39 protein-coding genes and 3 pseudogenes are annotated in these 45,398 nt (G+C 69.3%); 30 read left to right on the top strand and 12 right to left on the bottom strand.

Annotation, left to right across the window (positions count from 1 at the left end):
• Nucleotides 1-694: 694 nt before the first annotated feature.
• Nucleotides 695-2,353: an SIR2 family NAD-dependent protein deacylase gene (locus ADK86_RS03310; RefSeq protein WP_159393761.1), complete on the top strand. Its 1,659-nt coding sequence runs from the start codon at nt 695-697 to the stop codon at nt 2,351-2,353.
• Between the two features lie 18 nt (nt 2,354-2,371).
• Here the strand turns inward: ADK86_RS03310 and ADK86_RS03305 are convergent, their stop codons facing one another.
• Nucleotides 2,372-2,623 (bottom strand): hypothetical protein, encoded by a 252-nt coding sequence (locus ADK86_RS03305; RefSeq protein ID WP_053695178.1) that lies wholly within the window; start codon nt 2,621-2,623, stop codon nt 2,372-2,374.
• 630 nt (nt 2,624-3,253) lie between these two features.
• On the opposite strand from ADK86_RS03305, the gene ADK86_RS03300 reads away from it, so the two are divergent.
• The 19 genes from ADK86_RS03300 (at nt 3,254) to ADK86_RS03210 (ending at nt 23,919) form a co-directional block, all read left to right on the top strand.
• The gene (locus ADK86_RS03300) at nt 3,254-5,524 is read left to right on the top strand and encodes an AAA family ATPase (RefSeq protein WP_053695177.1); all 2,271 of its coding nucleotides are present in this window, start codon (nt 3,254-3,256) and stop codon (nt 5,522-5,524) included.
• Nucleotides 5,487-6,158: a DUF4157 domain-containing protein gene (locus tag ADK86_RS45140; RefSeq protein ID WP_078951751.1), complete on the top strand. Its 672-nt coding sequence runs from the start codon at nt 5,487-5,489 to the stop codon at nt 6,156-6,158. The genes ADK86_RS03300 and ADK86_RS45140 overlap by 38 nt, the downstream gene beginning before the upstream one ends.
• The gene (locus tag ADK86_RS03290) at nt 6,155-6,706 is read left to right on the top strand and encodes a DUF4255 domain-containing protein (protein ID WP_053695175.1); all 552 of its coding nucleotides are present in this window, start codon (nt 6,155-6,157) and stop codon (nt 6,704-6,706) included. The genes ADK86_RS45140 and ADK86_RS03290 overlap by 4 nt, the downstream gene beginning before the upstream one ends.
• A gap of 107 nt (nt 6,707-6,813) precedes the next feature.
• Nucleotides 6,814-8,016 carry a phage tail sheath family protein gene (locus tag ADK86_RS03285; protein ID WP_053695174.1) on the top strand — a complete coding sequence of 401 codons (1,203 nt, stop codon included), beginning with the start codon at nt 6,814-6,816 and terminating at the stop codon, nt 8,014-8,016.
• Nucleotides 8,013-9,224 (top strand): phage tail sheath family protein, encoded by a 1,212-nt coding sequence (locus ADK86_RS03280; protein WP_053695173.1) that lies wholly within the window; start codon nt 8,013-8,015, stop codon nt 9,222-9,224. Before ADK86_RS03285 ends, ADK86_RS03280 begins: the two co-directional genes overlap by 4 nt.
• Before the next feature lie 2 nt (nt 9,225-9,226).
• On the top strand, nt 9,227-9,661 hold the full coding sequence (locus ADK86_RS03275; protein ID WP_053695172.1) for a phage tail protein: 435 nt from the start codon (nt 9,227-9,229) through the stop codon (nt 9,659-9,661).
• Entirely contained in the window at nt 9,658-10,023 is a 366-nt protein-coding gene (locus ADK86_RS03270) for a hypothetical protein (protein ID WP_053695171.1), read from the top strand. Before ADK86_RS03275 ends, ADK86_RS03270 begins: the two co-directional genes overlap by 4 nt.
• Entirely contained in the window at nt 10,020-10,214 is a 195-nt protein-coding gene (locus ADK86_RS03265; RefSeq protein ID WP_053695170.1) for a DUF6760 family protein, read from the top strand. The genes ADK86_RS03270 and ADK86_RS03265 overlap by 4 nt, the downstream gene beginning before the upstream one ends.
• Nucleotides 10,211-10,741 (top strand): phage tail protein, encoded by a 531-nt coding sequence (locus tag ADK86_RS03260; protein ID WP_053695169.1) that lies wholly within the window; start codon nt 10,211-10,213, stop codon nt 10,739-10,741. Before ADK86_RS03265 ends, ADK86_RS03260 begins: the two co-directional genes overlap by 4 nt.
• 1,462 nt (nt 10,742-12,203) lie before the next feature.
• Complete coding sequence (locus ADK86_RS03255; protein WP_053695168.1) at nt 12,204-12,836, top strand: CIS tube protein; 633 nt, start codon at nt 12,204-12,206, stop codon at nt 12,834-12,836.
• Nucleotides 12,837-12,984: 148 nt separating this feature from the next.
• Nucleotides 12,985-13,947: a phage late control D family protein gene (locus ADK86_RS03250; protein WP_159393759.1), complete on the top strand. Its 963-nt coding sequence runs from the start codon at nt 12,985-12,987 to the stop codon at nt 13,945-13,947.
• The gene (locus ADK86_RS03245; protein WP_053695166.1) at nt 13,944-14,600 is read left to right on the top strand and encodes a phage baseplate assembly protein V; all 657 of its coding nucleotides are present in this window, start codon (nt 13,944-13,946) and stop codon (nt 14,598-14,600) included. Before ADK86_RS03250 ends, ADK86_RS03245 begins: the two co-directional genes overlap by 4 nt.
• Nucleotides 14,601-14,614: 14 nt before the next feature.
• Nucleotides 14,615-15,013, top strand: a complete 399-nt coding sequence (locus ADK86_RS03240) for a PAAR domain-containing protein (protein ID WP_053695165.1) — start codon at nt 14,615-14,617, stop codon at nt 15,011-15,013.
• 59 nt (nt 15,014-15,072) lie between these two features.
• Nucleotides 15,073-15,471, top strand: a complete 399-nt coding sequence (locus tag ADK86_RS03235) for a GPW/gp25 family protein (RefSeq protein WP_053695164.1) — start codon at nt 15,073-15,075, stop codon at nt 15,469-15,471.
• Nucleotides 15,471-19,724, top strand: coding sequence for a putative baseplate assembly protein (locus tag ADK86_RS03230; protein ID WP_053695163.1), 4,254 nt, complete (start codon nt 15,471-15,473; stop codon nt 19,722-19,724). The genes ADK86_RS03235 and ADK86_RS03230 overlap by 1 nt, the downstream gene beginning before the upstream one ends.
• Nucleotides 19,705-20,952: a baseplate J/gp47 family protein gene (locus ADK86_RS03225; RefSeq protein WP_053695162.1), complete on the top strand. Its 1,248-nt coding sequence runs from the start codon at nt 19,705-19,707 to the stop codon at nt 20,950-20,952. Before ADK86_RS03230 ends, ADK86_RS03225 begins: the two co-directional genes overlap by 20 nt.
• Nucleotides 20,953-21,001: 49 nt before the next feature.
• Complete coding sequence (locus ADK86_RS03220) at nt 21,002-21,727, top strand: phage tail protein (protein WP_053695161.1); 726 nt, start codon at nt 21,002-21,004, stop codon at nt 21,725-21,727.
• Nucleotides 21,728-21,744: 17 nt separating this feature from the next.
• Nucleotides 21,745-23,430 carry a hypothetical protein gene (locus ADK86_RS03215; protein WP_053695160.1) on the top strand — a complete coding sequence of 562 codons (1,686 nt, stop codon included), beginning with the start codon at nt 21,745-21,747 and terminating at the stop codon, nt 23,428-23,430.
• 84 nt (nt 23,431-23,514) lie between these two features.
• Nucleotides 23,515-23,919, top strand: a complete 405-nt coding sequence (locus ADK86_RS03210) for a hypothetical protein (RefSeq protein ID WP_053695159.1) — start codon at nt 23,515-23,517, stop codon at nt 23,917-23,919.
• Nucleotides 23,920-23,983: 64 nt separating this feature from the next.
• Here ADK86_RS03210 and ADK86_RS03205 read toward each other — a convergent pair whose 3' ends face one another.
• On the bottom strand, nt 23,984-25,024 hold the full coding sequence (locus tag ADK86_RS03205) for an OmpA family protein (RefSeq protein WP_078951749.1): 1,041 nt from the start codon (nt 25,022-25,024) through the stop codon (nt 23,984-23,986).
• Between the two features lie 259 nt (nt 25,025-25,283).
• Here ADK86_RS03205 and ADK86_RS03200 point away from each other — a divergent pair, with 259 nt between their 5' ends.
• Nucleotides 25,284-26,132, top strand: a complete 849-nt coding sequence (locus tag ADK86_RS03200; protein ID WP_053695157.1) for a hypothetical protein — start codon at nt 25,284-25,286, stop codon at nt 26,130-26,132.
• Nucleotides 26,133-26,970: 838 nt separating this feature from the next.
• Nucleotides 26,971-27,813: pseudogene (locus ADK86_RS03195) on the top strand (GNAT family N-acetyltransferase); the annotation flags it as partial.
• Nucleotides 27,814-27,903: 90 nt separating this feature from the next.
• Here ADK86_RS03195 and ADK86_RS03190 read toward each other — a convergent pair.
• Complete coding sequence (locus ADK86_RS03190) at nt 27,904-28,095, bottom strand: ferredoxin (protein WP_053695156.1); 192 nt, start codon at nt 28,093-28,095, stop codon at nt 27,904-27,906.
• Between the two features lie 20 nt (nt 28,096-28,115).
• Nucleotides 28,116-29,336 (bottom strand): cytochrome P450, encoded by a 1,221-nt coding sequence (locus tag ADK86_RS03185; RefSeq protein ID WP_053695155.1) that lies wholly within the window; start codon nt 29,334-29,336, stop codon nt 28,116-28,118.
• Between the two features lie 97 nt (nt 29,337-29,433).
• Between ADK86_RS03185 and ADK86_RS03180 the strand changes: the two genes are divergently transcribed.
• Together ADK86_RS03180 and ADK86_RS03175 are read left to right on the top strand one after the other, a co-directional pair.
• A complete protein-coding gene (locus tag ADK86_RS03180; protein ID WP_324611368.1) occupies nt 29,434-30,162 on the top strand; it encodes a TetR/AcrR family transcriptional regulator in 729 nt (242 codons plus the stop codon).
• Between the two features lie 145 nt (nt 30,163-30,307).
• The gene (locus tag ADK86_RS03175; RefSeq protein WP_053695153.1) at nt 30,308-31,330 is read left to right on the top strand and encodes a metallophosphoesterase family protein; all 1,023 of its coding nucleotides are present in this window, start codon (nt 30,308-30,310) and stop codon (nt 31,328-31,330) included.
• A 23-nt stretch (nt 31,331-31,353) separates the two neighbouring features.
• Here the strand turns inward: ADK86_RS03175 and ADK86_RS03170 are convergent, their stop codons facing one another.
• Nucleotides 31,354-31,965: a helix-turn-helix domain-containing protein gene (locus ADK86_RS03170; protein ID WP_234345671.1), complete on the bottom strand. Its 612-nt coding sequence runs from the start codon at nt 31,963-31,965 to the stop codon at nt 31,354-31,356.
• 178 nt (nt 31,966-32,143) lie between these two features.
• Here ADK86_RS03170 and ADK86_RS03165 point away from each other — a divergent pair, with 178 nt between their 5' ends.
• The 3 genes from ADK86_RS03165 (at nt 32,144) to ADK86_RS03155 (ending at nt 34,474) form a co-directional block, all read left to right on the top strand.
• Complete coding sequence (locus ADK86_RS03165; protein ID WP_053695152.1) at nt 32,144-32,941, top strand: aldolase; 798 nt, start codon at nt 32,144-32,146, stop codon at nt 32,939-32,941.
• Nucleotides 32,941-33,873, top strand: coding sequence for a dihydrodipicolinate synthase family protein (locus ADK86_RS03160; RefSeq protein WP_053695151.1), 933 nt, complete (start codon nt 32,941-32,943; stop codon nt 33,871-33,873). Before ADK86_RS03165 ends, ADK86_RS03160 begins: the two co-directional genes overlap by 1 nt.
• Nucleotides 33,874-34,051: 178 nt before the next feature.
• Nucleotides 34,052-34,474 carry a DUF7144 family membrane protein gene (locus ADK86_RS03155; RefSeq protein ID WP_030661296.1) on the top strand — a complete coding sequence of 141 codons (423 nt, stop codon included), beginning with the start codon at nt 34,052-34,054 and terminating at the stop codon, nt 34,472-34,474.
• Between the two features lie 26 nt (nt 34,475-34,500).
• Here ADK86_RS03155 and ADK86_RS03150 read toward each other — a convergent pair whose 3' ends face one another.
• On the bottom strand, nt 34,501-35,241 hold the full coding sequence (locus ADK86_RS03150; protein WP_053695150.1) for a class I SAM-dependent DNA methyltransferase: 741 nt from the start codon (nt 35,239-35,241) through the stop codon (nt 34,501-34,503).
• Nucleotides 35,242-35,337: 96 nt separating this feature from the next.
• Complete coding sequence (locus ADK86_RS03145; RefSeq protein WP_053695149.1) at nt 35,338-36,855, bottom strand: hypothetical protein; 1,518 nt, start codon at nt 36,853-36,855, stop codon at nt 35,338-35,340.
• Nucleotides 36,856-36,991: 136 nt separating this feature from the next.
• On the opposite strand from ADK86_RS03145, the gene ADK86_RS03140 reads away from it, so the two are divergent.
• Nucleotides 36,992-37,504, top strand: coding sequence for a hypothetical protein (locus ADK86_RS03140; protein WP_053695148.1), 513 nt, complete (start codon nt 36,992-36,994; stop codon nt 37,502-37,504).
• Nucleotides 37,505-37,532: 28 nt separating this feature from the next.
• Here ADK86_RS03140 and ADK86_RS03135 read toward each other — a convergent pair whose 3' ends face one another.
• A complete protein-coding gene (locus ADK86_RS03135; RefSeq protein WP_053695147.1) occupies nt 37,533-38,177 on the bottom strand; it encodes an NAD(P)-dependent oxidoreductase in 645 nt (214 codons plus the stop codon).
• A gap of 135 nt (nt 38,178-38,312) precedes the next feature.
• On the opposite strand from ADK86_RS03135, the pseudogene ADK86_RS03130 reads away from it, so the two are divergent.
• Nucleotides 38,313-38,590: pseudogene (locus ADK86_RS03130) on the top strand (winged helix-turn-helix transcriptional regulator).
• A 19-nt stretch (nt 38,591-38,609) separates the two neighbouring features.
• Here the strand turns inward: ADK86_RS03130 and ADK86_RS03125 are convergent.
• Nucleotides 38,610-39,239: an isochorismatase family protein gene (locus tag ADK86_RS03125; RefSeq protein ID WP_053695146.1), complete on the bottom strand. Its 630-nt coding sequence runs from the start codon at nt 39,237-39,239 to the stop codon at nt 38,610-38,612.
• Between the two features lie 101 nt (nt 39,240-39,340).
• Complete coding sequence (locus ADK86_RS03120; RefSeq protein ID WP_053695145.1) at nt 39,341-40,333, bottom strand: GlxA family transcriptional regulator; 993 nt, start codon at nt 40,331-40,333, stop codon at nt 39,341-39,343.
• Between the two features lie 679 nt (nt 40,334-41,012).
• Here ADK86_RS03120 and ADK86_RS44130 point away from each other — a divergent pair.
• The gene (locus ADK86_RS44130; RefSeq protein WP_234345670.1) at nt 41,013-41,450 is read left to right on the top strand and encodes a hypothetical protein; all 438 of its coding nucleotides are present in this window, start codon (nt 41,013-41,015) and stop codon (nt 41,448-41,450) included.
• An 85-nt stretch (nt 41,451-41,535) separates the two neighbouring features.
• Here the strand turns inward: ADK86_RS44130 and ADK86_RS03110 are convergent.
• Together ADK86_RS03110 and ADK86_RS03105 are read right to left on the bottom strand one after the other, a co-directional pair.
• Nucleotides 41,536-44,583: pseudogene (locus tag ADK86_RS03110) on the bottom strand (discoidin domain-containing protein); the annotation flags it as partial.
• 71 nt (nt 44,584-44,654) lie between these two features.
• Nucleotides 44,655-45,071, bottom strand: a complete 417-nt coding sequence (locus tag ADK86_RS03105; protein WP_053695143.1) for a cysteine/serine endopeptidase inhibitor — start codon at nt 45,069-45,071, stop codon at nt 44,655-44,657.
• Nucleotides 45,072-45,398: the final 327 nt, after the last annotated feature.

Below are 45,398 nucleotides of genomic sequence, written 5' to 3'. Positions count from 1 at the left end.
CCGCCGCTACGAACGCAAGCCCGAACACTTCCTCGCCTTCACCGCCATCGCCTCAACCCTCATCTGCCATCGACGACTCCAAATGAAATGACGTCTTAGACGACAGGAGCGGCGTAGGTTCGGGCGGCCGTCTCTCAGCCCACTCCAGCGTCACGCAGCGCTATATGTCACCTGGCCGCAGCGATACGAGAACGGGGCGAGGAGGTGGGGTGGGCGGCGCCGATACTGCCCTTCGCGGGGCCGCTAAGATGGCTCGTGTTGAACGTCATCAACGGAAACGAGGAACTGTCGGGCGACGCGGTTGGAGCCCGGGACGCGAGCCGCCCACGGTGTCCTGCTGGCCCTGCCCAGGGGCGCGGCCCTCCAGCCCTCCGCATGCGTACACAAGTCGAAATGCGCGAGGTCCGCACGGACTGGCCTCCACTGGTCCTACAGTGGCCGACCTCCGCTGTTCTGTCGGTGTCGGACGCCGCTCGCCCTCGCTGGCATGCCCGGGATGCGACCGCACCGCACCTCCGTGCGCACCAGCTTGCGCGAGCGGTCCACTGTTCGTGTCGCCAGGTGGCGAGGGCCCCGATTGCTGTTGAATACGCAGATTGGCGCGTTGACGTCCATGCTCGCGGTGACGGAGCCTGGATGGGCGCGTTCCAAGGACGTACGGCGCCGTATGGGTGCGATGTCGCAAGGGGGCGCTATGGCTTTTGTTCACAAGCAGGCGGACATGCGCTATGTTGACCGCCTACCGGGCGGGCTGCGGCGGGCGCTGACGGCTGGGCGCTGGCTGCCGATCATCGGGGCGGGCATCAGCGCCGCGGCAACCACCGAGGACTTACGCAGCCCTCCTGGCTGGCAATCCCTGGGGCAGCAACTCTCCAGAGACCTGCTCGGGCCGACAGGTGTTGGGCCGCTCGATGCGTTGAGTGCGTATGCGGACACCTATGGCCGTCCGCAGCTTGTCGAGCGACTGTCCGAGTTGCTGTTCGTGCACGAAATCGTCCCTGGCACGGTTCATCAAGCCTTTGCGCAGCTGCCGTTCGACATCGTGGTCACTACAAATATTGATTTCCTGTTGGAACGCGCCTACGAGGAGCAACGCCGACCGTGCGAGCCTTTGCTGGGCGAATCTCAGCTGTCGCTGCAACGCAGCCCCGAAGTGACCCATCTTCTGAGGTTCCATGGTGATTTGCGCCACCCGGACCAACTCGTGATCACGGAAGACGATTATGACGGCTTTCTTCGTCGTCACCCCTTGCTGGCAACTTGCTTGTCCTGGTGGCTGCTCACTCGGGAGCCCGTTCTCTTCGGCTACAGCCTCGACGACGCCGATCTACGCGAGATCCTCACCCTGCTGTGCGAACGTCTGGGCCGTATGACCCGCCCGGCGTGGGCTATCCTGCCTGCAGACCCCAACGTCGAGGCCGCCAGATTTCAGCGGCGCGGGATCAAAGCGATCGTGCTCGACCCTGATCCGAAGGCGGATCGCGCCACTGTGTTGAACGCGTTCTTCACCGAGTTACGCACCATGTGGGAGCAAGAGATCGCCCCTCAGCTGCAGGTTCGCACCGATGCGGCCACGGCGGAGCTGCGCCGTCCCTCGATCGCCCCGCAGCTCGCCCTGTTTGTTGCCTCCCGTCCCCTGCTGGCGCTCTACCGCGACTTCGTTTTTCCGTCCGTCCCGCGCAGCAGCGGGCTGTTGCCGCTGGGTATCGACGACATCCGCACCCGTGACTCCGCGATGACCCCGATGGCCATCGACATGGCTTTGTCCAAGGCAGCCGTCGTCGTTTATGACACCGGCCGCGGCAATCCCCTGCCGCATTCTTTCGTCACCAGTCGCCGTGCATTAGTTTCCGCACTGGTGGATGTTGCCGATCCGTCCTTCCATGGCCCACCGGCCGACTCGGCCGGAAATATCGTCGTCCGGCCCGTGGAGATGGGCGAGTGGCCTGCCAACTTCATCCACAGACTGCAGGAGCGAATCGCGGCAGCGCGACCTTCCGTGCCATCGCCCGATCTTCGGGAGGTCTTGGAGCGCTTGCGTAGTGCCCAAGAGCATGAATCTCTGCTCCTGACCTACCTGGCCCTATTGGAGAATCGGCTGCGCCAGTGCATGGCCGACGAGCAGCCCCCGGTCGATCCACCAACGCCAAATCTACCCACGGTGATTCCTCTGAGTGGCGGTCGGATGGAGCAGCTGAGCGCCTTCTTCGGCGCTGACTTCGGCACGGTGCTCCATGCCGTCCGTGTCCGGCACGACCTGATGCAGAATTTGCACGTCGAGCCGACAGAGATCCAGTCGGCCGCCGACGCTCTGCGCCCCGTGGTGCAGTGCCAGCTCGGCCTGCCGCTGTGAGCCCGTCCTGGGCCGCTCTCAGGCCGCGTTCACCCAGGTGAGGGATATCCAGTAATCTTTCAACGCGTTGCTGCCGAAGTAGAAAACGAAGTTCTGGCCTTCGGGTGAGATCGGTGCGGGCCGGGGCACATGATCCAGGTCACCTGTTCGTAGCTCGGTTTTAAGCGGTTCGGAGATCAGGTCGGACTCCGCATCCGCAGCCCGGTCGGCGAAGACGTGGAGGTTGTGATCCGCCCGCGCCAGAAACTCGACGCGGATGATCTTCCGCACTGCAGCCTCTCTGCTAACGGGCCGAACCGATACAGAAAAGGGTGCCCCGCTTCCCGTACGGGGCGGCGTTGTTGAGGCGCGGTCGCAGGGGCGGAAGTGCGGCCGGGCATCGACGCCTGCGGTGAGTGCCTGCTGACCTTGATTCCGAGAGCGACGGGCTCCCCGTGGATGTGTCTGTACCGCGAATGGAGTTCCCTCTGGGGTGCCCTAGCAGCAGGGTTCGGACGTTGCGGATGGTACGTGGTGGACTGCAACACTTGAGGAGAAAGCTTTGGCGTGACACCGGCACGGCAGGACAAGGTTCGGCTGGATGCCGTCCCTGTGCAGAGAACCCAAGCAGTCGCTACTCTCTGTCCATGAACCGAAGCCTCCGAGACATACGCCCAATTGTTGACCGAGCCGGTGCAGCCCGACGTATCTAGGGCGTGGGGCGTAAGCACTGCGGGCGGTGAAAGCACATATCCTAAAAAGGAAGACGTTCGTGAACCTAGACGGTCATTGACCGTAGTCGTAAACTCCCCACAATCAAGGGGCAAGTCCGACGGTAGCTGCTTCCCGAGTGGGGGAGGAAGATCCGGGGGGCAGAGACAGCCACAGGCGCCTTGACGCCGAGCCCGTGAGGGGCGGTCTATGGCAGAGGCAGGCACCCCGGCGATAGCCGGGTACGCGAGCAACGAGGAGCATCTCCTCGATGCGCTCCACAGGATCGACCGGCTGATCTACGCCGCCGTGACCCGGCTGCGATCGGCGCAGCGGAGGCCGCCGGACGAATTCCAGGGCCTCTATATCCCGGACGAGGAGGTAGACCGCATCCTGGGCGGTCGGCATCCCATCGCCCCGGATTTCCTCCCCGCCGAGCGCACCGGGCCGAGCCCGTGCCTCATTGACACGGTGGCCGAACTGGCGAGGACCGTGGCAGGGCGTGCCGAGGAGAGTGTGCGGCTGGGGGTCGACCTGCGTCTGATGACGGTTGTCGCGAAGTTCGGACTTTCGGACTTTGATACGGACGCCCTGCTCGTCTGCCTCGCCCCGGAACTGGACCTCCGTTACGAACGGCTCTACGCCTATCTCCAGGACGACGTCACCAAACGCCGTCCCAGCGTGGACCTGGTCCTCAACCTTCTGTGCGCCTCACCGAGGGACAAGCTGGTCTCTCGTCGGCGGTTCACGGCCGGCTCCCCGCTGATTGCCCATGGGTTGCTCGATTTCATCGACGACCCCGCTCAGATCGGCTCTCCGCTACTGGCCCGGTACCTCGCCGTCGACGAGGGCATCGTCAACCACCTGCTCGGCAGTGAGGAGATCGACCCTCGCCTGTCGACGTACGCGAGGTGGCTCGTTCCCGAGTCCCGCTGGGACGATCTGGTGCCCGCGCCCCCGTCACGGCACCGGCTGGCGCTCCTTGCCGGGCGGCAGCGGACCGGCTCCGAAAGCCTGATCTTCCACTTCCGCGGTCCCCCGGGGACGGCCAAACTCAAGGCGGCTGAGGTGATGTGCGCCGAGGCGGAGCTGCCTCTGCTCGTCGTGTCCGTCGATGAGTTGGCCAACGCTGACATGTCGGTCTTCTTGGATGCCGTGCGTTTAGCGGGCCGCGAAGCGATGCTGCGCGGGGCCGCCGTGTACTGGGACGGCGTGGACAACCTGTGGGCCTCCGGGAAGCGCTCACTGCGCGCGGCATGGCTAAACACGCTGGCGCACTGCCCCGGCCCCACTTTCGTTGCGGGCTGCCAACCGTGGCAGCCCGGGGAGACTCCGCACGCCGCGCCTGTCGTGCATGTCCCGTTCGGGCCACCCGGCTTCGCCGACCGGCTGCGCCTATGGCATCGGGCCCTGGACCGCCCGCAGATGTCGATCGACGGAGCGGGAGCCGACCTACGGGACCTCGCGAACACGTTCCGGCTCAGTGGCGGGCAGATCGAAGAAGCAGTGGCCTCGGCCCGCGGGGCGGCGCTGTTGCGCGATCCGGCCGACGGACGAGTGACGGGCCCGGACCTCCGCGAGGCCGCGCGGGAGCATGCCAGTACGGGGCTCTCCGCCCTGGCGCGCCGGGTGGATCTCCGGCACACCTGGGGGGACCTCGTCCTGCCCGCTGGGCCGCTGCGGCAGCTCGAGGATGTCCGCGACGCGGCGCGATACCGGTACCTCGTCTACGAGGAGTGGGGCTTCGACCGCAGGTTCTCCCGAGGCGCCGGGCTCAACGTGCTCTTCTCCGGGCCCTCGGGGACCGGGAAGACCATGGCGGCCGAGGTGCTCTCCGCGGAGCTGGGACTCGACCTGTACGTGATCGACTTGTCCACGGTCGTCAGCAAGTACATCGGTGAGACAGAGAAGCACCTGGCCCGGATCTTCGCCGACGCCGAGGCGGGCAGCCTGATCCTCTTCTTCGACGAGGCGGACGCGCTCTTCGGCCGACGTAGCGACGTGCGAGATGCCCACGACCGCTATGCCAACGTCGAGGTGAGCCACCTGCTCCAGGAACTGGAGAGGCACAACGGATTGGTGATTCTTGCGACCAACCTCCGCAAGAACATGGATGAGGCGTTCTCGCGGCGGATGCAGTTCGCCGTGGAGTTCCCGTTCCCTTCCTGGTCCGATCGGCGGCGGATCTGGGAGGCCATCTGGCCACCGGGCGCGCCCTGCGCCCCCGACCTCGACCTCGGTTTCTTCGCACGCCGCTTCGAGTTGTCGGGCGGCAGTATCCGTAACGTCGCCGTGGCGGCGGCGCTCAACGCCGCCAGTGAGGGGACATCGGTGACCATGGCCCATCTGCTACGTGCCGTCCGCCTGGAGTACCGGAAGCTGGGACGGGTCGCCACCGAGGACGCCTTCGCCGCGTACGGAGCGGAATCTGTGCGGGCCCCGGATGGTGTGGTTCAGGAGGTGCGTCATGAGGGAGGGTGAGCGGACAGCCGCGGCGCGTGCCTGGGCCCGGCGCGGGCCGGTGGGACGGAGCAGCGGCATCGCCGTGCGAGGGCCAGAGCCAGCAGCCGTGCGGCACCCTCCAGCGGGGCAGCTCGGGTATCGGGCGGGCGGGACTGCGCGGTCGATTCTGCGCGGAGTACTGCCGGCGCTGCAGCGTACTCTGGGTAACCAGTACCTCCAGCGGATCTTCGCCCCGGTCAGGGAAGAGCCAGCGGACCCGGCGGTGGAACGCACCATCGCGTCGGTCCGGGGCGGCGGAGCGGCTCTCGGGGAGGGCGTCCGCACTCGCATGGAGACGGCGTTCGGAGCGGACTTTTCGGGTGTGCGCATCCATACCGGGGCGACCGCCCACGCCCTGAACACCGCGTTGAGCGCACGCGCCTTCACCACTGGCCCGGACATCTTCTTCCGGGACGGTGCGTACGACCCGGCAGGGTCGTCCGGGCGTCGGCTACTCGCGCACGAACTCGCCCATGTCGTACAGCAGTCGGGTGCCCCGCCCGATGGGCCGCTCACGGTCGGGTCGCCGGGGGCCGCCCACGAGATCGAGGCCGATCGTCTCGCCGAAGAGGTGACGGGGCCACGCGGTGATGAGGAGGCGGACCTGCCGTGATCCATGACCTCGACAAGACTCTCGGCGCCCTGCTGAAGCGTGACCTGTCGATAGGCACGGTCAGTTTCGATCCCCCGGATGGCACGTTCGCCCCGAGCCTGCCCTGTACTAATTTGTTTCTGTACGACGTCCGGGAGAACCAGTCCCTGCGCGTCAATGACTGGAAGGTCGAACGGGGCGCTGGCACCGCGGCCATCACGCGCCGTCCCCCGGCACGCATCGACTGCTCGTACCTCGTCACCGCCTGGGCAGGCGACACACAGAACGAGCACCTGCTGCTCGGCCGGGTCATCAGGATCCTGCTGCGGTACCCGACGCTCCCTGAAGAGCTGCTACAGGGAGGCTTGGTGGGTCAGGAACTGCCGCTGCCGACCACGGCGCTCCAGCCGAGCCTGCTGCAGAGCACGGGCGAGTTCTGGCAGGCGCTGGGCGGCAGGCCCAAGGCGGCCGTCGGCTACGCCGTCACCCTCGCGGTGCCTGTGGCCGAGCCAGCCAGCGTACCTCTGGTCACCGAGCGGATCACCACGGTCGCAGTCGCACAGGCCTGACGACAGCTCGGACACAGCGGCACAACCGGTATCGGACGCGACCCGGCCGACGCGCATACCGCCGTCTCGAAGTGAGCGACCATCAGCCCGACTCAGGAAGGCCGAGCATGGCGCAGTACCTCGCCCCAGGCGTCTACGTGGAAGAAGTGGAGTCCGGTGCCAAACCCGTTGCTGGGGTCGGAACCAGCACCGCGGGCTTCATCGGAGTCGTCGCGGAGGACGTCACCATGCCGCTCATCCCCGGCAGGTCGGGGAAGAAGCACGACGGCAGCATCGAACCGAGCGACTTCTACAAGGTCGTCCGTAAGAACACCGCGACACTCGTCACCGGATGGGAGGAGTTCCGAACCGCGTTCGGTGACCTCCAGGAGGGTAATTCGACCCTCGCCCACGCGGTCTACGGATTCCTCGACAACGGAGGCAGCCGCTGCTGGGTCGTGCGGGTGATCGAGGGATCCACTGACGCGGAGACCGACGCAGCTCTCATCGCGGCCTTGGACCAGTTGCAGCCGATCGACGAGATCGCTCTGGTGGCGGTACCCGGTGCGGTCTCGGACGCAGTCCAGAAAGCGGTCCTCGCACACTGCGAGAACACCTTCACGCAGGACCGGTTCGCGATCCTCGACGGGCGCCGGACGAGGGCGCTCACCAAGGCCGCCATCCAGGGCGGAACCGACGACAGCAGCTACGGCGCCATCTACTTCCCCTGGATCGAGGTCTTCGACCCGGTCACCGGCAGGAACCTGGTAGTTCCGCCGTCCGGTCACATCGCCGGGATCTACGCACGCGTCGACAGCACCCGGGGCGTTCACAAGGCGCCCGCCAACGAGGTGATTCGTGGCGCGCTGGACGTCGAACTGCGGATCAGCAGGGAGCAGCAGGCCGGACTGAACCCGGAGGACATCAACGTCATCCGCAGATTCGACGGGAACATCACGCTCTGGGGCGCGCACACCCTGGCCGGGAAGGAGGACGCCGAGTGGCGGTACATCAACGTGCGGCGACTGTTCCTCTTCCTCCGGGAGTCGATCGACGAGGGGACACAGTGGGTGGTCTTCGAACCGAACGAGCCCGGCCTCTGGGCCAAGATCACGCGCAACGTGACGGCCTTCCTCACCAGTGTCTGGCGCGATGGCGCTCTCCTCGGGGCCACCCCGCAGGAGGCGTTCTTCGTCAAGTGTGACGCGGACACCAACCCGCCCGACGTACGGGACCGGGGCCAGGTGGTGACCGAGGTCGGGGTGGCCGTCGTCAAGCCCGCCGAGTTCGTCGTCTTCCGCATCAGCCAGTTCGCCGGACCCGGCGGATGACGGCGGAGACGAGGGCCGGCGGGTACCGGGCCCCCGGCGTCTATCGCGAGGATGTCTTCCCCGCCCCGGAGCCGGGCCCGCGCACCGGTGTGCCCGCCTTCCTCGGCCACACCAGAACGGGTCCCATCGGCACGCCGTGCCCGCTGACGCTCTGGCCCCAGTTCGAGTCCGGTTTCGGAGTGGCGCGAGCCGACGGCTACCTGGCAGACGCCGTACGGGGCTTCTTCGAGAACGACGGAGAACTCTGCTACGTCGTGCGGCTCGGCGACTCCGAGAGTACCGAGGTAGGTATGGAGGCGGGACTTGAGGCGCTGGCGGCGACGGACACGGTCGACCTCATCTGCGCCCCGGACATCATGCGCTCGCGGGAAGGGGGCGCGCTGCCGCCCGACCCGGCTGCCACCCGCCGCATGCAGACGGCGGTCCTGCGGCACTGTGAACGCCTCGGTGACCGGTTCGCGATCCTCGACCCGCGACCGCAGGACGACGACGACGGCGCGCTCGCGCAGCGGGCGGAACAGGAATCGCCCGACGGCGCGCTCTACTACCCCTGGGTGCGCACCCCGGAGACGGTCAAGCAGACGGGGCTCTTCGTCCCGCCCTGCGGGCACATCGCCGGGCTCTACGCGCAAACGGACGCGCACGGTGGCGTCCATCGGGCACCGGCCAATCGGGAACTGCGGCATGTGGTCGACCTCGCCGAGAACATCACCGAACTGCGGCAGACCACGTTGAACCCCGCAGGTGTCAACTGCCTCCGTGCCTTGCCCGGGCGTGGCATCCGGGCCTTGGGCGCCCGCACACTGTCACAGGACCCCCGGTGGACGTACGTGAATGTGCGGCGTTTGTTCCTCGCCGTGGCCAGATGGATCGAACACCACCTCACGGTGACCGCGTTCGAGCCCAACGGACCGCAGCTGTGGGCGCGCATCGGCCGCGAGCTGACCGCCTACCTCAGCGGCCTCGCACGTCTGGGGGCGCTCGCCGGGCGGACGGACACCGACGGGTTCTTCGTTCAGTGCGACGCCGAGACCAACACCTACGACACGAGAGCGGTCGGGATGATCGTGACCCGGATCGGTCTCGCGCCGACCGCGCCCGGCGAATTCATCGTCCTGCGCATCGTGCATGGTGACGGCCCGGCGACCGTCACCATGCTGTCGAGCCCGGCCGACCGGACGGGTCGGTCGATCGGAAGGAGGTTCTGACCATGCCGGTAGGAGATCGCAGGGACCCCTATGGCTCCCACAACTTCCTCGTCGAGATCGACGGGATCGTGCGGGGCGGGTTCAGGGAGTGCAGCGGCCTGGACACCAGCCAGGACCCCATCGACTACCGCGAGGGGACCGATCCGCCGACCATGCGCCGCCTGCACGGACTGGTGAAGTACACCAACGTCACGCTGAAGTGGGGCATGACCGACGACACGGAGTTGTGGGACTGGCGGCTGAAGGCCATGGAGGGAAAGGTCGAACGCAAGAACGGCTCCATCGTGCTCCTTGACGACACGGGAGCCGAGAAGCTGCGCTGGAACTTCCACGCGGGATGGCCCAGCCGTTGGAGCGGACCGACCTTCAACGCGACCGGCAACGAGGTCGCGGTCGAAACCCTGGAGATCGTCCACGAGGGGATCGTGAGGGCATGATTCCGGACACCGAGTTCCCCTTCACACTGCCCCGTGGCTACGTCGACGCGGACGGCGCCCTGCACCGCGAGGGAGTCATGCGCCTCGCCACCGCGTTCGACGAGATCGCTCCGATGAAGGACCCCCGGGTACAGGGCAACCCGGGCTACCTCGTGCTCATCCTGCTCTCCCGTGTCATCACCAAGCTCGGCTCCCTGTCACACCTCAACCCCAAGGTGATGGAGGGCCTGTTCGCGGCGGACCTGGCATTCCTTCAGGACTTCTACCAGCGCATCAACGACACGGGCCGCGCAGGGATCACAGTGACCTGCCCGCAGTGCGAGACGGAGTTCGTGGTGGAGCTGACGGGAGCGGGGGAATGACCGGCCACCCCTCGGAGCAACTCCATGAGGAGGTGGCCTTCATCGCATATCACTTTCACTGGCCCTACGACCAGATCATGTCGCTGGACCATCGGGAGCGGCACCGCTGGGTCGCTGAGATCAGCCGGATCCACCTGCGGCTCACCGAGGAACCGGGCGGCGGACAGACCCGGGGGAGCGGTTACGCATGACCACGTTCGGCCCCAACGCCTTTGTGGCGGCGTCCGGTCGGCTGGGCCTCCGGCCGGACCCCTACCCCGCCTTCGACTTCCTGGTGGAGATCGAGGGATTGGTGGTCGGCGGATTCAGCGAGGTGACAGGACTCCAGGTGGAAACGGTCGTCGAGCCCTACCGGGAGGGCGGGGTGAACGAGTACGAGCACCGACTGGCTGGACCGACGCGGTATCCGTCGAACCTGGTCCTCAGACACGGGATCACGGATGTCGACAGCTTGTGGGCCTGGCACCAGGACGTCTGTACGGGAGTGGTCGAGCGGAGGAACGGGACCGTTCATCTGCTTGACTCCGCTCGGCAGCCGGTCATGTGGTGGGACTTCCGTGAGGCCTGCCCCGTCCGGTGGACCGGACCGGAGCTGCGAGCGGAGACGAACACGGTGGCGGTGGAGACGGTCGAACTGGTTCACCGAGGAATACGAATGTCACGTCCGGGGCCGGTAGCGGACGGCACCTCCCCGAGCGCCGACGACGGTCCGTCGTGAAACGCCCCGCACGTTATCCCGTGCCACCCCCGCACAGAGCATGGCCGCTGGCGCGGGACATCTTGCGCCGATACGGGGGAATGCCGCGCTCCGGACGGTGGTTCGCACCCCGTGAGGCCGCGGGGCGAACCTCATCCCTCCTCACCGTGTCTCGGCGCCGCCCTCTCTGGAGGTACGTGCGCGGGCACGCGGCCTGGCCCCACGAACCACGGGCGCGCACCGCGGGTCTTTCGCCCCGGCAGCCTCAGCGTCCCGGGCTCGTGTACCGGTCGACCGAACTCCCGGCCGCGCACTCGCTCGGTCCACCACCTCGAGTGGGCGCGTTCCGGGAAGGTCGGCCTCTGGCCGGCGCTACCCGGGGCGCTCCGCTCCCGGCCGACGCACCGCTTCGGGAACGACCGCCCCGAATCGGCGGGCCCGAGGAGGGCGTCGTCCGCGCGGCCGTAGGCCGGGCGAGCTTGCCCCCTGCTGCTGGGCCGGGGGCGGATCCGGTGTGGCCCTGTGTGCTCCGAGCCCACCGGCCCAGTGTCAGCACGGCTCGATTTGGCCCGGCCCGCGTGCAGGGCACTCCCGCGCCCGGCCTGTGGCCCCGGCCTGCTACGACGGCCGATCGTGTCGTCCGCGAGGACATCGGCGCGCCTCGTGCCTCCGATGACCAACGCGCTCTGCCCACCGCGGTCATGCGACACCCGGGACCGTGGTTCGCGCCGCAGCCACCCCCTGACTGCTCGTTCGGTGTGTTGGCACTCCCGGCGGGGCGTTCGGGGTGCGGGACAAAGGGACGGGCGGCTGCCGAAGCGGAGTGGTCCGGGCCGACCAGGGCAGTTCCAGATTCGTTCCCGGCGCCGATGCCCCGGCGCGCCACCGTGATGCGGGTGCCCGTCTCGCGGACGACGGTGCCGCACCCCGACGTGGCGTACGCCGAGCCTTGCGTCAGGCGATCCGAGGCGACCCCGGCGTGGAGCCGTCCGGTTCTTGAAGCACGCGCGCGTACCCCTGCCGAGCCCAAGTTCGGAGCGGTACTCCACCTATTCGCGGCATTGACGGCCCGGCCACGCGGCACCGCGTCAAGTGACCCGACTGGGCCCGGTTCGGGCCGGACGGCGGCGACGCCCGTCCACCGAGCCGCTCGGCTCCTGCTTCTGTGGGCCGCCGAGCCGCAGCGGTCGGCTCCGCACGGGCGGCCGCCACGACCGGCTGCCGGTGCGGCGGATGACGGATTGCTCCAGCAATCGGTCGGTGCTGGGCCCATGCCACCGCTCGTCCTGGCCCGACAGCCCGATGCCGCGGCTCCCGGCGGACACCCAGCGGCCTCAGCGGCGACGGGTGACCCGGCCGCCGGGCCGGACACGACGGCGCAGCCGGTAAGCGGCGTGGACACCGCCGCTCTCGCCGACGCGGTGTACGGCCTGCTCGTTCGGCGGCTAGCCGGCGAACGCGAGCGAAGGGGGTACTGACGAGGATGGCTCTGGAGAAGGCACGCATCACTCCCGACGGCGGGCAACCGGTCCCGGTGCTCTTCAACCCGACGCAATACACCCTGGACCGCAGCAACCAGATCGCCGAGATCCCCGTTCCTGGCCTGGGCGCCCCCGTCCTGCAGTTCGTGTGCGGGAACACGGCCACGTTGGGGATGGAGCTGTTCTTCGACACCTACGAACAGCAGACCGACGTTCGTGAGCACACCGATCGGATCTACCGGCTGCTCGAGGTGGACCCCGAAACACACGCCCCGCCGATCTGCACCTTCAGCTGGGGGGACGTCAGCCTGCGCTGCCTGATCGAGAGAGTCGGCGGACGGTTCACGCTGTTCCTGTCCGACGGGACACCTGTGCGGTCCACGCTGAACATTTTGCTGAAGGAGTTCATCGAAGTCTCGGTCGAGGTTCGGCGCAATCCCACCCAGTCGGCCGATCAAGCGAAGACCGTCACCGTGCGGCTGGGCGACACACTCAGCGGTATCGCCGCCGACCAGTACGGGGACCCGGCACTCTGGCGGCCGATCGCCCGGGCCAACCGCATCGACAATCCGCGAAGCCTGGAGCCGGGCCGGGTCCTGGCCGTTCCGCCCCTGCCACCGTCCCGGCCTCCGTAGCCTTACCCGTGACCACCTCTACCGCCCGCCGTCGGCCGAAGCTTGAAGGTGCGCCATGCTCGGAGACTACTTCGCTCCCGCGTTCAGGATCGCCGTGAACGGCATCCGGCTCGCCGCCGACATCTCCCGGAACATCATGGACGTGTCGGTGACCAACGAGCCGGACACACTGGATCACTTCGGCCTGACGCTGGCCAACCCTGCCCCGGAACTGCCGTGGACGCACACGCGGAAGGCGGAATTGTTCCAGGAGGGGAACGCAGTGTCCATCGAACTCGGTTATGTGCGGGACCTGCAGCCCATGTTCGACGGTGAGATCACGAGCATCAGTCCGGTCTTCCCCGAGACCGGTACGGCGACGGTCCGCGTCGAGGGCCACACCCGGCTGCACTGGCTCCGAGGCAGCCCACGGACCCGTACCTTCCTCGACGTCACGGACTCCGAGATCGCCGAGCAGATCGCCACCGACCTGGGACTGACCGCGGACGTGGCCGATACGGGAACGAAGCACCCCTACATCCTGCAGTTCAACCAGACCGACCTTGCTTTCCTGACCGAGCGTGCGCGAGCGATCCACTTCGAACTCACGGTCCGGGGCAGGGTGCTTGTCTTGCGCCGGGCCGGGAACGACGAGAGCCGCAGCCACACGCTCGTGTGGGGCCAGAATCTCAGGGGGTTCACCCCGACGATGAACACGCTCGACCAGGTCGGCAAGGTCGTGGTCCGTGGATACGACCCGGCGACGAAGAAGCGGATCAGCGGCGAGAGCGGGGCGGGGGCCGCGGCCATGGGAGGTTCGCGGACCGGCGCGGATGTCGCGGCGCGCGCCTTCGGTCGACGCAGGGAGGAGACGCGCACCGACGTGCCGGTGGCCTCCCAGGAGGAAGCCGATCAACTGGCCCGTGCGCTCTATGAGGAGCGGGCCCTCCGGTTTGTGACCGGCACCGGGTCGTCGATCGGCCTGCCCGGCCTGAGGGCAGGGCGGACGGTGGAACTGTGCGGGCTGGGGCCGCAGTTCAGCGGCCTCTACTACCTCACGCGGTCGACACACACGATCGACCGCGGAGGCTACCGGACGACGTTCTCGGTGAAGAGGAATGCGGTGGGATGAGCGACAACCTTCTGGACCTGTTCACGGGGCAGGCCGCCCCCACCGGCCGCGTGTACGGCCTCGTGGTCGGCATCGTGACCAACAACGACGACCGCGAAGGGCTGGGCCGGGTGAAGGTCCGCTTCCCCTGGCTCAGCGACGACGAGGAGAGTTGGTGGGCCAGAATCGCGTCCCCGATGGCGGGCAGCGGACGGGGGCTCCTGCTCCTGCCGGAGATCGACGACGAGGTGCTCGTCGGGTTCGACCAGGGAGACGTCCGCTTCCCCTATGTGCTCGGCGCGCTGTGGAACGGTAAGGACGCCTTGCCGGAGACCGGGGTGCTGGATGGCGCCGGCAAGGTCGCGCGGCGCGTCTGGAAATCCCGGACCGGGCACCTCGTGCGGCTGGACGACTCCGGCAGCGGCGGGAAGATCGAGATCATCGACTCCAGCGCCAAGAACTCGGTCGTCATCGACACCGTGCGCAACACCGTCACCGTCATCGCGGACGGCGACATCGTGCTCGAATCCGCGAATGGCGACGTCGTCATCGGCGGACAAAACGTCCGGATCTCGGCCACCACCGCCGATGTGCAGATTGAGTCCAGCGGCGACATGCGGCTCGCCGCCGACGGCCGGACGACCGTCAAGGGCACGGTCATCGACATCAACTGAGGGAGTGGGTTCACATGGGGGAGCCGGCCGCCAGGCAGGACGACCGTATCGTCGCCGCCGACACTCACATCGTCCTGGTGCCCGGACCCGGCGGTCCGGTCCCGACACCGCTGCCGCACCCGTTCAGCGGCCCACTCACCGGTGGGCTCAGCGATGACGTGAACATAGGCGGACGCCCCGCGGCGACCGTGGGCAGCACCGCGGACGCCGACCCGCCGCACATGCCGGCACCACCCGGGACAGCGTTCCAGAACTCTCCCGCCAACCGGGGCACCGTACGGACCGGCAGCGCGACGGTGCACATCAACGGCAAGCCGGCGGCCCGGAACGGAGACACCGCCGCCACCTGCAACGACCCGGAGGACCTGCCGGTCGGCACCGTGACCGCCGTCGGCACTGTGCTCATCGGCTGATCGCGTCGTCCCAGCCGACCAGAACACCCCATGACATCGGCGGAGAGGAGAGAACCGAGATGCGAGCCGAATTCGTCGGCGCGGGCTGGGGATTCCCGGTCAACGTCGAATCGGACGGCACGGTCACCCGCGCTGCGGACGACCAGTGCATCAAGGATGCGGTGTGGCTCATCCTCAGCACCGCGAAGGGCGAGCGCGTGATGCACCCCGACTTCGGGTGCGGAATCCATGACATGGTCCTCGGCGCCACCGCCAGCACAGCGTTGGGCCAGGCGGCCGCCGCCGTGCGGGACGCACTCGTACGGTGGGAGCCGCGAATCGAGGTCGTCGACGTACACGCAGAAACCGATCCCGCCACACCCGCGCTGCTGCTGATCCACGTCCGGTATCGCGTCCGCTCGACGAACATGGCCTTCAACCTCGTGTATCCCTTCTATTCGGAGAAGGGAGTCGCGTAGTGCAGACGCCCCCACTCATCGACGCACGGTCGTTCGCCGACCTGGTCGCCCAGACCGAACGGCTGCTGCAGCGCTACTCGGACTGGCAGCGGGTCATGCCCAGTGCCACACTGCTCACTGGCCGGGTGCTCGCCGAGGACGTCGTCGACCCCGTTACCGGTGAGGTCCTGGCCACCCGGAACACGCTCGTCGACGCTCTCACGGCGCAGCGGATCGCCCGGACCGGCGGGCTCGGAAGGATCGCCGTCGTGCCGGTGCCCGACGTCGGCTCCGTCTTGGTGCGGATATCCGCGCACCTGACGGAACTGCTGGTGCAGCGCGTCAACCGGATTCCCGAGAAGAACTTCCTCGCCTTCCTCGATCTGCTGGGGCTCAGCCCGCTGCCGCCCCAGGTCGCTCGTGTCCCGCTGACTTTCCGCCTCGCCGCAGGCAGCACCGACGACGCCCTGGTGCCCGCGCTCACTGCGGTCGGTGCCACACTCGCCGAGGGGGAGTCCACGCCGGTGCTGTTCCAGACCGAGCGTGACCTGGTCGTCACCCGCTCCCGGCTGACCGCTGTCCGGATCCGCGAGCCCGCATGCGACCGGACGGCCGACCGGACCCGAACGGCGACCGCTGGAGGAGGAGAGCCGTTCGCGGTCTTTGAGGGGAACCAGCCGATCGGGCACCGCCTGCTGATGGGAGACCGCCACCTGAGCGCCGAGGCGCTGAAGACACTCACCCTGCGGGTCTACCCTGCGGACGGAACGCAGTCGTGGCTGTCGGCCCTCGCCTTCTCACGGTGGGACGGCACCGACTGGCAAGACCTGCCGGCGACCGTCACACCAAAACCCGTCGACGGCGCCTGGGAGGTGACCCTGCCCGACGTCCCCGGCATCCCCGCGACCCCCGTCGCCGGTGCGACGGGCCATTGGCTGCGCGCGTCGCTGACAACACCACTGCCGCACGCCGAGCTGATTGACGTCGATCCGTCGGCCGCCCGCACCGATCTCGCGCAGGACGGTCTGCCGCCGGACGCCGTGTTCGCCGAGGACATCCCGCTCGCGTTGGACCGGCCGTTGTACCCGTTCGGCCGGACCGTGCCGCGGTCCACCTGCTACCTGGCCTGCGACCCGGCGTTCGGCAAGCCGGGTGCTCACGTCCGGCTCGGCGTGGTCGTGGACACCGCCCGGCCAGCGCGGCCCACCGCCAACCTCGTTCTCCTCTGGGAGTACTGGGACGGCGGGCACTGGGCCGAGCTCGGCCGCTCCGGCCCGTCCGCCCCGCCGCCGGGAACCCCGCCCTTCAGGTTCGCCGACCCGACACAGGCGTTCACCCGGGACGGCACGGTGAGCTTCACCTGCCCCGCGGCCTGGCGGGCGACAACCGTCAACGGGCTGGCCCATCGGTGGCTGCGGGTGCGCATCGGCTCCGGCGGATACGGCGCCGCGTCCGGCTTCCGACCGCCCGTCCTGCTGGCGACGGCGTTCTCCTACCGGTGGCCGCTGCCGAGGATCAGCGCGATTCGGGCATCGGCCGCCATAGCCCGGCGCGGTCTGCACCCCGATGCCGTGTTCGCGAACAGAGTCCCGGTCGACCCTGCCGATCGGTTCCTCCCGTTCGGGCAGAGCCCGACCTTCGGGGCCGAGCTGCTCCTGGTCGGCGAGGAGGCGTTCGCGATGCCCGGCGCATGGGTCACCCTCGACCTTCCCGTCGCCAATCCGGCGCGCCCTGAGCCGAGGTGGCCGCTCCCTCCCGTCAAGGCCTCGGCGGACTTGGTCCTCGCGTGGGAGTACTGGAACGGACAGGAGTGGGCGGAGCTCGGCCGGACCACTCCGTTGCCGGGTGAGCGTTTGCTGGAGCCGTACGTAACGCCGTTCGACACCGACACGCTGGTATTGACGGGCGAGCGGCCGACTGGTGCCGTGGTCGAGGTGGCGGAGCGGCACACCGGCAGGCAGGCGACCGCGGACCCCGGGCAGGGACCGACCTGGACGACGAGGCACCCGCACCTGACGGCGGGATCGCATGCCTTCCTCATCACCGCCCGGACCGACGACGGGCCGGCCGGTGAGCCGCGTTGGGCGTTCGCCTTCCGCGCCACCGCAGGCATCACCGCGGCCGACCTGGCCCTCGACCCGGCGCTGGCGCCGACGAGCCGACCGAGGGTGACGGTGTCCGGCCGGGCAGCGGTCGAGGGGGGCCGGGTGCTGGTGCACAACGCCGCCACGGACGAGGTGGTGACCGCCGACTTCTCGGGCCGCTTCACCGTCGACGCCGCTGTGCGGAAGGGACGCAACGACCTCCTAGTGCTGGTCGCCGACGACACGGAGCGATACGTGGCCGGCGAAGTCCTGCCGGTGGTCCGCGGGGACGGGCCGCCCATCTCCGGGTTCACCGACTCTACCTGGGCCTTCACACGGAGCGGCCAGGTCACTTGGCGCGTCCCGGCCGACGTGGCGCGGCGGGACGTTCAGGGACGGCCGCAGGTGGCGGTGCGGGCCCGCCTGGCGGCGGGCAACTACGGCCTCCCGGCCGCGTACACGCCGACGACCGGCACTGAGGGAAGCACGGTGACCGACACCGTGAACGGGGCGCTCGCCTACCGGCTCGCCCCGGCGACCTTCCGGCCACCGTCGATCGGCCCGCTCCTGGTGCGCTACGACTATGTCTCCCCCTACGAACAGCCCCAGCAATTGCTGACCGACAACGACGACCTCACCGAGGCCGTAACCGGGACCGCGACGTTCATCCCGTTCACGCCGACGGTCGACAGCGAGGCCACCCTCTACCTCGGCTTCCGGCGGCCGGGCACCGACGCCGGGTTCGCCCCCCGCACCGTCACTCTGTACTTCGGAGTCGCCGAGACCCGCTACGGCAGCCCCGAGGGTGTCGTCGGCCACGACGCGTCCGAACCACCGGTCGTGGTGTGGGAGTACTGGAACGGGCGACGGTGGGCGCCTCTCGGAGTGCGCGACGAGACGTCCGGGTTCACCCGCCGAGGGCTCGTCACCTTCATCGGGCCCGCGGACTTCCGCAGTTCCACGGAGTTCGGTGAGACGGCCTGCTGGCTGCGCGCCCGCAAGGGACGTGGTCGTTCCCCGAGCACCCCGCGCCTGTACCGGGTGCTGACCAACACCATGTGGGCCGCGCACACCCGGACCGTCCGGGCGGAACAGCTGGGTTCGGGCAACGGCGAGCCCGGCCAGACCTTCCGTATCGCGATGACACCGGTGCTGCCGGGCGAGCGGATCGAGGTGCGCGAGACGGAGCCGCCGTCGGCGCAGGAGCGCGCGATCATCGAGGCCGAGGGGGGCCTGGACGCTGTCACTACCGAGCCCGGATCCGGCGACGATCCGGCCACGGTGTGGGTGCGCTGGCACCGCGTACCCGACTTTCACGAATCGGGCCCGCGCAGCCGGCACTACGTGCTGGAACGTGGCTCCGGCGAGATCGGGTTCGGGGACGGCCGCCGCGGTCTGGTGGTCCCACAGGGCCGCGCCAATGTCCGTGCCGCGGAGTACCGGGCCGGGGGTGGCTCTGTCGGCAACCGCCCGGCGGGGGCCCTCTCCCAGCTCAAGAGCGCCGTGCCCGGCGTGGAAGGCGTCACGAACGAGGAACCGGCCCGCGGCGGGTCCGCACCGGAGTCGCCGCAGGCGATCGCGGAGCGCGGCCCACGGACCTTGCGGCACGGCGATCGTGCGGTGGCGATCAGCGACTACGAGGACTTGGCCCTGCAGGCGTCCACCGATGTGGCCAGGGCCAAGGGCATCCCGGCCGGGACCATGGCGCAGGGCGGCCGGGTGACCGTGGTCGTCGTACCCCGCGACGCGGACCCCCGACCGGTACCCGATCTCGCACTGCTGGCACGAGTGACCGACCATCTGGCCGCGCGCCTCAGCCCCACGATCGACGCGCAGGTGACGGGCCCGGCCTGGCTGCGTATCTCGGTGACTGCCGAGGTGGTGCCCACCACCCCGGACCTTGCCACAGAGGCGCAGGGGGCGATCCACGCCCGGCTCACCGCGTTCCTGCATCCGCTGACTGGCGGACCCGGCGGCCGTGGCTGGGAGTTCGGGCGGACTCCGCACCGCTCAGAGCTGTACCCCCTCATCGAGAGCGTGCCCGGGGTGGATCACGTACGCACCCTGCGTATCACGGTGGCGAGCGACCCCGACGGCGCCGAGCCCGCGCGGCTTCTGGTTCACAGCGGCGACCACGACATCACGATGGTGAGCGAACCCGGAGGCGACGATGGCCCTGCGTCCCCCTGACCTCGATGACCGTGCCTTCGTCGACCTGCTCGACGAGGCCCGGGCCCGAATCATCACCCACGACCCGGAGTGGACCAACCACAACCTCTCCGATCCCGGCATCACCTTGATCGAGCTCTTCGCCTGGCTGACCGACATGCTCATCTACCGGACCGACCAGATCCCGGACCGGCACGTGCGGGTATTCCTCAAGCTGCTCAACGGCCCCGACTGGAAGTCCGGGGACGACTTGATCGAGGACGTCAGGCGGACTGTGGTCGGTCTGCGCCGCCGCCATCGGGCCGTGACCGGCACGGACTACGAGCTGCTGGCTGCCGAGCCGTCGGCGGACATCGCACGCACGCGGTGCATACCCCGGAGGGACCTCAACCTCGGCACCGAGCCGGAGCGGATGCGGCCGCAGGCGGGTCACGTCAGCGTGATCATCGTCCCGCGTGATGCCGCCCAGCCGGACCCGGCTCTGGTCACCACCGTGCTCGACCACCTCGAACCGCGGCGCATGCTGACCACCCGCCTGCATGTGGCCGGACCGGTCTATGCGCCGGTCGGCGCCGAGGTACTGCTCGCCCGGCGATCGGGCACGCGTCCCGAGGACGTGCGCCAACGAGCCGTCGAGGCGCTCGACGGCTTCCTTGCCCCGCTGACCGGGGGCGCCGACGGCAACGGTTGGCCGTTCGGCCGGAGCATCCACCTCGCAGAAGTGTTCGCGTTACTCACAAACATCCCCGACGTCGACCATGTCCCGGACGTCGTCCTGTTGAGCGTCCGCCGGCCGGGCGCGGCCCGCCAGGTCGCGGCGGAGCCGCTGCTGAGTGCCTCCGGCGACCCGATCGGACTCGGCCTGGCCGCTCACCACTTGCCGCTGCCGCTGATCGAGCCGACCTCCATCGTGGTCGGCACCGTCTTCGTGGCGATCGAAGTAATCATTGCGCTGCGTCCCCTGCCCGCCGGGGCGGAGCGAATGGGGTTCGTGAAGGCGGCGGTCAAGCGGTTCCTGAGCCCACTGCACGGCGGCCCTGACGGTGCCTCGGGACGCATCGTCAAGCCCGATGCCGTGGGCGCGGTGGCCGAGGTCGCCCTCGGAAGCCGCCCCGACCGGCTGACCGTCGAGCTGCGCTGCGACCCGGCCCACGCGGTGCGCCTGGAGGACGGCTCCGGACCGCTGACGGGCGTCCGGGTCCAACCCGGTGAACTGGTCGATGCCGAGGTCGCCTTGGTAGCGGGCTAACGAGCTAGCGGGCGTACCCGGGCGACGACGGGCGGCGAGGAGGCCGAGGATGGACGGCAAGGACAGGCTCCGTGGGCAGGCCAGCACCTACATGCGCCACCTGCCCGCCGTCTACCAACAGGATGTGGAGCCGGACACGCCGAACTTCCTGGGCCGGTTCCTGCTCGGTTTCGAGCAGATGTTCACCGGCCTGGGGGATGAGCGGGCGCCGGGGATCGAAGAGATCCTCGACGGCATAGTCGACCCCGTCAGCGGCGAGGTACGACGGCGCGGTGTCGAGCGCTACTTCGACCCAGGACCGAACCTGCCGGAAGCCGAGCGGGCGCCCGCCGAGTTCTTGGACTGGCTTGCAGGATGGGTGGCGCTAGCCCCCCGTGCGGACCTCGATGAGTTGCGGCAGCGGGACTTCATCGCTCGCGCGGTGCCGCTTTACCGCCTGCGAGGGACCCGTCAGGGGCTGGAGGAGTACGTCCGCACTTACACCCGGTTGGGCGTCACCGTCGATGAACTGGACACCTCCTTCCAGCTCGGCACACACTCCACGGTCGGCGTCGACACTGTGCTCTCCGGGGGAGCACCGCACTTCTTTCGCGTGCTGATCCGGCTGCCGACGTCGGACCCGGCCGCGATGGCCCGGCACCGCCAGGTGGTTACCACGCTGATCGACGCGGAAAAGCCGGCCCACACGTATTACACGCTGGACGCGGAGACCCCGGGCTTCCGTATCGCCGTTCACTCGACCATCGGCATGGACACGCTGCTCAACCCCGCATGAGGCAAGGAAGGGACACCATGGCGGACGACATCAAGCGGCTCCACTATTTCGACCACCAGTTCATGCGGGCGGGCGACTTCACCGCCGAGCAGGAGTACCACCTGCGGATGCGCCGACGGCACCTGCGGCTCCAGCACACCTGGGGCATCGCCACGGGTCTGCAGTTGAGCTTCGCCACCGGCGCCTCCCGGGCCACCGTCGGCCAGGGTGCGGCCGTTGACGTCCAGGGCCGGGAAATAGTGCTGACCGTCAACACGCAGACAACGGATCTGTCCAGTTACAGCGGCAAGACCGTCTACGTCACCATCGCCTACGACGAACAACAGACGGACCCCACCAGCGAGACGGGCGTCACCGGCAACACCCGGTGGAGCGAGGTACCGCTCGTGGACGTCACGCCCGACGACCCGGACGACCCCAGCACCACTCTCGTACTGGGACGCGTGGACGTCGGCGCCGACGGACGGATCAACGGCATTGACGACGGATCCGGGGCATACCGCCGCCGCGACGCGGGCGTCGTGGCTGGCGACCTGGAGGTCCGTAGCCTGGCCCTGAGCGCCCCCGAAGTGGCCAGCTCAGAGTGGGCCCGGCTGCGCCTCGGCGCGGCGGACCGGGCCGACCTCCAAGGAAACCTCAATGTCTCGGGCGACATCGAGACGGCCGGAGAAGTGGACGGCCGCGATGTCGCTGCCGATGGTGCCGCGCTGGATCAGCACGTCGCCCGCACCGACAACCCGCACGGCACGACCGCCGCGCAGGTCGGCGCGCCCACGAGCGTGAACGGGGTACACAACCCGGGCGGCGACGTATCCCTGGCCGGGCGCGACGCCGTGACGATCACTCCGAACGACGCCGCCAACCAGATCACGATCGGCGAGAGCCACTCCGCCCGTACGGACAATCCGCACGCCACGACAGCGGCGCAGGTCGGTGCGTTGCCGCTGAGCGGGGGCGATGTGACGGGAGGACTCTCGGTGGGCGCGGGCAGCGTGCAGTTCGGGACGGCTTCGGCAGGGGACTCGAACACGATGCTGGGGTCACCGCCGCAGAAGAAGATCACGTTGACCGTGCTCGGCGGAACCAGTGGCAGCGTCATAGGCACGAGCGGCAAGATAGCTGTGCTTATTTGGCCGTTCTTGGACGGCATGGTGGGCCTGAAGGTCGGTGCATCGCCTGGAGGCGTAGACACCACGGTCCTCAACGGCACCACGCGGTTCTCCGGCAACAAGATCGGTTACGTCACCGACACGTTCGTGAACGCCAGTGGGGGAGTCCTGCACACCGGCGACGTGGTCAAACTGCACCCGGCCGGCACGGTCAGGTTCCACGGGGACAACAACCTGATCCCCATCCCGCAGGTGACGCTGTCCGACACCGAGGACGACCCACTGGTGATCGGTATCGTTTGTCAGGAGGCCACGCCCGCACCAGGGGAGCCCGACGGGCGCACCGAGCCCGACGATCCGACCGCCGTCCCGGACGGGGGCGACGTGTTCGTGGTGACACTGGGAGCGTTCGCGCACTGCCACGTGGACGCCTCGAGCTCCCCCATCGCCGTGGGCGATCTGCTGACGACGTCCGCCACCGCCGGGCATGCCTGCAAAGCCATCTCCCCGAGGGTCGGCGCCGTCATCGGAAAGGCGCTGGAACCGTGCGCGGCGGGGACCGCTCACATCGCCGTATTCGTGAACATCCAGTAGTCGTGCGCTCACTTGGCCCCTGTCACTGTCTCCGTCAGGGGGACGAGCAGGCACCGGTGGCCGACGCACAGGAGGGAGCCGACCATGGCCGAGGCATATCTGCGGGTCAAACTCGCCGTCCGCCCGACGGGAGGAGGGGCGGCGCAACTGGTCGTCCCGCCGGAGCTGGAAGACGTAAACTACCGCTTCGTCCTAGTGAAGGACGGCGCGGAGGAGGGGATCGTTGTCATCGACGAGGCGCCGTCCCTGATTACCAGGCTCCAGCGAACCACCAGCATCACCCGGCTCAGCGGCAAGCGGCTCGCGGAGGTCCGGGCCGGGTATCCGCCGCCCCGCGTCAAGCAGAAGTACCGCGTGCCAGAGGTATCCGCGGGGGAGGCGCCGACGACCGGCTTCGAGACCGACGAGGAGGGGCGGCCCGTCGTGGAGGCGGTCCAGACCGTGCGGTCGGGCTTCTACTTGATAGACGTCCCGGTGATCTCAGGGTGAAGGCGGCACCGGGTGAACAGATCGCCTGTCGGGCCGGGCAGGGAGAGAGCGGCAACCGGAGGGGCTACGGATGCCGCTCTTGGACACTTCCGATGAAGACGATCTCCGCACGGCGGTTCTGCGCCTGGTCGTCCTCGGTGCGTTCCGTCACCCGCGGTTCGGCTTCGCCGCGGCCGGTCACCGAGATGATCGCGCCGCTCACGCCGTGCTGCACGAGGTGGTCGCGTGCTGCCCGCGCCCGGCGCTCAGCCAGGTTCAGGTTGAATGCCTCGGGCCCGGAGGTGTCGGTATGACCGACGATCTCCACGCGGGCGCTGGGGTCGGCCGTGGCTTGCCGTGCCAGAACGTCCAACTGCGCACGATGCGATGGCTGGAGCACGGCGCTCGCCAACGGAAACCTGTCCAGGACATGGACGGTGATACCACCGAGCCGCAACCGCTCGGGGTGCAATCCGGTGTCGGGCAACGTGAACGGCTTTTGGCGGCTCCCCTCTGGTGTTCCGGTCGGCAGCCTCAGCTGCCGAGTCGTCTCGGCGACCACTTCCCTACGCTCCAGCTCCCGTTCTTCTTCCCGCTCGCGCGCCTCCTGCGGGACGAGCAGCTCGAACTGCTGCTGAAGGGCGAGTATGTCCCGGAGGAGGCGTTCCCGGTCCAACGGGTCGCGTGGCTTCAACACCTCCACAGCGCCAGCCACATCGCGCTTTGCCAGCTTGCGGGCCACCTGCCACCCCTGTTCGAATCTCTTCAGGGGAATGCCGCCTATGGTGAAACCGTCCTTGCTGTCGTAGCTGACGCCCTTCTTCAAGCTGTCCTCAAGCAGGCGCCGCAGTTCCTGTTCGGGGTCCGGCGTGAACTGACGCCGCAGGACGGAATCGACCGTCGCACGGACATATGCCTGGCGTGCCCTGGCAGCGTCCCGGTCCCCGTCCAGTGCGCGGCGCATCGCGTGGTTGCCGACGGAGCGCTGCCCCTCCAGGACCGTGACGGACAGGCGGCGGGCAGCCAATGCGGTCGCTCGCGAAGGCGCCCGCTGCAAGGCCGCTGGCCTGCCCCGTCGCATACTGGGGAGTGCCGAACGGAGCCATCGCGTGGTGTGAACATCCATGGTGCATCACCTCGTTTGTCCAGTCTCGCAGTCGATTCCGCCGGTCCACCAGGGGCCGTTCGCAGACCCGACGAGGGGGTGGAATAGGACGATGAGTACGAGGGAGCAACGCCACGACGCACCGCGACGGGAGTGGAAACCGGTGCCGGGTCGGCAGGTTCCGGAGCACAGGGGTCCCGTCCGGTGCGTACCGGGTCAACTGGTGTCGCGCCCACCGCTCTCGGGAGCCGGCGTAGCTCCGTCGGCCCTCTGGGCCACCATGACAGCGGTCGCCCGGCCCGGTCTGCGCGGAGCACCGGTCACGTTCGGCTCCGGCCCGCGCAGGCAGGAGGTAGAGGACCTTCAGGTGAGAACGGGGAACCAGGCTGTGACTCGGCTCCTGCTCGCACGGATGATCGTGCGGCGGGGCGGTGACCGGGACCAGCGGGACGGCGAGCGGTGGTTGAGTGCCCCGCTGTCGCAGACCGTGTCCGCTGGTCCGGCAAGCGGCGCTGCCGCGGACGCGGGCCTCGACAGCATCGACAGCGTCAGGGCCAAGGTCGAACGGCTCATCGAGGCCAGCAGGAAACTCGGCTACGTCCAGGCCGCTGCCCATCTCGAACATTGGTACCGGGGACATGGAGAGCGGCTGATGGTGCCTGAGGAAGTGTTCACGCGGGAAGCGTTTTGGGTGCGGCATGTGCGAGACGCTCACGGAGCGAGATTTGCCCAGGGCGCCCAGCGGCGTGCTGGGTCCGGTGTGCTCGCGCCGGGCGGCACGGCAGAGATGACGTGGCGGGACACAGTGGTCGCCCCGGCGAACAACGAACTCTTCTTTGCGCTAGGCGGGTTCACGGTCAGTTCGAGTGTCACAGTGACGGCTCAGGAGATCCCTGAGGATCCGACCAGTCTGCTTGTCACGGTCACCCGCTGGACGGTCAGGTGCAGCGACTACTACAACTTCGATCCGGGCAAGACGGCGTTCGTCCCCGGCTTCGGCCGCATCGAGGACGCGGAGATGGACCGGTTGAGGCAGGCAGGCCTGGCTCGCGACTTTCCCGTCGAAAGCGCACCGATCGACGCTCTCCGCGTGCTGGGCGCCTTCGAGATAAGCGTCCCGCGGAAGTGAGGCCGCGAGGTCGGCCGCGCTGGAAGCAGCGGAGACGGCCTGGGCCGACGCAACCGCGACGATGCCGTGGCCCCAACCACACTCCGGGAAATACTCGGCGTACCTTGGCCGATGCCTTCGCCATTGTCACACCTGTCTTGGCCGGGTGGTGCCTCTCGACGTACGGGTAGGTCGTGGCGGTGGACTATCAATGATGCGCGGGATCGCCGGTTTGGCTAACCGGCAATCCCGCACTATGTTGCCCCGCTCTGACGTGCTCACGATCAGCTTTGCGGCTGGCTGCTGAGGCCAGGTGTGACGCAAAGAGCGCCCCCGCCCCGGCACGCAGCCGGAGCGGGGGCGCAGCTGTTCAGTGGGTGGTGCCGACTCACGCAAAAGTGTCCTGCATCTTTGCAGTTCGTGTTCCAGAGACCTCGCAACCGCTGCGCCACACGCCCCGACGTAAGCGCATGTCAGAGCCCCTGCTGTCAGGACACCGGCGTGAGAGGCCAACGGACGCTGAGCCGCGAGTCGGCACAACACCTGAACGTTCCCGTCCGTGCCGGTCCCTCCTATCGCGCGGGGCCGCACGTGTGATCGATCTCCACCACGTTCGCGGGGAGGTCGTTCAAGCACCAGTCACACCAGTCCGACCCGCGCTCATCCACCCGCCGGCAGAGCCGCGCCGCAGCGTCGCACCGGGTCGCTCGGCGCCTACCGCGTCCTCGGCGTGACCGGACCACTGTGTGTGGCCCTTGTACACCCCGTGGTGGACCTTGCAGCGTTGTCCCTTCCATCAGGCGTGATGGGTCCCTCGTCTCCGGATCTCTGCCGCTATACGTGCTGATCGCCAAAGTTTGACCTGACCGAGGTGCAGGCGGAGCTGAAGCACCCCGAGGCGGACCTGGAGAACGACTCCTGGCTGCTGTTCGACGGCGGCCGACTGATCGCGTACGGCCTGCTCTGGGACGACTCGGGCGGCGAGCGGATCGACGTGGACCACTACACCCTGCCCGGCCGGCTGCTCGGCGCCCTGTACCTGTACGACCTGATGGAGGCGCGGGCCGCGGAGCGGGCAGCCGCCAACGGAGCCTCCCGCGCGGTGGTACACCTCCACCTCAACGCCGCACCGACCATGGACCTGCACGCGCTGCGCGCACGAGGCTGGCGTACGGTGCGCCGCTACCACGTGCTGCACCGCCCCCTGTCGGCCGCCACCGACCGGCTCCCGGCGCCGCCGCCCGGTGTGACGCTGCGCCCCTGCCGGACCGAGCCCGACCGCCGGCGCGCCCACGCACTGCTCCAGGAGTCCTTCGCCGACCATTTCGACTTTCAGCCGCGGACGTACGAACAGTGGCTGGACGACATCGACGCCGAGCACGCCGACTGGTCGCTGGTATGGATCGCCCACCTGCGCGGCCTCGGCGACGTCGCGGCGCTGCGCACCCACAACGCCCGCCCCTCGATGGCCTGGATAAGTTCCCTCGGCGTACTGCCGAAAGCCCGCGGGAACGGCCTCGGCGGCCATCTCCTGCGCCACGCCTTCGGTCACTACGCGGCGCTCGGCCGCCACCGCATCGGCCTCGGCGTCGACACCGACAACAGCAGTGGCGCACCGGCGCTGTACGAGCGGCACGGCATGACCCTCGACTTCGCCGTGGACGCCTGGGAGCTGATCAAGGAATCGGCGGCCCCTACGTGAACGGCGACCGGGGCCGACGGGGCCGTACGCGATGTCCCGTGCGGGCATGTCGCGTACGGCCCCGGCTCCAACCTCGGGTTGCCGACCGGACTACTCCGTGACCCGAAGGGCCCCGGACGGGCACAGCATGCCGGCCTCGCGCACGGCGTCCCGGTCGTCCTCCCCGATGTCGGAGGTCAGGACGGTCACGAGCCCGTCGTCGTCCTGGTCGAAGACGCCGGGCGCGGTCAGGGCGCACATCCCGGCGCCGACGCACACCTCGCGGTCGGCGGTCACGTGCATGGTCGCTCCCTTCGCCCCGCTCACCAGGTGACGGGGAGTTCGTTGACGCCCTGGATGGTGCTGCCGGGCCGCAGGGTCAAGCGCTCGACCGGTGTGGCCAGCCGCAGTGTGGGGATGCGTTCGAACAGCGCGGTCAGGATGATTTCGAGTTCGAGGCGGGCCAGGTTCTGGCCGAGGCACTGATGGACGCCGTAGCCGAAGGAGAGGTGGTGGCGGGCCGAGCGGTGGATGTCGAAGGTGTCCGGGTTCTCGAACACGCCGGCGTCGCGGTTGGCGATGGAGTGGACGACGATCACGCCTTCGCCGGCCCGGATGACCTGTCCGTCCACCTCGATGTCGGCGGTGGCGATGCGGGCGCCCGCCACATCGGCGATGGCGAGGTAGCGCAGCAGTTCCTCGACCGCGCCCGGGATCAGGGACGGATCGTCGCGCAGGGCGGCGTGCTGCTCGGGGTGTTCGAGCAGGGTGATGACGCTCAGGGAGGTCATGGAGGCGGTGGTCTCGTGGCCGGCGACGAGCAGCAGCAGCGCGTTCGAGATCAGTTCGTCGCGGTCGATGGCGCCGTCCGCGAGCTGCCGGGTGACCAGCGCGCCGAGGAGTCCGGACCCGGGCTCGGCCTCCAGGGTGGTGATCAGATCGTCCAGGTAGCGTTCCAGGTCGTCGCGTGCGCCGGTCGCCTCCTCCGCGCTCGTCGACTGCACCAGGCGCCGGCTGGCGTCCTGGAAGAAGTCGTGGTCGGCGTAGGGGACGCCGAGCAGTTGGCAGATCACCATGGACGGCACCGGCAGCGCGAACCGGCTGACCAGGTCGGCGGGCGGGCCCGCGGCGAGCATCTCGTCGAGGAAGCCGTGCACGATCCGCTCGATGTCCGGCCGCATGCCCTTGATGCGCTTGACGGTGAACTCGCTGATCGTCATCCGGCGCCGGGGCCCGTGCTCGGGCGGGTCCATGCTGATGAAGGCGGGGCGGCGGTCGCGCAGGCCCTTCAGGCGCGGGGAGGTGAGAGGGAAGTCGGGGTGGGTGCGGTCCGAGGAGAGCCGCGGGTCGGCGAGCAGGGCGCGGGCGGTCTCGTGCTTGGTGACGACCCAGGCGGTGCGGCCGTCGAAGAGGGTCACGGGGCGCAGCGCGTCCTGGCTGTCGCGTAACCGTGCGTACGTCTCGGGCAGCCCGTACGGGCAGGTACGGTCGCTGGGGAAGGCAGGAGCGTCTTGGGCCGGGAAGGTGGTGGAGGTCTCGGTCATCGGTCCCCTCGAAGTCTCTGACACTCGCTTAAGGAACGGTGAGTTCTCTAACTCAGAGGCTAAACTGCGCACTTAGAGAACGCAACGTCCTCTCGGCATACTTCAAGGAGTCACGCTGTCACCGCACGCCGACCGGACCGCCCCGCAGGCCGCCGACCACCGCAAAGGCCCCCGGCGCCGCGGCGAGGAACTGGAGAACGCGATCCTGACCGCGGCGCTGGAGGAGCTGACGGAGGTGGGTTACGCGGCGCTGACCATGGAACGCGTCGCGGCCCGCGCCCGTACGAGCAAGGCCGCCCTCTACCGCCGCTGGACCGGCCGCGCCGAACTCGTCCTGGACGCCTGCAAGGTACGCGGCTTCTCCGATGTGGACCTGGCCGACACCGGGACGCTGCGCGGCGATGTGATCGCCCTGCTGCGGCAGATGTCGGCGAAGATGGCCACGCCGATCGGAGGCATCCTGCGCGGCCTGCTCGGCGAGATGACCCGCGACCCCGAGTTCGCCCGGCTGATTCGCGAGCGGATCCACACGGTGGGGCCGGTGGGCATCCGCGGCATCCTGCAACGGGCCGTGGAGCGCGGCGAGGTGCAGCCCTGGGTGCTCGACTCGCGGCGGGCCACCGTCGCGACCGACCTGCTGCGCAACGAGTTCCTGCTGTTCGGGGCGCCCGTCGAGGACAAGACCGTCATCGAGATCGTCGATGACGTGTATCTGCCGCTGGTGCTGGCTCCGGCTCCGGAACCGGTGCGGAGCGCGGGGGAGGCGGGGCAGAACGCAAGGAAGCCGGTACGGAGTACGGGCGGCCCGGAGGACGACGGTTCGTAGGACGCGGATCAGCTCGCGCCCTTGTTCATGCCCTGCTCACGCACCCGACCCCCGTGCGTACGCCACCGTGCACCCAGCCCCGTGATCTTCGCCAACGGTATGGCCACAGCCTCATGCCGCTCGCCTCACGGACACGGAGCCGCACATGGACCGCAGATCCCTTCTCGCCGCCGGTGGAGGTGCCGCACTGGCGGTCGCCGCCGGCGCCTCGCAGGCCCACGCCGCCGCGCCGGGAGCCCTCGGCCGGTGGCCCGGCCGTGACACCGTACGGTTCAACGTCATCAGCGACATCCAAGGGGACCTGGGCGACTTCGGCCGGGCCCTGGACGACATGGCGGCCGTCAACCCGCACAGCGCGGGCCTCGCCGTCGCGGGCGACATCACCCCGCGCGGCTACGACGCCGAGTACGCGCAGGTCGGCGCCGAACTGAAGCGGCACTCCCACCCGCGCGAGGTCGCCTGGGCCATCGGCAACCACGAGTTCTACGTACCGAAATGGCGCGACCCCGGCACCCTGTCGCAGGACACCTGGCCCAACGGCACCACCGAGGACTCCCTCTTCCGCAGCTTCTACCGCTTCGCCGGGCGCAACACGGTCCACACGGAGATCTCCTTCGGCGGCGTCCCCGTGCTGACCCTCGGCACCGAGCGGTACATGCACTACCACGACCCCAAGCTCTGGGACGAGGTCTGGATCAGCGAGGCGCAGTTCGCGTGGCTGGAGAACCGGCTGTGGTACTGGTCGCGCCGCCGCCGTCCGGTCATGGTGATCACCCACCACCCCCTGCCCAACACGGTCTCCGGCACCCGCAACAAGCTCTACGCGAGCGACTACCTCCAGGCCGGCCGCCTCCTGGGCCTGCTCGGCCGCCACCCCGATGTGTTCCTCTTCTGCGGCCACACCCACTGGGACCTGGAACTCTCCGACTGGGTGGTGCGCCGCGTCGTACCCGGCACCGCGAACCTCAGCGGGTTCACGGTCGTCAACACCGGCGCGATCCAGACGGGTTACCGGGACGACGGCAAGGGCGGCGAAGTCTCCGTCGGCGGCACCTTCAACCAGGGCCTCCAGGTCGAGGTACGCCGCGACGCCGTCGTCATCAAGGCCCGCGACTTCGCCCGCCGCGCCTGGCTGAAGGAGGTTACGGTGCCGCTGGCCGCGTCCTGAGCGCGACCGCGGGGCGCTGCCGGTCAGGGCAGCTGCGGGTGGGGCGTTTCCGCCCCGTCCCGGTCGTCACACACCAGGAGCAGCACGGCGGCGCGCTCCGTACCGAGGGAGCGCACCTTGTGCGGCGCGGTCGCCTTGAAGTACGCGGAATCGCCCGGTCCGAGCGCGATGGACCGGGCGGGGAAGAGCAGTTCGGCCCGCCCGTGGTGGACGAAGAGGAATTCCTCGCCCGGGTGGTCCCGGAAGGGCACCGGGCCGGTGTCGTGCGGGGGATACAGCATGAACGGGGTCATCTTCTTGGCGCCGGCCCGGAGCGCTATGCCCTCGTAACGGGAGCCGGGCTCGTCGTCGGCGGTGAGGGGCCGCCGGTCCCCGGCCCGGGTGACGGTGACCTCGGTCAGCTCCTCCGTATCGGCGAACAGGTGGTCCAGCGGGACGCCCAGGGCCCTGGCCAGTGAGGCGCCGACGGCGATCGAGGGGACGCTGTGGCCCCGTTCGACCTTGGAGAGATAGCTCTTCGTGACGCCGGAGCGCTCGGCGAGCACCTCCAGGGTCATCAGCCGCTCCTTGCGCAGCTGCCGTACCCGATTGAACACCGGCCGCATCCCCCGCTCGCCGACCGCTTCCGCGGTCACTGGTTGCTTTCCCGGCCACCGGCCGCTTTGCGCCATGCGCGTCCCGGCGCGAGGAACACCTTGTGGCATGACACCTGGTGTCCTACGGTGAACCACGTTTCCTCGCAGTGTTGCACGAGACGCGCAGCACCGGAAGACGAGGCCGCCGGCGGACCGGCGCCTCGGAACGGGAGCAGAAGTGGCGAACACCCTGCACGACCCGAAGAACGTACTCATCGACCGCGCCGAGCGGCAGATGGACGACCATTTCGCGGACTCGGATCTGACCACACGGCAGAAACTGGCCCTGACGTGCCGCATCGCCTACGACGGCGGACACGACTCCGGGCTCGCCGGACAGATCAGCGCCCGCGGACAGCGGCCGGGCACCTACTACACCCAGCGCCTGGGCCTCGGCTTCGACGAGATCACCGAGGACAACCTCCTGCTGGTCGACGAGGACCTCCAGGTACTGGAGGGGGAGGGCATGCCCAACCCCGCGAACCGGTTCCACACCTGGATCTACCGCGCGCGCCCGGACGTCCACTGCATCGTCCACACCCACGCCCTGCACACGGCCGCCCTCGCGATGCTCGAAGTGCCCCTGGTGGTCTCCCAGATGGACACCACACCGCTGTACGACGACTGCGCCTTCCTCAGGGACTGGCCGGGCGTACCGGTGGGCAACGAGGAAGGCGAGATCATCTCCGCGGCCCTCGGCGACAAACGCGCCATCCTCCTGGCCCACCACGGCCAGCTCGTCACCGGCGCCACCGTCGAGGAGGCGTGCAACCTCGCGCTGCTCATCGAGCGCGCCGCCCGTCTCCAGCTGCTCGCCATGGCAGCGGGCACCATCCAGCCCCTGGACCCGGCCCGCGCCCGCGAGGCCCACGACTGGACGTCCACGCACCGGCGCAACCAGGCCAACTTCGCCTACTACGCGCGCAAGGCGCTGCGCAACCACCCTGACTGCATCACGGACAAGGTGAACCTCTGATGGCCACAGCATCCTTACCGTTACGCGGCATCATCTCCTACCCCGTCACCCCCTTCGCCGAGGACACCGGCGACATCGACCTGGCCGCGCTGCGCCGTCTCGTCGGCGAACTGGTCGACGCCGGCAGCCACGCCATCGCCCCGCTGGGCAGCGCCGGCGAAAGCGCGTACCTCACGGAGGGCGAGTGGGACGCCGTCTGCGAGACCACCCTCGACACCGTCGCCGGGCGGCTGCCCACCCTGGTCGGCGTCTCGCACTGGAGCACCGCGGAAACGGTACGCCGCGCCCGCGTGGCCGCCCGCCACGGCGCCACCGCGCTCATGGTGCTGCCGCAGACGTACTGGAAACTGACCGAAGCGGAACTCGAACAGCACTTCGCCACGGTCGCGGCGGCGACCGGCCTCCCGGTGATGCTCTACAACAACCCGGGCACCAGCGGAGTCGACCTCCGCCCTGAAACGGTGGTCGCGCTCGCCCGCAAGATCCCGAACCTCACCATGGTCAAGGAGAGCTCCGGCGACGTCACCCGCTTCCGCGCCCTCCGCGACCTGTCCGACGGCACACTGTCCGTCTACAACGGGAACAACCCGGTCGCACTCGAAGCCTTCCGCTCAGGCGCTGTCGGCTGGTGCACCGCTGCGCCCTGCCTCGTGCCCCGGTGGTGCACCGAGCTGTACGCAGCAGTGACGGGCGGGGACGGGCAACGGGCCGACGCGGTGCTGGCGGAGCTTCTGCCGTTCCTGAAGTTCATCGTCGGCCACGGGCTGCCCCGGGCCGTCAAGGCGGGCCTGGAGATCCAGGGCCGAGGGGTCGGACGGCCGCGGCCCCCACTGCTGCCCCTGCCGGACGAGGAGACACGGCAGTTGCGCGAGCTGCTGGAACAGCTCGGAAAAGCAGAGGCTGCGGATTCGAGGGTGGCGGGGGCGGGGTGAGGCACGGGGCGGTGCGTACGGTCCGGGGCGCGCAGGCAGTCTCCGGCCGCTGACCGCCCGTGATCCGTGATCGTCCGTCGTCACCCGCCGGGGGTGACGACGGGCCCGTACGCCCTGGTGCACCCTCGGCGCCGACGCGGGGCAATCCGCACCCGCCTCGGAGACGGAGGGGCCTGTCATGGCCACCACGACCAGCCCGCACCACCGCTCGGCAGGATCCATGGCCGCTGCCGGCGGTCTGACGATCTTCGCCGCCGTGATGCTGTTCATCTCCGGTGTGCTCGACCTCTTCCGGGGCATCATGGGCGTCGCCCAGAACGAGGTCTTCCTCAGCACTCCCAACTACGTGTTCAAATTCGACCTGACCAGCTGGGGATGGATCCACCTGGCCTTCGGGGCCGTCGCCGTCGTCGTGAGCCTCGGCCTGTTCACGGCGGCCACCTGGGCCCGGGTCGTAGCGATCGGCATCGCGGCGCTGCTGATCATCATCAACTTCCTGACCATTCCCTACTACCCGGTCTGGTCGATCACCCTGATCGCGCTGTACGGGTTCACCATCTGGGCCCTGTGCGTGGTCCGCCGCGACACGATCAACGAGTAGCCGCGAGGCACCCCGCCCGACCGGCATCAGTCCGCGGGCCTGCACCACACCGAGACGTGCCGGCCGCTCTCGCCGGTGAACGGGGCGCGTGACCAGTCCTCCCACCGGTCGCGCAGCCGCAGTCCGGCGAGCTGGGCCATCAGGTCCAGCTCGGCCGGCCACACGTACCGGAACGGGGTGGACGTGTACTCGGCGCGCCCGTCGACGATCGTCACGTAATGCGAACTCATCGCCTGCGTGGCGACGTCGTACGTGTCGAACGCCCACTGCTCCGGACCGATGCGGAACGGCACCGCGGTCTGGCCGGGCGGCAGCCGGCGCAGCTCCGGTACGCCCACTTCCACGACGAAGCATCCGCCGGGCCGCAGGTGGGCCGCGGCGTTGCGGAAGCAGGCCACCTGGGCGTCCTGGGTCGTCAGATTGTTGATCGTATTGAAGACGAGATACGCGACCGTGTACGTGCCGTCCGCCTGTGCCGTGGCGAAGTCGCCGATCGTCACCCCGATGCCGTCCCCGCCCGGCTTGGCGCGCAGCCGTGCCACCATGGCCCGGGACATGTCGATACCGTGCACCGCGATTCCGCGGCCGCTCAGCGGCAGCGCGATCCGCCCGGTGCCGATACCGAACTCCAGGGCCGGACCGTCACCGGCCAGCTCGGCCAGCAGGTCGACCGCCGGACCCACCACCTCCGGGCGGAACATGTCCGCCTCCGACTCGTCGTAGGTGGCTGCGACGCTTTCTCCGAAGTAACCGTCGTCATCGAGCATGTCAGGACCGTACTGACGCAAGAGCGGTCAACGCACGTCATTTTCAACGCTGTTGTACGAGGACGGGCGCGGCGCCCCCGGCCCTACCGCGCTCGCTCACCCGGCCCCCGACCGCTGGGCGTCCGCACTCGGCTCTGCCTCACCTGGCCCGGGTGAAGAGCCGTGGTGCAGGGCGAGCGTGACCGCCGCCTCGTACACCGCCAGCACGACCGCGATGACGAGGAGACCCGTCCACGACGAGAGCAGCAGCGCGATCAGGGCCGCGACGATCACACCGCCGACCCGGAGCGCGTCGGCGTGCTCGCGTACCCACGGGCGCAGAGCCGTGCCGGGCTTGCCCAGTCGGCGTCCGGCGCGCGCGGCGAGGCGGCCGGTGGCGCGGGCGCCACGGGACGTGTGGTGGCGCAGGCCGACGGGCAGCCGACCAGGACCCACCAGGTACGCCAGGACAGCCAGCACGATGCCGAGCCACAGCAGCTGGTCACCGCGTTCGCGCAGCGTCGTGAAAACCGTCCACAGCGCGTCGCGCGTCCCGTCCCGGTAGACGCCGGACGGCACATGGGCGAGGAGCTGGTCCCGTACCGCCCGCAGCACGCCGGACAGCGCGGTGACACCGATCACGAGCCACAGGCCCAGCTGGAGCAGCGTACGCCGGGGGTTGGGCGAGACCCACAGGGCGAGGCCGAGCAGCAGGGGAATGGAGATCAGCAACCCCACCAGCGCGCGCTTGAACAGCAGCACGGCCTGTTGCAACTGCCCGAGCGTATGCCGGTCGTAGAGAGTGATCTGCGCGAAGTCGGCCGGCAGCGATACGCCCAGCGCCTTCTCGATCCGGTCGTGCAGACCGGGCGGGACCTCGCCCGACGACACGGTGGGCAGATCCAGCCGCTTGCCGAACAGGGTCGGAAGCCGGTCCTCCAGGGCGTTGAGCAGATTGTTGACCAGAGGAAGCAGATTCAGGGTGACCGTGTCGCCTTCTACGCGCACGCCTTCGCTGCGCTGTTCCAGCACCGCGGTGATCCGCTCGTGTGCGAGACGGTTGGCGGAGCGCCACAGGTCCTGGAACTGCTCCGTCTTGAGCAGCTTGGCGACCGCATCGCGCACATAGTCGTGTACGGCGTCGGTGACCGGCGGCGCGATGAACGACGCGCGCGGCGGCAGCGCGCCGGACAGCCGCTCCTCGACGTCCAGCCGGCCGAAGATCTCGTCCGTGAGATAGGCGGCGACGGCCGCGTCCACCGTCGGGTCCTCGGGGAGGGCACCCACCGTGGCGACCCAGCGGTCCGTGTTGAGCGCCGTCCGCGCGCCCCATACGCCGACGACCGAGGTGACGGTGAGGACGGCCACCAGGGCGATCACCACGGCGGCGACGATACGCCGCACGGCCAGTACCCGTATGCGGCGCTGTTTCCTCGTACTGACGCGGGCCCGCAACTCCTGTACCTCGGCCCGCAGACGTTCGAGTTCGCCCCCGCCGCCGTCATGACGCCCGCCTTCGGGATCACGCTCACTTCCGGTGGCGGGGGCGCCGCCGGCCGCGCCCTCGTCAGCCGTACCACCGTGTGCCGTACCGCGGTCCGCCGGACCGCCGTGCGCCGTCTCCTCATGGGCCATGGCCTCGCACCTCCGCCGCCACCGTCGCGAAAACCGCGCCGCCCGGCCCTCACCTGCGGCGGGTGACGCGGCGTACGGCGCGTACCGGCTGGATGGAGGCCACCCCGTCACCGGGCCCGTCGGAAGGGAGCCCCCCATGGCCGGCATCGGACCCGTACAGCTGCTGACCGTCGCCTTCGGCCCCGACGCGAAGTTCGAGGGCCGCATCATCAAGGAGCTGGGCGTCCTGGAAGCCGGCGAACAGATCCGCGTCCTCGACATGCTCTTCGTCCGCAAGGAGCCGGGCGGGCAGCTCTTCACCCTCGACTACCAGGCGGAGAGCATGGGCGACACCGTCGCCGCACTGCTCGGCCTCTCCGGCGACCGCCCGCCCGCGACAGAGCCGAGCACCCCGTCACCGGACGCCGGTGGCGCCTTCGGCCTGTCCGTCACCGAGATCAGGTCCATGGCCGAGGCCATGGACCCGGGCAGTGCGGCGGCCTTCCTCCTCCTCGAACACGTATGGGCGACCGGCCTTAAGCAGGCGATCCGCGGCGCGGGCGGGATACCCGTAGCGGAGGGTTTCCTCACCGAAGAGGCACTCGCCCCCGTGGCCGCGGAACTCGCGCTGGCGGCGCAGCGGGTGGAGGAGCGGAAGGCGGGGTCCTAGGCGGGCCTGCGGGAGCCGTCCGTCGTCGTCATCCCTCCCGCACACAAACAGCGGCACCGTGATGCCGCGGCGACTCGGCCTCGTCGAGCAGGGCGATCGCGAAGTCCGCGTACGAGATCCGGTCGGCCGGGTCGCCGTGTTCGGTGATGCGGTAGCGGCCGGTCCGCGCCTCACCGCGGTCACCCTGGTCATCGTGGACGAAGTCGCCTGCCGGAGCCATGTACGCCCAGTTCAGGCCGGACGACGTCCGTAGTTCCTCCAAGCCTGCCGCGTGGCCGAGGGAGAAGGAGCGGTACTCGTTCGGATAGCCGGGCCCGTCCATCAGGAGGGTGCCGGACGGCCCCGGCATGACCGATGCGAGCCCGACGGCCACCAGGCGGTCCACCTCCGCCTCCGCCAGTCCGGTGATCAAGGCACGGGCAGACGCCGTGAAGAATTCGGCCGGTGGGGCGGACAGGTCCACGGCGGCACTGATGGCGGCACCGTGCCCGACGGCCGTACGGGCGACGCTCAGCGGGTCGGTGACGTCACCGGCCACGATCCCCACGCCGGCCGGGCCGCCGTGGGCCGCGGGATCGCGTACCACGGCGGTGATCCGGTGGCCGCGACGGCGCGCCTCGGCAACAGCCTGCCGCCCGGCCCGGCCACCCGCCCCGAAAACCACGATGTTCATGACGAACCGCCTCTCACCAGGGCCGGAGCCCGTTTGCCCGGCCGGTGCCCGGACGCTGTCGAGGGGCGTGGTTTCCCCGGGGATACCGCTGATGTGCCACCGAGAGACCGGCGGAAGACCGGCTAGGGTGACGCCATGAGGGAGTCCCTGCCCGCCGACATGTTCGACGAACTGTGCCCTTCGTCGCTCAATCCGATCCGGTTCGGCGACAAATGGGCAGCACTTGGCATCCGCTGTCTGGAGCAGGGACCGCGCCGATTCTCCGAGCTACGGGTGCCGCTGAGCCGCTGACGCCGCTGGGCCGCAGCATGCTCCGGCCGCTGGCGGCGGCCTGCGCCTGGACGGCGGAGCACTGGGACGAACTGCTCGACGCCCGCGAGGCGTACGACAACGCTGCTCGGCAGACCGGGTAGGTGGGCGACGGGGGACCCGTCAGTCGCGGAGGCTGTCGACGGCCGGGACGACGAGGCCGAACAGGTCCGTGACGGTGGTCAGGGCGGCGGACTGGAGGGCGGCCGCGGACAGGACCGTGCCGTCGGGAGCGGTCAGGGCGCGGGTGGCGGTGGTTTGGGCGACGACGGTGGGCCGGTAACCGAGGTTGAAGGCGCCCTGCGCGGTGAAGGCCACGCACATGTGCGTCATAAAACCGGCCAGCACGAGATCCCGGCCGCTGCCCGCCCCGAAGCCCAGACCACTCAGGGTCTTCTCCAGCTCCGTCGCGTGGAAGGCGTTGGGGAACTGCTTGACCACGACCGGTTCTCCGTCGACCGGCGCGACCGCGTCGCTGATGGCACCGATGTGGGCGCGGATGTCGTACGGGGTGTTCTCTCCACCGTCGTTGATGACGTGAACCACCGGGGTCCCCGCGGCGCGGGCACGTTCCAGCAGGCGGGCGGCGGCTGCGAGGGCCGGTTCGGCGCCGTCCAGGGACATCACGCCGGTGCGGTAGGTGTTCTGGAAGTCGATCATGAGCAGGGCGGATTCGCTCAGCCGAGGAGGCCGCTGGTCCAGTCCGATCACGTCGCGCAGGGTTGTGGAGGGGGACGAGGTGATGCCGGCCATCGGGAAACCTTTCGCAGGGGAGGGGAGGGGGACATCCGGGCATGGCAAAGCCGCACACACTCCGATGTCTGTAGATAGCAGGTACTTGCGGATACGACGGTTCAGGCGGGCCGGGCGCGGAAGCGGCGGCGGTAGGCCGCCGGGGTGGTGGCGAGCTGCCGCCGGAAGGCCCGGTGCAAGGTCTCCGCCGACCCGAGCCCGGCCGCGGCCGCGACCTGGTCGAGCGGGCAGTCGGTGGTCTCCAGCAGCCGCCGAGCCAGCTCGACGCGGGCCTCCTCGACGTAGGCGGCGGGACTGCTGCCCGTCTCCTGTTTGAAGACGCGGGCGAAGTGCCGTTCACTGAGGCACATACGGGCGGCCAGCGCCGGCGCGGACAGGTCCGCGTCGAGGTGATCGGCGATCCACAGGCGCAGCTCGTCGATGTCCCGGCGCTCGGCGGCCGGACGGCTCAGCGGTACGGAGAACTGGCTCTGCCCGCCCTGCCGCTTGAGGTACATCACCAACTGCCGGGCCACCGCCAGGGCCGTCTGCTCACCCAGATCCTCGGCCACCAGGGCCAGCGCGAGATCCAGGCAGGCACTGATCCCGGCCCCGGTCCACAGCCGCCCGCAGTCGGAACGGACGAAGATCGGGTCCGCGTCGACCGTGACGTCCGGGTGGTCGGCGGCGAGCTGGGCGGCCGTCGACCAGTGGGTGGTCGCCGTCTTCCCGTCCAGCAGCCCGGCCGCCGCCAGCACATGCGCCCCGACACACACCGAAGCCACCCGCCGCGCGTGCGGAGCCATCTCCTTCACCCACGCCACGACTTCGGCATCGATACGGGCAACGGGCCCGTCCTCGCCCATATCGACCGCACCCGGAACCACCAGGGTGTCCACCTGCCCCCGTACGTCCTCGAAGCCCACGTCGGCGAACAACCGCACCCCCGCCGACGTACGCACCGCCCCGGCAACCGGCCCGGCGAGGCGCACCTGGTAGCCGGCCCGGCCCCCGGTCTCCCGGTTGGCCAGCGCGAAGACCTCGGCCGGGCCGGTGACATCGAGGAGATCGACATCGGGGAAGACGGCGATGACGACACGGTGTGAAGCGGACATGCACTGATCCTCACCGCTGCCACCGGCCGCTGCAATGACGATCGACTGTCACATTCGGACACGCCGACCGGTTCGCCCGCGCCGGGTGCCCGGCGCCGCGCAAATCCGTTGGCCGCCACCCCGCGGAACCGGCATAATCCGCAGATCTGCAGCAGAGAGGACGTATGACAGAATTCGCGTGTGTGAGCTGCGATGCTGTGCTCAGTCCCCCCTTTCGCAGGCTGCACTTCCCGCCCATGCCCACCAGCAATGGGGGAATGGAATACTGCTCCCGGTCCTCATGGAATCGGGGACCTACGCCGTGGAGCCGGAACCTTCCGGACCGCCCTGGCGTCCGTGGAGTGAGGCCGGAGAGGAAAAGGCGGCAGCTTGCGGTGTATTCGCGCCGGTCCCTACGCTCTCCTTCGGCGCCCCGGGAGCAATCGTCATCGCGCCGGGCGACGTTCGCGGCGCCGTCCTCGGACTGGCACATCTCCATGGCAATCGTTCCGGCCCGACAGGGACGTGTTCCTCTTCACGCTGGCACGCATACGGAGGTCCGACAGCCGTGGCTGCGGGAGATCTACGACCGGGTGAATGACCGTGGGTACGATCACTGCTTCTGACGGTATTCCGACCTCAACTCCGAAAAGAAAAAGGGAACAACGCAATGCCCAGTAGGCCGTCAACGGACGAGGCCGTGCGCCTGCTCGAAGCCGACTTGCGGACAGAGCGGCAGCCACGCGCCGACCTGGACACAGAACATGCCTGGCGCGCATTCATCCGCTTCGGCCGACGCCGCTTCGACACACCGAACACCCCGGACGCCGACGGCCTGCTGTTCCAGTATGGAACGTATTCCTTCGGCGGCCCCACGACTTTTACGGTAGAGCTGACCCGGCAGTTCGAGGTCGTCGACCGCGATGGTGATCACGACCACTACGTGCAGATCTCCTGCGAGCTCAACTACGGGCTGCCTCCCGCTCTGCAGGCCCTGGGAAGTTACTCGTCCTGGTTCTTCCACGACTCGGGAGCGGATCTGGACCACTGGGCCGGGGAAGTGAGCAGCCGAGCGGCTTGGGCAACGATTAGTGGGTACAAGCCGGTGGGTGTCAGGGTCTTCGAAGAGCCGGTGTAGGCGGCTGGTTGCCAGCGATGGCGAGCTGTCGGCGACACACAACGCGGCCGGACCGCCCTCACAGCGGCCCGGCCACAACCTCCCCCTACTCCACGCCGATCTGGAACGTAGACGTCGTGTTACGAATGTTCTCCGCATTGTCCCGCAGGGTCAGCCTGCGAAAGGTCGCCTTGCCTGCCGCCGGCCCCTGACTCGGTTCCGGCATTTCGTTGGCCCAGATTCCGAAGCCGGATTTGGCGTTGTACTCGTCGCCGCTCTTCTTCGCGCCGGTGATGGTCACGTCCGTGAATTCGGTGTCCTCGATGCGGTTCTGTGGCTGCTGGCCTGTGTAGTTCGTCTGGAACATGATGCCGTGGTAGGTCGGGTCGGTGATCCGGGCACCGTTCACCCGGATCGCCCGGAAGGGCTTGGAGGCCGAGAAGAGCCAGATTCCCGGGAAGGTCTGGCCGTTCCAGAAGTGGCCGCCTGCCCGTTCGATGCGGAGGTTTTCGAACGTCGTCCGGCCGGGGCCGAAGCCGTTCATCGGGAAGCCGAAGTCCAGGGAGGAGATGGTCACTCCGGAGTAGACGAGGGTGTCCGCGATGTGGATGTTGCGGAAGGTGTTGAGCTGGCCGCCGTAGACGGCCAGGCCGGCGGCCCGCCAGGTGAGCTTGGAGGTGAGGTTTTCGTAGACGTTGTTCCGCTGGTCGCCGCCGCCCGCGTCGAGCGCGGAGAACAGGGCGAAGGAGTCGTCACCGGTGGACCGGGCCTCGTTGTTGGTCACCAGGTTGTCGGTGGAGCCGTTGGTCATGTTCAGGCCGTCGGCGAAGGTGTTGCGGATACGGTTGTTCCTGAGCGTCATCCGGTCGGTGTTGGCGCCCCAGTAGAGGCAGACCATGTGCTCGGCCCAGATGGTGTCGATGGTGATGCCGGAGATGTTCTGGAAGTCGAAGACCTTGCCGGGCCCGTCGATACGGGAGGTGTAGTTGCCGAAGTAGGCGAAGCCGGAGAACGTCGAGCCGTCGGCGCCATCGGCGGCACGGAAGCCCACGTCGGTGTTCTGCTGGCCGGCCGGGGCGTGGAAGCGGGTGAACCACGGTCCGGCGCCGATCACCTTGACCGGCTTGAGGTAGACCTGGAATTTGCTGGAGGTTTCGTAGTCGCCCGGCGGCAGGTAGACGCCCTGGATTTTTCCTGTGGTGTCCATGCGGGCCTTGTCCAGGGCGTTCTGCACGTCCTGGTGACCGAATCCGGTCGGCTGCACGAATGCTTGTGGGTTCGGGTTCGGCGCCGCGGAGACCTTCTCGAAGTCGGCGAAGTCGATGGCGTAGGAGGAGGCGTTGTCGGCATCCTTCTGGAGCCGGACCTTGCTGCCCGCCGGTACGGTGCGGCCGAGATCGAGGTGCGCCTCGTCATAGATGTGCCGGGCCGGGCCCGCGCCCGGATCGTTCACCGGGGACGCCTCGGGACCGTAGAGCCAGGCGTACTTGGACGTCAGGTTCAGCGGCTTCGCCTTCGCGCCGTCCACGTACACGTTCAGGGTCGCGTTCGTACCCCCGCCACCTGGGGCGTCGGGAATGGAGAAGCGGGTGACCAGGGTATTGGTCGCCACGGGAGTGGTGAATTCGACGTACTGGCCCGTCTGCTTGAGTGTCACGGCCTTGCGGCCCGACGCCTCGCCCGCCACGTCGCCGATCTTACGGTTGGGGCCGACCACCTGGGCACCCCCGCCGACGGCGCCCGACTCCGCCTCGACCGTGGTGTACGGCATGGTGGCGCCGGGTGCGGCCTTGGCGCGCAGGATCGTGGGCCGGGGCTTCCCGGCTGGTGGAGTGAACGCGGCGCGCGAGGAGCCCTTGCCCGCGGCGACGGTACGGGTGACCGTACGGCTGTCCGGGGACTGGTTGCCCGCCGCGTCCCGGGCCCGCACGCTGTAGACGGTCTTCCGCGCGGCGCCGCCGGGCGCCGTGGTGTCCTGCCAGTGCGTCGCCGTCGCGGGCAGCCCGGCGCGCAGCCGGCCGTCGGCGTAGATGTCGTACCCAGCGGCTCCGGCGGTGCGCTCCCAGCTCAGCGTCGCGCCGTCCAGGTGGACGCCGCGGGGCGCCGATGGAGGTGTGGTGTCGCCCGACGCCGCGCCGTACAGCGCGAGTTCGCCGACCCGGTGGGCGCCGACGACCTGGACGTAGCGCACGGGGGCGCCGTCGAGACGCAAGGTGACCTTGCCCTTGCGAGCCTGCGCGTCGGACAGGTCCACGAAGTCGCGGCCGTTGGCGGAGCCCTGGAGCTGGACCCGTTGGGCCTCGCCGGGCAGGGAGAGCTCAACCCGGTCCAGGCGGCGGGTCGCGCCGAGGTCGGCCCGTATCCAGTGGGAAGCGCTGCCCTTCGCGTACGAGGCCGGGTTGCCGTCGTGCGCGCGGGCGGCCCCGTCGCCGCTGAAGGCGGCCGGGAGGGGAGCCGGGCTTCCGACGTTCGTCGGGGTTCCGGCAGAAGCGGTCTGCCAGCCGCTCAGCATCAGTCCGGTGCCGAGCACGGCGGCCAGTACGGGCCGCCAGGCTCTCCTGCGTGGTGCGGTGCGCTGTGTGGTGTGTTCTGTTGTGCCCATGACGTTCCCTTCTGTGGGGAGAGGGGGCGGTCGTACGCGGGTCAGGCCCGGCGCCTCCGGCGCCTCCGTACGCAGCCAGCGCAGCGGCCCCGCGTCCCGGAAGGAGCGCCGTAGCCGCAGCGCGGTCCGATAGAGCGCGAGCATCGAGTCCCGGTCGGCGGCCTGCCGTTCGGCCGCGTAGCTCGTCCAGTCCGCCGGGCGCGGCAGCCAGCTCGGCCCGTCCTCGCCTTCGGCGCACCAGGGCAGCGGCACCTGGCAGCCGCCCCGGCCCGGGTCCACCCCGCCGGAGCGGGCATACACCGGGTCCTGGATCAGCTCGCGCGGGCTCTCCGCCTCCGGCAGGCCCAGCTCCTCGCCCTGGTAGAGGTAGACCGAGCCGGGCAGGGCCAGGGTGAGCAGCGCGGCGGCGCGCGCTCGGCGGGTGCCCAGGGCGAGGTCGGTGGGTACACCGAAGCGCTTGCGCTCGAAGGCGAAGCCGGTGTCCTCGGCCCGGCCGTAGCGGGTGACCGTACGGGGCACGTCGTGGTTGGCCGGCACCGCGGCCGGACGCCCGGGCAGCCGCCGCGTCATCGGCGGCTGCCCGGAGCGTGCCGTTCAGCGGAACCGGTGGGCCGGAAGCCGGGTCAGCGGACGAACTTCCAGGTGACCCGCGGGACCATGTCGGTGCCCGCCGGCACCAGTTTGCGGAAGGCCGCCTGGCTGAGGTCTATGTGGGTCGAGGCGCAGGAGGGACACTTGTCCCTGACCGGCACGGTGATGGTCCTGCCGTTGTACGTGACCTGTACCTTCACGCCCGCGCAGAGCGGGTCGTTGTTCGGGTTGGGCGAGGTCCACCAGGCGGCGGAGACGGCGACCAGGTCCTGCGAGGTGGCGTCGATGGGCGTGCCGCAGGCGCCGTAGCCCCGGTCGTTGTAGTAGGTCATCTTGCCGTTCATGGTCTGGCCGATGGGTACGGCCTGGGCCGTACCCGTACCGAGGGCGATGCCGGTGGCGGCGATCACGCCGCAGACCAGCGTTCTCCAGGGGCGGGAAGTGCGCATGGTTTCTCTCCGTCCGAGTGCGTCCGGGGGTGGTACCGGTGTCGTCGCGCGCCCGGCACGCAGGGCGCGGACTTGGGGTACGACGGGTCTGAGAGCGCTCTCAGGAACATGAGTGCCATGGACCACGTTCGCCTCACAACCCCCTTTGGGGGCAACTGTCCAGAAAACGTGGGCATATTCGGCCAGTCTGGCCCGGAATGCCGGACCGGATGGCCGAATTCCGCGGCGTGCGGAGCGAAGGCGGAGTACGCCATCCGAACCGCCGCTCAGGGCTTGCCATCCGAACTGCCGCCCAGGCCCTGAAGGAGCCGGGTCCCGAACCCCCGC

The organism is Streptomyces sp. NRRL F-5755 (assembly GCF_001279365.1).
GTDB lineage: Bacteria > Actinomycetota > Actinomycetes > Streptomycetales > Streptomycetaceae > Streptomyces > Streptomyces rimosus.
The sequence above is the reverse complement of the archived record's forward strand: the minus strand, read 5'-3'. Positions and strand labels throughout refer to the sequence as shown.

Excerpts from the sequence above, each read along its gene's own strand:
- ADK86_RS03310 (WP_159393761.1), top strand. The coding sequence starts at position 695 with ATGGCTTTTGTTCACAAGCAGGCGGACATGCGCTATGTTGACCGCCTA.
- ADK86_RS03300 (WP_053695177.1), top strand. The coding sequence starts at position 3,254 with ATGGCAGAGGCAGGCACCCCGGCGATAGCCGGGTACGCGAGCAACGAG.
- ADK86_RS45140 (WP_078951751.1), top strand. The coding sequence starts at position 5,487 with ATGGTGTGGTTCAGGAGGTGCGTCATGAGGGAGGGTGAGCGGACAGCC.
- ADK86_RS03285 (WP_053695174.1), top strand. The coding sequence starts at position 6,814 with ATGGCGCAGTACCTCGCCCCAGGCGTCTACGTGGAAGAAGTGGAGTCC.
- ADK86_RS03280 (WP_053695173.1), top strand. The coding sequence starts at position 8,013 with ATGACGGCGGAGACGAGGGCCGGCGGGTACCGGGCCCCCGGCGTCTAT.
- ADK86_RS03275 (WP_053695172.1), top strand. The coding sequence starts at position 9,227 with ATGCCGGTAGGAGATCGCAGGGACCCCTATGGCTCCCACAACTTCCTC.
- ADK86_RS03270 (WP_053695171.1), top strand. The coding sequence starts at position 9,658 with ATGATTCCGGACACCGAGTTCCCCTTCACACTGCCCCGTGGCTACGTC.
- ADK86_RS03265 (WP_053695170.1), top strand. The coding sequence starts at position 10,020 with ATGACCGGCCACCCCTCGGAGCAACTCCATGAGGAGGTGGCCTTCATC.
- ADK86_RS03260 (WP_053695169.1), top strand. The coding sequence starts at position 10,211 with ATGACCACGTTCGGCCCCAACGCCTTTGTGGCGGCGTCCGGTCGGCTG.
- ADK86_RS03255 (WP_053695168.1), top strand. The coding sequence starts at position 12,204 with ATGGCTCTGGAGAAGGCACGCATCACTCCCGACGGCGGGCAACCGGTC.
- ADK86_RS03245 (WP_053695166.1), top strand. The coding sequence starts at position 13,944 with ATGAGCGACAACCTTCTGGACCTGTTCACGGGGCAGGCCGCCCCCACC.
- ADK86_RS03240 (WP_053695165.1), top strand. The coding sequence starts at position 14,615 with ATGGGGGAGCCGGCCGCCAGGCAGGACGACCGTATCGTCGCCGCCGAC.
- ADK86_RS03235 (WP_053695164.1), top strand. The coding sequence starts at position 15,073 with ATGCGAGCCGAATTCGTCGGCGCGGGCTGGGGATTCCCGGTCAACGTC.
- ADK86_RS03225 (WP_053695162.1), top strand. The coding sequence starts at position 19,705 with ATGGCCCTGCGTCCCCCTGACCTCGATGACCGTGCCTTCGTCGACCTG.
- ADK86_RS03220 (WP_053695161.1), top strand. The coding sequence starts at position 21,002 with ATGGACGGCAAGGACAGGCTCCGTGGGCAGGCCAGCACCTACATGCGC.
- ADK86_RS03215 (WP_053695160.1), top strand. The coding sequence starts at position 21,745 with ATGGCGGACGACATCAAGCGGCTCCACTATTTCGACCACCAGTTCATG.
- ADK86_RS03210 (WP_053695159.1), top strand. The coding sequence starts at position 23,515 with ATGGCCGAGGCATATCTGCGGGTCAAACTCGCCGTCCGCCCGACGGGA.
- ADK86_RS03205 (WP_078951749.1), bottom strand. The coding sequence starts at position 25,024 with ATGGATGTTCACACCACGCGATGGCTCCGTTCGGCACTCCCCAGTATG.
- ADK86_RS03200 (WP_053695157.1), top strand. The coding sequence starts at position 25,284 with ATGACAGCGGTCGCCCGGCCCGGTCTGCGCGGAGCACCGGTCACGTTC.
- ADK86_RS03190 (WP_053695156.1), bottom strand. The coding sequence starts at position 28,095 with ATGCACGTGACCGCCGACCGCGAGGTGTGCGTCGGCGCCGGGATGTGC.
- ADK86_RS03185 (WP_053695155.1), bottom strand. The coding sequence starts at position 29,336 with ATGACCGAGACCTCCACCACCTTCCCGGCCCAAGACGCTCCTGCCTTC.
- ADK86_RS03175 (WP_053695153.1), top strand. The coding sequence starts at position 30,308 with ATGGACCGCAGATCCCTTCTCGCCGCCGGTGGAGGTGCCGCACTGGCG.
- ADK86_RS03160 (WP_053695151.1), top strand. The coding sequence starts at position 32,941 with ATGGCCACAGCATCCTTACCGTTACGCGGCATCATCTCCTACCCCGTC.
- ADK86_RS03155 (WP_030661296.1), top strand. The coding sequence starts at position 34,052 with ATGGCCACCACGACCAGCCCGCACCACCGCTCGGCAGGATCCATGGCC.
- ADK86_RS03150 (WP_053695150.1), bottom strand. The coding sequence starts at position 35,241 with ATGCTCGATGACGACGGTTACTTCGGAGAAAGCGTCGCAGCCACCTAC.
- ADK86_RS03145 (WP_053695149.1), bottom strand. The coding sequence starts at position 36,855 with ATGGCCCATGAGGAGACGGCGCACGGCGGTCCGGCGGACCGCGGTACG.
- ADK86_RS03140 (WP_053695148.1), top strand. The coding sequence starts at position 36,992 with ATGGCCGGCATCGGACCCGTACAGCTGCTGACCGTCGCCTTCGGCCCC.
- ADK86_RS03135 (WP_053695147.1), bottom strand. The coding sequence starts at position 38,177 with ATGAACATCGTGGTTTTCGGGGCGGGTGGCCGGGCCGGGCGGCAGGCT.
- ADK86_RS03125 (WP_053695146.1), bottom strand. The coding sequence starts at position 39,239 with ATGGCCGGCATCACCTCGTCCCCCTCCACAACCCTGCGCGACGTGATC.
- ADK86_RS03120 (WP_053695145.1), bottom strand. The coding sequence starts at position 40,333 with ATGTCCGCTTCACACCGTGTCGTCATCGCCGTCTTCCCCGATGTCGAT.
- ADK86_RS03105 (WP_053695143.1), bottom strand. The coding sequence starts at position 45,071 with ATGCGCACTTCCCGCCCCTGGAGAACGCTGGTCTGCGGCGTGATCGCC.